The organism is Paenibacillus sp. JNUCC 35, from assembly GCF_058269095.1.
Map to the genome: position 1 here is coordinate 115,343 of NZ_CM177771.1, position 56,736 is coordinate 172,078.

General features: G+C 46.5%; 57 protein-coding genes and 4 pseudogenes (2 of these 61 only partly in view). 34 read left to right on the forward strand and 27 right to left on the reverse strand.

The window, feature by feature from the left end; translation table 11 throughout:
* Positions 1 to 259, reverse strand: partial view of a purine-nucleoside phosphorylase gene (gene deoD, locus AC2TF6_RS00555; RefSeq protein WP_491309514.1) — the 5' portion only. 458 nt of this gene lie to the left of the window's left edge; only the first 259 of its 717 coding nucleotides appear in the window; it begins with the start codon at positions 257 to 259; its stop codon lies beyond the left edge, outside the window.
* 209 nt (positions 260 to 468) lie between these two features.
* Positions 469 to 1,212 carry a GntR family transcriptional regulator gene (locus AC2TF6_RS00560; protein ID WP_491309515.1) on the reverse strand — a complete coding sequence of 248 codons (744 nt, stop codon included), beginning with the start codon at positions 1,210 to 1,212 and terminating at the stop codon, positions 469 to 471.
* Positions 1,213 to 1,439: 227 nt separating this feature from the next.
* Here AC2TF6_RS00560 and AC2TF6_RS00565 point away from each other — a divergent pair, with 227 nt between their 5' ends.
* Positions 1,440 to 1,883 (forward strand): cell wall hydrolase, encoded by a 444-nt coding sequence (locus AC2TF6_RS00565; RefSeq protein WP_491309516.1) that lies wholly within the window; start codon positions 1,440 to 1,442, stop codon positions 1,881 to 1,883.
* Positions 1,884 to 2,218: 335 nt separating this feature from the next.
* Here AC2TF6_RS00565 and AC2TF6_RS00570 read toward each other — a convergent pair whose 3' ends face one another.
* Together AC2TF6_RS00570 and AC2TF6_RS00575 are read right to left on the reverse strand one after the other, a co-directional pair.
* The gene (locus tag AC2TF6_RS00570) at positions 2,219 to 2,644 is read right to left on the reverse strand and encodes an exosporium protein C (protein ID WP_491309517.1); all 426 of its coding nucleotides are present in this window, start codon (positions 2,642 to 2,644) and stop codon (positions 2,219 to 2,221) included.
* A 158-nt stretch (positions 2,645 to 2,802) separates the two neighbouring features.
* On the reverse strand, positions 2,803 to 3,246 hold the full coding sequence (locus tag AC2TF6_RS00575; protein WP_491309518.1) for a MarR family winged helix-turn-helix transcriptional regulator: 444 nt from the start codon (positions 3,244 to 3,246) through the stop codon (positions 2,803 to 2,805).
* A gap of 109 nt (positions 3,247 to 3,355) precedes the next feature.
* Here AC2TF6_RS00575 and AC2TF6_RS00580 point away from each other — a divergent pair, with 109 nt between their 5' ends.
* On the forward strand, positions 3,356 to 4,276 hold the full coding sequence (locus AC2TF6_RS00580) for an alpha/beta hydrolase family protein (RefSeq protein ID WP_491309519.1): 921 nt from the start codon (positions 3,356 to 3,358) through the stop codon (positions 4,274 to 4,276).
* 258 nt (positions 4,277 to 4,534) lie between these two features.
* On the opposite strand, the gene AC2TF6_RS00585 is transcribed toward AC2TF6_RS00580, so the two are convergent.
* Positions 4,535 to 5,227, reverse strand: coding sequence for a YetF domain-containing protein (locus tag AC2TF6_RS00585; protein ID WP_491309520.1), 693 nt, complete (start codon positions 5,225 to 5,227; stop codon positions 4,535 to 4,537).
* Positions 5,228 to 5,468: 241 nt separating this feature from the next.
* On the opposite strand from AC2TF6_RS00585, the gene AC2TF6_RS00590 reads away from it, so the two are divergent.
* On the forward strand, positions 5,469 to 5,966 hold the full coding sequence (locus AC2TF6_RS00590) for an SMI1/KNR4 family protein (protein ID WP_491309521.1): 498 nt from the start codon (positions 5,469 to 5,471) through the stop codon (positions 5,964 to 5,966).
* A gap of 264 nt (positions 5,967 to 6,230) precedes the next feature.
* Here AC2TF6_RS00590 and AC2TF6_RS00595 read toward each other — a convergent pair whose 3' ends face one another.
* Positions 6,231 to 7,679 carry an alpha/beta hydrolase family protein gene (locus tag AC2TF6_RS00595; RefSeq protein ID WP_491309522.1) on the reverse strand — a complete coding sequence of 483 codons (1,449 nt, stop codon included), beginning with the start codon at positions 7,677 to 7,679 and terminating at the stop codon, positions 6,231 to 6,233.
* Positions 7,680 to 8,055: 376 nt separating this feature from the next.
* Here AC2TF6_RS00595 and AC2TF6_RS00600 point away from each other — a divergent pair, with 376 nt between their 5' ends.
* The 6 genes and pseudogenes from AC2TF6_RS00600 to AC2TF6_RS00625 all read left to right on the forward strand — a co-directional run.
* The gene (locus tag AC2TF6_RS00600) at positions 8,056 to 8,940 is read left to right on the forward strand and encodes an ABC transporter ATP-binding protein (RefSeq protein ID WP_491309523.1); all 885 of its coding nucleotides are present in this window, start codon (positions 8,056 to 8,058) and stop codon (positions 8,938 to 8,940) included.
* Positions 8,937 to 11,294 carry an ABC transporter permease gene (locus tag AC2TF6_RS00605; protein WP_491309524.1) on the forward strand — a complete coding sequence of 786 codons (2,358 nt, stop codon included), beginning with the start codon at positions 8,937 to 8,939 and terminating at the stop codon, positions 11,292 to 11,294. Before AC2TF6_RS00600 ends, AC2TF6_RS00605 begins: the two co-directional genes overlap by 4 nt.
* 29 nt (positions 11,295 to 11,323) lie before the next feature.
* On the forward strand, positions 11,324 to 12,028 hold the full coding sequence (locus AC2TF6_RS00610) for a DUF998 domain-containing protein (protein WP_491309525.1): 705 nt from the start codon (positions 11,324 to 11,326) through the stop codon (positions 12,026 to 12,028).
* Between the two features lie 38 nt (positions 12,029 to 12,066).
* A complete protein-coding gene (locus AC2TF6_RS00615; protein WP_491309526.1) occupies positions 12,067 to 12,642 on the forward strand; it encodes an RNA polymerase sigma factor in 576 nt (191 codons plus the stop codon).
* A complete protein-coding gene (locus AC2TF6_RS00620) occupies positions 12,617 to 13,531 on the forward strand; it encodes a hypothetical protein (RefSeq protein ID WP_491309527.1) in 915 nt (304 codons plus the stop codon). The genes AC2TF6_RS00615 and AC2TF6_RS00620 overlap by 26 nt, the downstream gene beginning before the upstream one ends.
* A 58-nt stretch (positions 13,532 to 13,589) precedes the next feature.
* Positions 13,590 to 14,303 (forward strand): annotated as a pseudogene (locus tag AC2TF6_RS00625) (ATP-binding cassette domain-containing protein); the annotation flags it as partial.
* A 368-nt stretch (positions 14,304 to 14,671) separates the two neighbouring features.
* Here the strand turns inward: AC2TF6_RS00625 and AC2TF6_RS00630 are convergent.
* The 3 genes from AC2TF6_RS00630 to nfsA all read right to left on the reverse strand — a co-directional run bounded on the left by AC2TF6_RS00630 (position 14,672) and on the right by nfsA (position 17,994).
* Positions 14,672 to 15,808, reverse strand: a complete 1,137-nt coding sequence (locus AC2TF6_RS00630) for an agmatine deiminase family protein (protein ID WP_491309528.1) — start codon at positions 15,806 to 15,808, stop codon at positions 14,672 to 14,674.
* A gap of 75 nt (positions 15,809 to 15,883) precedes the next feature.
* Positions 15,884 to 16,711, reverse strand: coding sequence for a MerR family transcriptional regulator (locus AC2TF6_RS00635; protein WP_491309529.1), 828 nt, complete (start codon positions 16,709 to 16,711; stop codon positions 15,884 to 15,886).
* A gap of 509 nt (positions 16,712 to 17,220) precedes the next feature.
* Positions 17,221 to 17,994, reverse strand: a complete 774-nt coding sequence (gene nfsA, locus AC2TF6_RS00640; RefSeq protein ID WP_491309530.1) for an oxygen-insensitive NADPH nitroreductase — start codon at positions 17,992 to 17,994, stop codon at positions 17,221 to 17,223.
* Between the two features lie 158 nt (positions 17,995 to 18,152).
* Here nfsA and AC2TF6_RS00645 point away from each other — a divergent pair, with 158 nt between their 5' ends.
* Both AC2TF6_RS00645 and AC2TF6_RS00650 read left to right on the forward strand, forming a co-directional pair.
* Positions 18,153 to 18,656, forward strand: coding sequence for a MarR family transcriptional regulator (locus AC2TF6_RS00645; protein WP_491309531.1), 504 nt, complete (start codon positions 18,153 to 18,155; stop codon positions 18,654 to 18,656).
* A gap of 282 nt (positions 18,657 to 18,938) precedes the next feature.
* The gene (locus AC2TF6_RS00650; RefSeq protein ID WP_491311728.1) at positions 18,939 to 19,571 is read left to right on the forward strand and encodes a LysE family translocator; all 633 of its coding nucleotides are present in this window, start codon (positions 18,939 to 18,941) and stop codon (positions 19,569 to 19,571) included.
* Positions 19,572 to 19,724: 153 nt separating this feature from the next.
* Here AC2TF6_RS00650 and AC2TF6_RS00655 read toward each other — a convergent pair.
* Positions 19,725 to 20,138: pseudogene (locus AC2TF6_RS00655) on the reverse strand (alpha/beta hydrolase family protein); the annotation flags it as partial.
* On the opposite strand from AC2TF6_RS00655, the pseudogene AC2TF6_RS00660 reads away from it, so the two are divergent.
* The 4 genes and pseudogenes from AC2TF6_RS00660 to AC2TF6_RS00675 form a co-directional block, all read left to right on the forward strand.
* Positions 20,138 to 20,378 (forward strand): annotated as a pseudogene (locus AC2TF6_RS00660) (substrate-binding domain-containing protein); the annotation flags it as partial. The pseudogenes AC2TF6_RS00655 and AC2TF6_RS00660 overlap by 1 nt on opposite strands.
* A 353-nt stretch (positions 20,379 to 20,731) precedes the next feature.
* Complete coding sequence (locus AC2TF6_RS00665) at positions 20,732 to 21,586, forward strand: ABC transporter ATP-binding protein (protein ID WP_491309532.1); 855 nt, start codon at positions 20,732 to 20,734, stop codon at positions 21,584 to 21,586.
* Complete coding sequence (locus tag AC2TF6_RS00670; protein WP_491309533.1) at positions 21,579 to 22,235, forward strand: ABC-2 transporter permease; 657 nt, start codon at positions 21,579 to 21,581, stop codon at positions 22,233 to 22,235. The genes AC2TF6_RS00665 and AC2TF6_RS00670 overlap by 8 nt, the downstream gene beginning before the upstream one ends.
* Positions 22,232 to 22,603, forward strand: coding sequence for a GntR family transcriptional regulator (locus AC2TF6_RS00675; protein WP_491309534.1), 372 nt, complete (start codon positions 22,232 to 22,234; stop codon positions 22,601 to 22,603). The genes AC2TF6_RS00670 and AC2TF6_RS00675 overlap by 4 nt, the downstream gene beginning before the upstream one ends.
* Before the next feature lie 654 nt (positions 22,604 to 23,257).
* On the opposite strand, the gene AC2TF6_RS00680 is transcribed toward AC2TF6_RS00675, so the two are convergent.
* From AC2TF6_RS00680 to AC2TF6_RS00690, 3 genes are all read right to left on the reverse strand, one after another.
* Complete coding sequence (locus AC2TF6_RS00680) at positions 23,258 to 23,431, reverse strand: helix-turn-helix domain-containing protein (protein ID WP_491311729.1); 174 nt, start codon at positions 23,429 to 23,431, stop codon at positions 23,258 to 23,260.
* A gap of 252 nt (positions 23,432 to 23,683) precedes the next feature.
* Positions 23,684 to 24,730 (reverse strand): HAAS signaling domain-containing protein, encoded by a 1,047-nt coding sequence (locus AC2TF6_RS00685; protein ID WP_491309535.1) that lies wholly within the window; start codon positions 24,728 to 24,730, stop codon positions 23,684 to 23,686.
* Positions 24,717 to 25,082 carry a PadR family transcriptional regulator gene (locus tag AC2TF6_RS00690; RefSeq protein ID WP_491309536.1) on the reverse strand — a complete coding sequence of 122 codons (366 nt, stop codon included), beginning with the start codon at positions 25,080 to 25,082 and terminating at the stop codon, positions 24,717 to 24,719. Before AC2TF6_RS00690 ends, AC2TF6_RS00685 begins: the two co-directional genes overlap by 14 nt.
* Positions 25,083 to 25,544: 462 nt before the next feature.
* Between AC2TF6_RS00690 and AC2TF6_RS00695 the strand changes: the two genes are divergently transcribed.
* The 3 genes from AC2TF6_RS00695 to AC2TF6_RS00705 are packed head-to-tail and all read left to right on the forward strand — an operon-like array spanning position 25,545 to position 27,854.
* Positions 25,545 to 26,432 (forward strand): NUDIX hydrolase, encoded by an 888-nt coding sequence (locus tag AC2TF6_RS00695; protein WP_491309537.1) that lies wholly within the window; start codon positions 25,545 to 25,547, stop codon positions 26,430 to 26,432.
* A gap of 2 nt (positions 26,433 to 26,434) precedes the next feature.
* Positions 26,435 to 26,986 (forward strand): riboflavin biosynthesis intermediates N-glycosidase, encoded by a 552-nt coding sequence (ybiA, locus tag AC2TF6_RS00700; protein ID WP_491309538.1) that lies wholly within the window; start codon positions 26,435 to 26,437, stop codon positions 26,984 to 26,986.
* A 40-nt stretch (positions 26,987 to 27,026) separates the two neighbouring features.
* Entirely contained in the window at positions 27,027 to 27,854 is an 828-nt protein-coding gene (locus tag AC2TF6_RS00705) for a TIGR02452 family protein (RefSeq protein WP_491309539.1), read from the forward strand.
* Between the two features lie 26 nt (positions 27,855 to 27,880).
* Here the strand turns inward: AC2TF6_RS00705 and AC2TF6_RS00710 are convergent, their stop codons facing one another.
* From AC2TF6_RS00710 to AC2TF6_RS00730, 5 genes are all read right to left on the reverse strand, one after another.
* On the reverse strand, positions 27,881 to 28,474 hold the full coding sequence (locus AC2TF6_RS00710) for a DUF4062 domain-containing protein (RefSeq protein ID WP_491309540.1): 594 nt from the start codon (positions 28,472 to 28,474) through the stop codon (positions 27,881 to 27,883).
* Between the two features lie 138 nt (positions 28,475 to 28,612).
* The gene (locus AC2TF6_RS00715) at positions 28,613 to 30,040 is read right to left on the reverse strand and encodes a sensor histidine kinase (RefSeq protein ID WP_491309541.1); all 1,428 of its coding nucleotides are present in this window, start codon (positions 30,038 to 30,040) and stop codon (positions 28,613 to 28,615) included.
* The gene (locus AC2TF6_RS00720; protein WP_491309542.1) at positions 30,033 to 30,734 is read right to left on the reverse strand and encodes a response regulator transcription factor; all 702 of its coding nucleotides are present in this window, start codon (positions 30,732 to 30,734) and stop codon (positions 30,033 to 30,035) included. Before AC2TF6_RS00720 ends, AC2TF6_RS00715 begins: the two co-directional genes overlap by 8 nt.
* Positions 30,731 to 31,339, reverse strand: a complete 609-nt coding sequence (locus AC2TF6_RS00725; RefSeq protein WP_491309543.1) for a DedA family protein — start codon at positions 31,337 to 31,339, stop codon at positions 30,731 to 30,733. The genes AC2TF6_RS00720 and AC2TF6_RS00725 overlap by 4 nt, the downstream gene beginning before the upstream one ends.
* Positions 31,340 to 31,408: 69 nt before the next feature.
* Positions 31,409 to 31,984, reverse strand: coding sequence for a class I SAM-dependent methyltransferase (locus AC2TF6_RS00730; protein WP_491309544.1), 576 nt, complete (start codon positions 31,982 to 31,984; stop codon positions 31,409 to 31,411).
* Between the two features lie 446 nt (positions 31,985 to 32,430).
* Here AC2TF6_RS00730 and AC2TF6_RS00735 point away from each other — a divergent pair, with 446 nt between their 5' ends.
* From AC2TF6_RS00735 to AC2TF6_RS00760, 6 genes are all read left to right on the forward strand, one after another.
* Positions 32,431 to 33,621 (forward strand): macrolide family glycosyltransferase, encoded by a 1,191-nt coding sequence (locus tag AC2TF6_RS00735; RefSeq protein ID WP_491309545.1) that lies wholly within the window; start codon positions 32,431 to 32,433, stop codon positions 33,619 to 33,621.
* Between the two features lie 155 nt (positions 33,622 to 33,776).
* Positions 33,777 to 34,229 (forward strand): VanW family protein, encoded by a 453-nt coding sequence (locus AC2TF6_RS00740; RefSeq protein WP_491309546.1) that lies wholly within the window; start codon positions 33,777 to 33,779, stop codon positions 34,227 to 34,229.
* 291 nt (positions 34,230 to 34,520) lie between these two features.
* Positions 34,521 to 34,892, forward strand: coding sequence for a helix-turn-helix transcriptional regulator (locus tag AC2TF6_RS00745; protein ID WP_491309547.1), 372 nt, complete (start codon positions 34,521 to 34,523; stop codon positions 34,890 to 34,892).
* 42 nt (positions 34,893 to 34,934) lie between these two features.
* On the forward strand, positions 34,935 to 35,423 hold the full coding sequence (locus tag AC2TF6_RS00750; RefSeq protein ID WP_491309548.1) for an AraC family transcriptional regulator: 489 nt from the start codon (positions 34,935 to 34,937) through the stop codon (positions 35,421 to 35,423).
* A gap of 426 nt (positions 35,424 to 35,849) precedes the next feature.
* Positions 35,850 to 36,548 (forward strand): hypothetical protein, encoded by a 699-nt coding sequence (locus tag AC2TF6_RS00755; RefSeq protein WP_491309549.1) that lies wholly within the window; start codon positions 35,850 to 35,852, stop codon positions 36,546 to 36,548.
* A gap of 86 nt (positions 36,549 to 36,634) precedes the next feature.
* Positions 36,635 to 37,246, forward strand: a complete 612-nt coding sequence (locus AC2TF6_RS00760) for a DUF4304 domain-containing protein (RefSeq protein ID WP_491309550.1) — start codon at positions 36,635 to 36,637, stop codon at positions 37,244 to 37,246.
* Between the two features lie 220 nt (positions 37,247 to 37,466).
* Here AC2TF6_RS00760 and AC2TF6_RS00765 read toward each other — a convergent pair whose 3' ends face one another.
* Complete coding sequence (locus AC2TF6_RS00765) at positions 37,467 to 37,664, reverse strand: hypothetical protein (RefSeq protein WP_491309551.1); 198 nt, start codon at positions 37,662 to 37,664, stop codon at positions 37,467 to 37,469.
* A 602-nt stretch (positions 37,665 to 38,266) separates the two neighbouring features.
* Between AC2TF6_RS00765 and AC2TF6_RS00770 the strand changes: the two genes are divergently transcribed.
* From AC2TF6_RS00770 to AC2TF6_RS00780, 3 genes are all read left to right on the forward strand, one after another.
* Positions 38,267 to 38,923, forward strand: coding sequence for a TetR/AcrR family transcriptional regulator (locus tag AC2TF6_RS00770; RefSeq protein WP_491309552.1), 657 nt, complete (start codon positions 38,267 to 38,269; stop codon positions 38,921 to 38,923).
* 165 nt (positions 38,924 to 39,088) lie between these two features.
* Entirely contained in the window at positions 39,089 to 39,982 is an 894-nt protein-coding gene (locus AC2TF6_RS00775) for an NAD(P)-dependent oxidoreductase (protein WP_491309553.1), read from the forward strand.
* A complete protein-coding gene (locus AC2TF6_RS00780; protein ID WP_491309554.1) occupies positions 39,975 to 41,192 on the forward strand; it encodes an MFS transporter in 1,218 nt (405 codons plus the stop codon). Before AC2TF6_RS00775 ends, AC2TF6_RS00780 begins: the two co-directional genes overlap by 8 nt.
* Before the next feature lie 351 nt (positions 41,193 to 41,543).
* On the opposite strand, the gene trpB is transcribed toward AC2TF6_RS00780, so the two are convergent.
* A complete protein-coding gene (gene trpB / locus AC2TF6_RS00785; RefSeq protein ID WP_491309555.1) occupies positions 41,544 to 42,707 on the reverse strand; it encodes a tryptophan synthase subunit beta in 1,164 nt (387 codons plus the stop codon).
* A gap of 566 nt (positions 42,708 to 43,273) precedes the next feature.
* Here trpB and AC2TF6_RS00790 point away from each other — a divergent pair.
* Positions 43,274 to 43,816: pseudogene (locus tag AC2TF6_RS00790) on the forward strand (HAD hydrolase-like protein); the annotation flags it as partial.
* Between the two features lie 485 nt (positions 43,817 to 44,301).
* Positions 44,302 to 45,297 carry a hypothetical protein gene (locus AC2TF6_RS00795; protein ID WP_491309556.1) on the forward strand — a complete coding sequence of 332 codons (996 nt, stop codon included), beginning with the start codon at positions 44,302 to 44,304 and terminating at the stop codon, positions 45,295 to 45,297.
* Positions 45,298 to 45,632: 335 nt separating this feature from the next.
* Here AC2TF6_RS00795 and AC2TF6_RS00800 read toward each other — a convergent pair whose 3' ends face one another.
* A complete protein-coding gene (locus AC2TF6_RS00800; protein WP_491309557.1) occupies positions 45,633 to 46,013 on the reverse strand; it encodes a winged helix-turn-helix transcriptional regulator in 381 nt (126 codons plus the stop codon).
* 169 nt (positions 46,014 to 46,182) lie between these two features.
* Between AC2TF6_RS00800 and AC2TF6_RS00805 the strand changes: the two genes are divergently transcribed.
* A complete protein-coding gene (locus tag AC2TF6_RS00805; RefSeq protein WP_491309558.1) occupies positions 46,183 to 47,298 on the forward strand; it encodes a Gfo/Idh/MocA family protein in 1,116 nt (371 codons plus the stop codon).
* Positions 47,299 to 47,442: 144 nt separating this feature from the next.
* Here AC2TF6_RS00805 and AC2TF6_RS00810 read toward each other — a convergent pair whose 3' ends face one another.
* Together AC2TF6_RS00810 and AC2TF6_RS00815 are read right to left on the reverse strand one after the other, a co-directional pair.
* Entirely contained in the window at positions 47,443 to 47,976 is a 534-nt protein-coding gene (locus AC2TF6_RS00810) for a GNAT family N-acetyltransferase (protein WP_491309559.1), read from the reverse strand.
* Between the two features lie 140 nt (positions 47,977 to 48,116).
* The gene (locus tag AC2TF6_RS00815; protein ID WP_491309560.1) at positions 48,117 to 48,686 is read right to left on the reverse strand and encodes a hypothetical protein; all 570 of its coding nucleotides are present in this window, start codon (positions 48,684 to 48,686) and stop codon (positions 48,117 to 48,119) included.
* Positions 48,687 to 48,860: 174 nt separating this feature from the next.
* On the opposite strand from AC2TF6_RS00815, the gene AC2TF6_RS00820 reads away from it, so the two are divergent.
* On the forward strand, positions 48,861 to 49,469 hold the full coding sequence (locus AC2TF6_RS00820) for a TetR/AcrR family transcriptional regulator (protein WP_491309561.1): 609 nt from the start codon (positions 48,861 to 48,863) through the stop codon (positions 49,467 to 49,469).
* 210 nt (positions 49,470 to 49,679) lie between these two features.
* Positions 49,680 to 50,051, forward strand: coding sequence for a winged helix-turn-helix transcriptional regulator (locus AC2TF6_RS00825; RefSeq protein ID WP_454234471.1), 372 nt, complete (start codon positions 49,680 to 49,682; stop codon positions 50,049 to 50,051).
* Between the two features lie 67 nt (positions 50,052 to 50,118).
* Here the strand turns inward: AC2TF6_RS00825 and AC2TF6_RS00830 are convergent, their stop codons facing one another.
* The 4 genes from AC2TF6_RS00830 to AC2TF6_RS00845 all read right to left on the reverse strand — a co-directional run bounded on the left by AC2TF6_RS00830 (position 50,119) and on the right by AC2TF6_RS00845 (position 53,543).
* Positions 50,119 to 51,189: an SDR family oxidoreductase gene (locus tag AC2TF6_RS00830; RefSeq protein ID WP_491309562.1), complete on the reverse strand. Its 1,071-nt coding sequence runs from the start codon at positions 51,187 to 51,189 to the stop codon at positions 50,119 to 50,121.
* Between the two features lie 260 nt (positions 51,190 to 51,449).
* Complete coding sequence (locus AC2TF6_RS00835; protein WP_491309563.1) at positions 51,450 to 52,214, reverse strand: SDR family oxidoreductase; 765 nt, start codon at positions 52,212 to 52,214, stop codon at positions 51,450 to 51,452.
* Positions 52,215 to 52,337: 123 nt separating this feature from the next.
* Positions 52,338 to 53,159, reverse strand: coding sequence for a MerR family transcriptional regulator (locus AC2TF6_RS00840; protein ID WP_491309564.1), 822 nt, complete (start codon positions 53,157 to 53,159; stop codon positions 52,338 to 52,340).
* A 213-nt stretch (positions 53,160 to 53,372) separates the two neighbouring features.
* Complete coding sequence (locus tag AC2TF6_RS00845; protein ID WP_491309565.1) at positions 53,373 to 53,543, reverse strand: hypothetical protein; 171 nt, start codon at positions 53,541 to 53,543, stop codon at positions 53,373 to 53,375.
* A gap of 243 nt (positions 53,544 to 53,786) precedes the next feature.
* Between AC2TF6_RS00845 and AC2TF6_RS00850 the strand changes: the two genes are divergently transcribed.
* Positions 53,787 to 55,340, forward strand: a complete 1,554-nt coding sequence (locus tag AC2TF6_RS00850; RefSeq protein ID WP_491309566.1) for a tetratricopeptide repeat protein — start codon at positions 53,787 to 53,789, stop codon at positions 55,338 to 55,340.
* A gap of 298 nt (positions 55,341 to 55,638) precedes the next feature.
* Positions 55,639 to 56,736 carry the 5' portion of a hypothetical protein gene (locus AC2TF6_RS00855; RefSeq protein WP_491309567.1) on the forward strand. It continues 435 nt past the right edge of the window, so only the first 1,098 of its 1,533 coding nucleotides appear in the window; the start codon lies at positions 55,639 to 55,641; its stop codon lies beyond the right edge, outside the window.

Sequence of the window (56,736 nt, forward strand, 5' to 3'; positions counted from 1 at the left end):
CGAATACATGAATCAACTCCCATGAATACAGACTCATGCTTGGAGTTCCCATTCCCGTTCCCATCACGGATATTTTTCTACCCTTGAAAGTTCCCGTGTAGCCCAGCATACCGCGGACTTCATTGAACTGGACGACGTTATCCAAAAAGTTCTCCGCAATAAACTTCGCTCTTAAGGGATCGCCCGGCAATAGAATCGTCTCGGCGATCTCTGCTCCTCCAGGTTGAATATGCGGGGTTTCTTTAGTGGATGTGCTCATTTTAAAACTCCTTTTCTTTATGAATTGGTATAGTTGTATAATAAGTTGTCTAATTGGTACACCGATAAAGTACCATACATCGCATTCCTTTATCAACTAATTTTTTCTGGATAAATTTCTAATGTTCTATCCTTTAGGTCGATCCTATGCAAAAAGGGCAGCGGTCCCTCCTTTATGGAGAAACCACTGCCCTGCAATTTTATTAGGTCCTATTTCTTCGAAGCGTTGATCACAATCTGGCTAAATTCTTTAGGAATATAATACTTATTGTATACAATAGGGTACTGTTCATTTACATATAGACTTTCCAGCAGCAAGTCACACCCCTCGCTGGCATCAAGTTCAAATTTTTGAGATGAGGTATTCATCACCGTGGAATGTTTGACCTCCACCGTTGCAGAGTTAGCCAACTTATATACCTTATTCTCAAGCATGTCCAACAGTTGCTCTTCATTTTGGAGGTCCAGGTTCAATTCTGTTACGGCCTCAATTGCCATAAAGGTAAATCCGAAAGCCACCGCCTGTCCTTTACTCATATACCAACGCTCAACGGCTACCACAGCCGTGGCTTTCCTTTTCAGGACCTCTTTGGTGTATTCACTCTCCAAGTCCAGTCTGAACTCGATGTCGACATGGTCAATGTCCTCTGTATGGCACTTATAAATAGGATTTCCGATTTTATCCAGTCCATCATTTCTCTGCACCATTCGAGATTGGGTAACAAAGTTTCCTTTACCATGAATACTCTTTACCAGCCCGTCATCCTGCAAGAGAGCTAATGCTTGTCTTAACGTCATTCTGCTTACGTCGAACATTTTGGCAAGTTCAGGTTCAGTAGGCAATTGACTATTGGAGGGGAACACACCACTCATGATTTTTTTGAAAAGTTCATTGTATACGGTAAGGTATAGCGGTTTTTTGGCTTTGGGTAGATGTTCCGGCTTTATTTCCATCGGTCCACACACCTATTCTCTAAATTCATCCGTTAGAGCCTATTATATCACACCTGTAATCGTTCAGTTTGGGCGGATCTTCCTGCCAAAGGTTGCTTCTTAACCCAGGCGAAAAAGGCGGCTATTAGGTGAAATAGCGCTTGTTCATTTTATTAAATTGCCTGCCCGAGTAACACATCTGCTTCACCTACAATATGATGAGTCTAGAAATCTAAAGAGGTGATCCAATGGCAGTCGTAAAAGCCAGGGACCAGGATATTAATATGTTGGCAAGGTTGCTTCGAGCCGAAGCTGAGACCGAAGGCGAAATGGGCATGCTCCTTGTTGGAAATGTTGGCATTAACCGAGTAAGAGCGAATTGCTCCGATTTTAAAGGAATCCGGACAATTCCCCAAATGATCAACCAGCCGCATGCGTTCGAAGCCTTGCAGCATGGTCTGTATTATCAAAATGCAAGAGATAGGGAACGCCGTCTGGCGCGGCGGGCTGTGAATGGGGAGCGGAATTGGCCAGGTAAATTCTCCCTGTGGTATTTCCGTCCGGGAACGTTCGAAAATCCCGGACCCTGTCCGCCGACTTGGTATAATCAGCCGCTCGCGGGACGATGGAAGAAGCACTGTTTTTATGAACCGACCGGGGAAGAATGTGAAAATATATATAACACGTTTTAAACTTTCTCTCATTAAGTGCCGCGTAAATCGCGGCTTCTTTATTATTCTGAAGGAGACAAGTCGAGTCCAAATTACAAAAGGCCATCCCGCCAAGGATGGCCGTATAACGTGCCTTTACAGACAGCGCGGAAACCCTGCCATAATGGAAACCAACGTCAAAAATGCCTTGAACGTACACGCCAATTAATGGTAGCGGATCGCAAAGGCGACGGTAAAGCGACTCAAAGGCTTGGTGCTGTCACCTTCGTGAAGGACAGGGAGCCGCAGCAGCATTTAGCTCCAGTTTTGGACATGGCCCTTCCATTTGCGCGTGCGTCGATGATAGGAGGCGCAGTTTAGTTTCTGGTTTTAACAGCTAGCCCGCTAAATGAGATTGGCCCTACAACATCTACTCTTGTATTTGCAGTGCGGTTTTCTGCCGTGACTGTGTAAGCATGAGTACCTGCTTTTACATTTCTATCTTCAGCTTGGAAGGTAACGATATAATTTTGCTCTGAACCCGTAGATTCGATACCTTGCTGTGTGTTGAAAATTTCTGTATTACCGCGAAAGACTCTAAATAGAATTTGCGCAATGCCTGTGACACCTTTGACACCAACGGATGCCACCAAATCTACCCGGTTCGGTTGAGAATTCGCCGGAATCCGGATTGGGATTGTTGCTATGCCGGATTTTTGCGGGGAACGTCGAATAGTAAACGATTTGGCCGGGTTGAAGCGACTAAGCGGCTGGACGGCCGCTTTATCAAGGATACGTACCACAGTATCAACTCCTCTTTTTAATGCTCCAATTTATGTAAGAGGCAAAGGGAATGATTGGGCACATTTAAGATGAACACGTAAATCTGTGTTTTAACTCCTAACTTGGGCAATTCTTTTCGAGGAAAAGTATCGGCTGCCGGCGGGCAATACAAGACGCTTTAGACCCTGTTTTTTGTTCTTTCCGCCAGCTTAGTAATCGACTCAATGTCTTGATCGGTTAATTGATCAAGAAAATGTTTGCGTATTGCCTGGGAGACGATGGGACGGGCCTCATCCAATGCCGATTTTCCAACGGTAGTGATGATGACTTGAACACCGCGATCTGTGTCTAATGGTTTCCTCATCACAAGTTTGCGTTTTTCCATCCGCGTCAGATGATGTGACAATCGACTCTTATCCCAGTCCATTGATTCGGCCAGCTCCTGTTGGCGAAGGCTGCCGTCCCCTAGAAGGACTAACCGGTCCAATATCCCATAATCGCCCTCTGATAGTCCGGTGTGCTCGGACATCTCTTTTATTACGCGACCGAAGATGCTGTGAAAGGAGCCTTTCCACATATACCATAATTTCAATTCTTCTTTGTTTAGTTCGCTCTTATCCATGGGAACATAATAGCATGGTTGACGCGTCAACTTCAATATGCTACAGTTGCTAAAGGTTGACATGTCAACCTATGCTGATATTGAGAAGACAAAGAAAGGAACATCAATTATGGAAATGAACGTAAGTACTTCTACTCCAGTCATCTCGGTAAAGCCGGTAGTGCTGTCAGCCCCGGGCCGCGGTGAGGATTTGCAAGTGAGGGTATCAGCGCCAGCGATGGGGAGCCAATTGCCTATTATTATTTTCTCGCATGGCTTTGGTTGGTCGTCGGATGGCTACGGTCCGTTAGTCGACTACTGGGCTGCTCGTGGCTTCGTGGTCATTCAACCCACCCATCTCGACTCGAGGACGCTGAATCTTCCTCCTGACGATCCCCGTACACCCCTGATCTGGCGTTTCCGCGTCGAAGACCTGAAGCGCATCCTTGACCAACTTGATCATATTGAATCATCCGTTCCAGGACTCAGCGGACGTCTCGACCGAAGCCGTGTTGCCGCAGCCGGACACTCGTGGGGAGGTCAAACGGTCAGCATGCTGCTCGGTGCGCGCGTCCTCGATGCCCACGGCGAACCGGGAGAGAACATGTCCGACTCGCGTATCAAGGCGGGCGTATTGCTTGCCACGACCGGACTGGGCGGGGATGACTTGACTCCGTTCGCGGCAGAGCACTTCCCGTTTATGAACCCGAGCTTCTCCGACATGAGGACGCCGACCCTGGTGGTGGCGGGGGATCATGATCAATCCCTGCTGTCCACTCGGGGGCCGGACTGGTTCACCGACCCCTATTTCCTGAGTCCGGGCAGCAAGAGCCTGCTCACCCTCTTTGGGGCAGAACACTCTCTTGGCGGAATTGCCGGGTACAACGTCGCGGAAACGACGGACGAGAACCCCGAACGAGTTGCTTTGCTCCGGCAGCTCACGTGGTCTTACCTTCGCGATGCGCTCAATCTCGACGATTCCAGCTGGCTGGCAGCCCGGAAAGCTCTGGAGGAGAACGCCAATCCGTCAGGTCGTATCGAATCCAAGTAAGAGCCTGAAAGGCGTGATCAAAGCGAATCAAAGAAAGGGCCATCCCGCAAAAGGATGGCCCCAAAACTTGCCGTTATAGACAGCGCGGTGAACCGTATCATAAGTAGTTGCAAGTTTTGTGCGATAGCATGATGGGGTACCTAGAGAAGGGGCTTATGCTTGCAGAAGTAAAAGCCCCTCCGCTTTTTTGGTTGAATGGGCCCAATTCTAAGGTTGTTGAAGGTTGGGTTGAACTCAAGTAGTCGCTGCCGGGTCTTTTTATGGCATCGAATCCTGGTATTTGTCGATATATAGCGTCCCGTCCAATTGGAGCTCTGCGTAAAATACTTGATCCAAAGAATGAATGTTGGCTTTCTTTAATTGTTGGTTGAGCCAGGCAGCGGAGACATCCATTTTTATAAGGTTTTTTTCTACGATTTTGCCATCAACGATAAGCTCGGTCGGGATTCTTTGAATAGGCGTAATGGTTGCTTTTATATCTTTTTTTGTTGCAGGCAGTAGTTCTTCTTTTCTCAACACACTGAGTTTACCGTCAGGTTCCAGAATTGCAAATTCGACTTCTTCGGGTGAGAAGACATCCTTGTTCCGAAGCAGCATGATTAAATCGTCGATGTTGAGGTGCTGTTTAGCCAGTGCCTTTTCCAAAATCATTCCATCTTTGATGAGAATCGTAGGCTGGCCGTCGAGAATCTCACGAGCTTTGACGGAGCGCAATCCGGTCAATGCGATGATGAACGTCAAGAGCGACCATAAGACCAAGCTAGATATTCCTTGCAGCAGCGTGATTTGTCTGTTGACGATGATCTCGGCAGTGGTGGAGCCGAAGGTGATCCCTGTTACATAATTGAAAAACGTTAGATGTCCGACTTGTTTTTTACCGAGCAGACGCGTCAAAACGAGTAGAGCAACGAAGGACGTTGCCGTACGAAATAGAATTTCTCCATACGTCATGTGCTGAGCTCCTTGCATAACAGATAGCTTTAGATTGGACTTCATTTCCATCTCTTATACTTGTTAAGTGAAAGGAATCTAATGAACATGAACGGCTGGACGAAAGAGCAAACTAGTATGTTGCTTGCGCCAGGCAATCCTATGAAATTCAGGAACCGTACCATAAGTGTCGGCGAAAATAATGTTGTGGAAACCTAGGAGAATGTGTCGGACGTGTGGAATATTTTAGAAGGTGATGAATATGAACAAAAAAATTGGCGAATTTATTAGTTGGGCTAATGAAAACGGTTGGGATATAACCCAAAAATCGGGGTTTCAATTAAATTTAGATAGCAGCATTCTATCTAGATATAAAGAAATCCCAAATGAGTATTTGGATTTTTTAAGTGTAGTTGAAAAATGTATGGCACCAAATGAGAAGACTTGGTTTATTTGTGAGGATGAATTCAATAATAGCTCGGATAGTGCGTTTAAATGGAATGAATATGAATTGCTCAGTTTAGAAGCGGCAATGGATGATATTACTTGGAAATCGGAAATAACTGCGTGGTGGGATAATTACTTGCCAATAGTTATGTCAGTTGATGGTGGATATTCCTTCTATGCGATTGATTTAACCAATGATAAAGGGGCTATTGTACACGGATATGAGCCCGAATTCGAAGAAGTTGATAAAGTGGCAAACTCTCTTGAAGAATTTTTAGAATTAATTATGTCGAATTCAATAGGGTTCCAGTGATGAAATTAAACTAACGGATACGAAAGTTGAATCAAATCCATTCAGGCCGCCGATTACTTCGACGGCCTTCAGTGCATGGTTCGATAACGGAGAACATGTTGATGCGGATGTCCTAGTAGGCGCCGATGGGGGAGCTTCCAAAGTTCGTCGTCAGTACAAGCCGGGTGACTACGGGATTGGGCATGAAAGGCGTGAAAGAACCAAAAGGAGATGCACCTGTAAGTCTCGTCCTTGAGGACACGGTCTTCAACCCCGCACATTGAATTATTTGTTGTTCACCTTGAAATCCGCTTCCGGGTACTTGGCGGCCAAATCTTGCAGCGCAGAATCGTCCTTTCCTTTTAAATACCGATCGAAAAAGGCAACACTGAATTCGTTCACGATGCGGTGATCCCGCCGCGGGTCTGCGCCGCTGAGGCCTAGCAGCGGAGAGAATAACGCAAGATCGGAGTAGCTTGCATGCTTTGAATCCGGAATAAGGATCGATAACCCTCCGCCTGCTAAAGCATTGCGCGATTTTTGTATATATTCTTTTCTCGGGGCTTCGAACTCTTCTCTGCTTATCCCGCCTAACTGTTTAGCGACATCTTCGTAAGAAGTCATCACCTTGCTGTACGTCTCGTCTGAATACATCATGAAGAACGGCTTTCCGAATCCTCTGTCCGAAACCGGCGGACCATAAAACCCTCCATCCATACTAAGGACAGCCTTCACACGCGAATCATTCTTTAACATTTGCACCGTAACGGCTCCACCGAATGAATGTCCGAGCATACCGATTCGATCGATATCGATCTTACCGGTAAAACGGCCTTCAGGATCGTTCCGATTAAGCTTCTCCACTTGATCAAGCACAAAGGCAGCATCATCGGTCCAAAGCGGTATATGCTGATCGTACTGGGCATTGGAAGTCAGATTGCGGCTCACTTTGCTCACGGCTACCCTTCCGTCAGGATATACGGATGCAGCAGCTTCATAGGCATAATCGATGCCCAGAACAATATAGCCGTGGCTTGCAAGCTCCTCCATCTGGAACATATTTTGATTGCGATACCCGTTCATCCCGTGTGAAAAAATCAAAATCGGATAACGGCTTTCCGAATCCGAAAGCTTGGCTTCCAACAAAGCATGCGTTTTGATCAGCCCAAGATGGCATAGCGTAAAAGCTGGAAGGTCCATCATTTTGGATGATATGGCTTCTGTCATTTGCGACGCGTTCAGGAGATAGGGGCTCTTCTTTTCGGCGCTTCCTTGGGCGGCTGGATACCAAATTTGCGCCATCAGCTCGCGCCTATCGGCAGGGTTATCCGAATATGTTTCTCGCCGCTCATCATCAACCCAATGATAAACCGTCGTTCCGACCGCATAGGGTCCCGTCGGTTCATCAAACGAGAATACCGGCAACACCGCTGGCGGCACAACCGAGACTAACAAATATACGGTCAATAGCACCGCTTGAACCGTAACCGCAATCCGGCTTCTGCCGCCTTCCTTCCGCTTGCCAATGAAAAAATAAGCCGATAATAAGAGTGGCGTCAAGTAGGCGGGAACCATCTCCCACCGTCCACCTTCCACGACAATCTGCACAATTACCAAACTGAAGGCGATCCCTAAAGGGATGAACAATCCCCGGCCGCCTTTCTTGTTCGCGATTACCGCCCAGTACAACAGGCCAAAATTAACCACGATCAGGCCTATTTCCCAAAACCTCACGCCGATCTTCCTCCCTTTGCTATAAATACGAACCTGTTCCAGCTTACAAAAAAATTATAAAGATGAAAGGGGGAATATTATAAATTTTTTATGAATGTCGTGGAGGAATTGTCCTTCCTTTACAAGGTGGAAACGAGGCAAATATCATCGTTAAGAACAAATAAAGGGTCAGAATCCATTTGCGAATAAGACAGCTTTTTTGCCGTTCTCGTGCAATTGGCAATTTCATCGGCGTTTACCGGCGGATAAAAATATCTCAAAAAAAATGCTGCGATACCAAATCTTTTTAGTTGCATGCTCGTTATACTAGCCAAAGCAGGCTCAACGCGCGCGAACACCGAGCAGGCTGGTTATTTTTGGGGGAGGGCGGCAGCCTGTGCAAATTCAGATTACCAACTTGGGGAAAACATACGGTGCCTTGCATGCGCTAAGTGAGGTCACCTTAACGATACCAACGGGCATATTCGGGTTGCTCGGTCCGAATGGAGCGGGGAAAACGACGCTCATGCAAATTCTCGCCACCTTGCTGCCGGCTGATGAAGGAAGCGTGGAGATCGGCGATTACAAGCTGGGCCGGGACGATCAGGCGATTCGGGCGATGCTCGGGTACTTGCCGCAAGAGTTCGGTTTATACGGCAACTTATCCGGTTACGAGTATCTCGATTATGTGGCGCTGATGAAAGGAATAACGAATTCGCGCCAGCGAAAAGAGGCTGTTGCTTCGCTGCTGGAACAAGTGAATATGACCGATAAAGCGAAGAAGCGGATGGGGAGCTATTCCGGCGGCATGAAGCAGCGGATCGGAATCGCTCAAGCGATGCTCGGATCGCCGAAGCTGATGATCGTCGACGAACCGACGGCGGGGCTCGATCTGGAGGAGCGGATTCGTTTTCGCAAGTGGCTCGATCAAATGGGTAAAGATCGTATTGTCATTTTGTCGACCCATATTGCTGCCGATATCGGCAACAGCTGCGGACGGCTTGCCATGATGAAGGAGGGCCGAGTCGTCTACCAAGGCACGCAAGCGCAGCTGCTTGAACAGGTGAAGGGCCGAGTATGGACGGGAATGGTCGAGGAGCCCCAATTTGATGCCATCAAAACGTATCTGAGAATACTCTCCTCTCGGAAGACAATTTATGGCCGGGAAATACGCGTGTTGTCCAGTGACGGAACCAGGCCCTTTGAAGGCGCGGAGCCGGTGGAGAGCGGGCTGGAGGATGCTTATATGGATGTCATGAAGCCGGAGGTGCCGCTGCCATGATTGTTATTTGGAAATACGCCATCGTCGAATGGAAGCTTATGTTCCGGGGATGGTTCTGCTTGATCCTGCTGGCTGTAACAGGCGGGGCTTTTGCAGTCTCCCTGATCAATAACGCGTATGCGGATGATATCGGGTGGTACACCCTATCGAGCTCATACAAATTCATGTGGTTTATGTTCATGATGGCGCCGTTTTTGGCCATATCGGCAGCGCGAAGGGATATATCGGCGAATGTTCGTTCGAAGCAAGACACTTTGCCCTATCGTTCCGACCAATTGATTTCGGCCAGACTGATTGCCTTGATCATTCCGCTGGGCGCGATCTCCCTGCTGCCCGCGTGCTTTTACGCCTATCAGGCTTTGCGTGCGGGAATGGAATTTTCATCCATGGCAACGGGACTATCCATGCTCGGCTCATTCGTCATTCCAACGACCTTTACGATCTTGCTCGGCTATTGGATCGGCACTTGGACCCGCAACCGCATCGTTTATTTGTATGGCGTGGCGGTTGTCGCGGCGGTTTTGTTTTTGACCAAAGTTATTTTTCTCAAATGGATGCCGGCCCAGTGGACCTATTTGGCTGATATTGGATTAACCGACTTGACCGGCATGAGCTTTTATTCGGAATTGTGGGGCTTTACGGACGCTGCGGCATACGGGCTTCTCCGTTTGTTCCATACCGCGCTGATCATTCTCCTATTCGGAGCAATCGTGTACAGCGCGAAGAAAAGAAGAAAGGAAAAGGGCCGGAATACCGTCCTGTTCCTGATTGCCTCCACAGCCGTCGTCGCCATGGTTATGAGCGTCCTCGGCTATGCGTCCATATGGAAGGATCGTACCGAATCGTCCAAGGAAAATTTCGCATTTTACAGAAATCTGCTCCAAGAAAATCCTTCGGAGATCAATCGAGTGGCTATCGAACGGTTTCTGGCAGGCGAAGCACCGGACCCGAACGCGAATCCGCTGACGCAGCAGCATAAGAACATGCTCCTTCTGGGCCGGAAGTACGCCATGCTGACGGCGCTCAAATACGATTTGAAGGTGAACATCGGGGGAAAGCACCGCATGGAAGTGCAGAGCGCAATCCAATTGCAGCATGGAGGCCAGGAGGCAATTGACCGCTTTCCGTTGTCACTCCGGCATCATTTCCAAATCAAAGAAGTAAAGATCGAAGGGATGCCGGCAGCCTTCGAGTGGGAGCCCGGAGAGGATGTCGTATGGATTGTCCCGGCTCGGCCCATTCAGCCTCGCACAGTGGTGGAAACAACGATGGAATATGCGGGTACGATCAATGACTGGTATGATCCGCAAGGCTCCGGAGGAATCGGCAGCTCCCTTGACGCCCGTTGGGAGCGAAGAGTTTTTGTCGATTCAGAGAAGCTGTTTCTGCCGGGATATTACGGATGGTACCCTTACCCGGGAACCGACAGGTTAGCCGAACTGGAGCAAGTACGCTTCGACGAAAGACTGTCAAGTCCCGTTGTGGATGAAGCCGTTAGAGAGAGCGAGACTTACCGGCAGCCTGCCGATTTTCATGTGGAGGTTGAAGCGAGCGAGCGGATGCAGATTATAGCGAACGGGGAGAAGATAAGTTCCCAAGCAGCGAATGGGAGGCAGCGTATCGAATTCGATGCGTCGGGTGTTCGCGGCTTCAACCTCATTGGCGGGAATATGACCGAGTGGACGGAATCGAATCATCAGGCAACGGTTTCGATCGTTTTATCGAATCAAATTCCTCCGACCCGTGCAAAGAGCATTGCGGGAAACCTGCTTGTGCATTATACGGAGCTGTCCCAAATAGCGAAGATGCTCAATCCGGATGCTTATTATCCGAGCCGCATCCATTTCATCCGCACGGATTATCCGGGTCGGGTACAAAACGAATCGTTCAACAACCAGCTGTTATACAGATCACCGCCGATCAAGGGTGAATCTCTTAAACCGATGGATAGCAATGGCTTCAACTATTTGTCTTATCCGAACCATCCTGCTTCGATGACCATTAACGGCTTGTCATATTTCGACGAGGATCTTGTGCGGGCAACGGTTCTTGATGCCAACGTCATGTCCGTCCCCCTATTAAAGCTGGCCGGATATATGACGGAAGCGATATCGCAAGCGATCAGGCATAACGGCACCACGCAGGACGGACCGTTGTTTATCCCGAGCAGGCATAAACTGAACGGTGCGCCGCATCCGGTTTATTTGGCGATGAACAACGTGTATGAAGCGTTCGGAAAAGCGCGTTTTCCCGAGGCGATCCGGCAAATATACGAATACGCGCGCCGTTATGAAGGAAACGAACAAGATGTCGATAAGGATTTCATCGTATTTCTAAAAAGTTTGGCCCCATAACTAGGAAGGGCAGAAGGAGGCCGTGTGGAATGAAAGAGAATAGACGTTTTTTATCTCCGTGGCAGAGCGGCCGCGAAATTGCCGCACATTCGGAGAAGGCGCGAAGCGGTACGGAAGCTTTGCTTCACGTGGGCATGGCGATTCCGTTTCTTTATTTCGGTATCCCCGTCATCGCCGCGCCGTTTTACCCGGGTTATAGCTTTATAAGGAATACCGCAAGCGATCTCGGCTCCAATCACGCCGTCTACCCGTTGCCGGTCAATGTGGCGATTATTTTGCTCGGAATCGCGACCCTTATTGCGGCTTTCGGTTTTTTGCGTGCGTTCCTGCGGCTTGGAACCCGCCCATTATTGGCGTGGATCGCGTCGATAGCCGTTTGTTCCAACGGACTCGGCTCCCTGTTATCGGGCATATTTCCGAGTCCCGACCCGAGACATGGCGGAGGAATTTGGGGGATCGGCTCGTTCCTACTGCCGTTTATTTTGGCCATCGCATTGTGGAAGCAAAGCGATTCGCGGCTTTTGAAAGGCTACCTCGTCGCCAATATCTTGTTGTTTGCGGCTATGATCCCGATCATGAGTGGAATGGTGGAAATCGACAAATCCATGATCAGGGGGCTGCTACAGCGAATAATGGCATTTACAGCTTTCGCTCCGATTGGAGTAGGGGCCTATATGCTCCAAAAGCGGTTACGGTCGAAGCGGCAAGCCGCTAAGATTAGTCTCGACAAATAAGAGCCAAAGAATCGAGCCGGTAGAAGGGAGGGATGCCGATGATTTCCGACGAGGAGCTGTTAAACCAGATCGCAGGTGGGAGCGAGGCCGGCTTGGAGGCGCTTGTGTACCGCTATCATAAACCGATTTACGAATATTTGCAGCGTATGCTGAATGACAGATCGCTAGCGGAAGACTTATGCCAGGAATGCTTTATCCGCGTATGCAAGACCGTAAGGACGGGACGCCTGCCGAGCCGGTTTCGCCCATGGATCTACCGCATCGCCACCAACCTGTGCAAGGACGTTTGGAAGTCGTCGGTTTATCGCAAGGAGTCGTTATGGGGAGCCGATAAAATGTCCCTTCATTCGGCCGGCGACACGGTTTCGTCCATTTTGGAGCGGCAGTGGGAACGGGAAGCGGTTATTCGAGCACTCGGCAGGTTGGCTAATGACGAGCGGGAAGTGATCGTTCTTAGGTTTTATCACGAGCTCAAGCTGGACGAAATCGCGGAAATTTTGGAGCAGCCGTTAGGCTCGATCAAAACGAAGCTTTATAAGACATTCAAAAAGATGGCCCATCTATTGAAAACGGAGGAGGTGGATCCGCATGGAAAGGCGCATTCCCCCGAGTGAACGGACACAAGACATATGGAGGGAACTGGAGCCGAGTTTCCGCGAAGAAGCGGATAAGGGCGATGCGGGCGGATCTGGCTGGGAAGCGTTCGAGGAAACCGCGCGCGGTTTGGAACGATATCAGGTGGCAGGTCCGTCTGATGAACAGACGAAGGCGCTTCTCGCACGCTTGACTCCGCTAGTAGCCGAGCCGGAGCGGCCCAGGTTTGCCGACCGTCTGCCGCATGCGGAGCCTGGAAGCGCGCCGCTATGGGTCGCGCTCATTCGCTTTATCGCGCCTCAAGTTCGGTTGTTTTCCAAGGCGTTCTGGATCGTGTCGGCGGTCATCATGATTTTCGGCGCACTCGCAATGCCTCTTGTCGGGCGCGGGGGGATCAATAGCTTCGTCTTCGTATCGTCATTTGTAGCCGGAATCGGCGTCTTCTATGCGCTGAGATCGTATGGCATGCCGATGTCCAAGCTGGAGGCGACTTTCCCGGTCTCTCCGGTTGAGATGATGATGGGACGGCTGGGCATTATCGTTCTGTATGACATGATACTGGCTTTGGCGGCAAGCGTCCTCTTATCGTTGACCGGTCAGACCGGTTCGTTGTTCGCATTTATCATCGGTTGGTTGGCGCCTTTATGCTTGTGCACCGCGCTGGCATTTGCCGCCATCGTCCGTTTCGGGCCGCAGGTTGGAGCCGGTTTGACGCTAGTGGTATGGACGGCGGAATTAACGCTCAGGGACTTGCTCGGACCTTTATACTTCATGAGTGACACCGGTTATGCATTTTGGGGAAGCAGCCGCATGATCGCATTCGCGATAACGGCGATTCTCTTCTTCGTCGCTTGCCGGACCATCCGAAACGGCGGGAAAGGGGATAAAGGGCGATATGATCCGGCTTGATGTGTGCAAGGCGGCGTTCCGCCATTCGTCGTCGGCTCCTTGGGTGTTTGAAGGTGCGGAGTTTTCCTTGTCGCCGGGAATCATCGCTTTATTCGGCCCCAACGGAAGCGGCAAAACGACGATGCTCGAATGCATCGCCGGCATCCGGACATTCGGCAAAGGCGACATTCGGTTCACGCTGCAGGATAGACAGCTCGGGGGCAAACGGTTTCGGGAACGGCTCGGCTACGTTTCCCAGCAATTTGCCTTTTACGAGGAAATGAAGGCGGAACATTTTTTGACTTATACCGCGGAAATGAAGCTAATCCCGCCCCGTCTGATTCCGGACAGAGTAGCTGAGGTGCTGGCGGACTTTGGCCTTGCCCGATTCGGGCAATTCCGCATCCAATCATTATCCACCGGGCAAAAAAGAAGATTGTCGATCGCTCAAGCGATGCTAAGCGATCCGCATTTGCTGCTTCTGGATGAGCCTCTGGAAGGGCTGGATTTAGAAGAGCGGGCCCAGGTGATGGATCTCCTGCACGAACATGCGAGCGGCTGCATCATATTGCTGGTCGGTCATATGTATATGGAGATCGAGGATTGGGTCGATCAGGTGCTTTTCATGGCGGATGGAGCCGTGTCCGGGCCGAAATCGCCGCAGCAGTGGAAATCGGCCACGCTGCACGAGGCGCTCGGGAATGGCCGGGACGCGAACATTCCCGCGGAGCGGATGCCGACGTTGGAAGAGGTATACCTGGAGTTCGCAAGACGCCGGAGGCGCCATGATTGAAAGACATTTCGGCTGCGCCCGGCAGACTGGCCTCCCTAGAAGTAAACACTTTCGGCGGTGAATTTAAAGGAGTGCGTAGAAAAAAGAAGTTCAGGAGCTGTCGCGCCGCGACAAGCTCCTTCTTACTTTTCCGCCGGTAGACCCGTTAAGGTGAACCCTACCACAAATAAAGCAAAAATATGAAATCATGATTTTTTTAGGGAATCAATTTATCATGTTTTATTGGAGATGAAAGTACAATTAATGTAGTGGATTGCGCCTGAATGGCGAATTGGAACCTGATCAACGTCGAAGGAAAAACTCCCGATTCGCCTATTTTTATTGCCAATGCGGGCGATATCGAGTTCAAATAGTAGAAATAAACGCGATCATTTTACATTAACGGGTTGTTGTTGTGTCACACAATGAATCATACCGCCATCTTTATAAAGTTCCCTCACGTCAATTCCAATAACCTTACGGTCAGGGTATAGTTTCTGGATTGTAGCGTTTGCGGTTTTGTCATTCGGATCATGATAATTTGGCACTAATACAACGGTATTTCCAATGTAATAATTGATATATGAACCTCTGTAACCCAAGTTCTTTCCGTTATTTAGCACGACATTGTTTTTGGTAATCGGTAAATACACATATTGATAAGGCTTGTTAAAGGCATTCTTAGCTTTCATTAATGTGTTAATATCCTTATTGGAGACGCCCCATTCTTCCAAATCCTCTTCTTTCATTGTAATCAATGTAGACTTATCATGAAATTTAGCGAAACCATCAATATGGAAGTCTGTAATATCCAAATTCGGCACACCATCTAACCAAATAAAATTCGTAGCACCAAGATTTTCTTTTATTGTCTCCTCAATTTCTGCTTCTGATAATTTAGGATTTCTATTCTTATTCGTAACTGCACTGCGTGTTGATAAAAATGTACCATTTCCATCTAATTCAAATGCGCCGCCTTCCAGTACAACATCATTTAAATTAATTCTTTCCATTCCTAACTGTTTACTTAGTTTGTTGGCAATGGCGGCATCTTTTTTGTACGGGGTTTTCTTGCCCCATCCATTAAAGCCCCAGTCCATAAGTTTAAGATTGTTATCTTTGTCGTATACAAAAATCGGAGCTGTATCTCTTGCCCACACATCGTCCGTAGGAATAATATAGAAGTCAATTTTGTCCATATTGATACCCTCATCATACAGAAGATCATAAATATTTTCTTTTTCGTATTTATCGTAGGCGATAATATGAACATTTTCCCCTTCGCTTAAAGCACTTGCCATCTCGATCCAAATGGATTCGAGCTTTTCTTTATGACCGTTACCATAGGTGAAATTATGGGGCCACTGCAACCAAGTGCCTTCATGTTTGCTGCTTTCATCAGGCATGGTGTAGCCTGCATTTTGTTTTTTCATGGTTTGACCCTCATCAGCTTTGCTTTGCGTACATCCTAATAAGATCCCAGCCGTTATTAAAGCCCCGGTGCACAATACAATCATCTTATTCATGTCCAAATCTCCTTGCCTTCTAGTTGCTTTCTCTTGTAGTAGAATAAGCTTTGACATTATGTCAAGGTCAAGCAATTATGATCTTGCTTCATTGATAAGGGGGAAACAGACTTGTGTCACATACTCCTCCTCAGGACAATCACATTCTGAACCTTTCAAGTAGGTTTCATAAGGCGCCCCGTCCAAATCGTAGCCATTGCTTTCTAACCATTCTTCAAGAGCGATATGTGCGTATCCAATATAGTCATAACTTCCGATATGCAAGGTAGTGGCAATGAACTTTCTGGGGAGTGTCTTGATCTGCCAATCACATGATGTATCTTCGTCATTCATATGCACGATCGGGATTATCAGCTCAACATCGCTGTGATCTGGGGTATATTCTTCATCGAGAAAAATAGCAGACGGGACACCAAGTAAGTGAATATTACTCTCCTCTGCCTTCTCGTATAAGGAATCAATATGCTTGTCCATGTTAGCCATATTCATCTGAATCCGTTGACTTAGGATACGGACCTCGTTTCTCATGCCGAGCAGGATATCATAAGATCTTCTTTCTACTGGAACTAAGTCCACCCTGTCTTCAATCATTTCTTGCATTTCTGCGATAATTTGTTTAAATCTATTCATCTCATTTGATAATTCATGAATTTTCGAGTGAATCAATCTGGTCAACGATTCCCTGTCTGGTGTCTGAAGGATCGTTCTAATTTCCGGCAGGGAGAATCTATATTCTTTCAGCTTCTTGATCCATAACGCCGTCTCTAATTGACTCTTTTCATAATATCTATACCCGTTCGTTATATCTACATGTACTGGTTTTAAGAGTTCTTCCTTATCATAGTGTCGCAACATGCGTGCGCTCATTTTGCAAAGCTGAGAAAATCTGCTGATCGTGTACATATTACTCTCTTCCTTCGTAGGGTAGTTCGCCATTATCTTATTCTAATCCATACCATTTATACAGAACCTATTTAATAAGTATACATATCTAGGGGGACTTCGATAATAATGAATCTTATCGTCGCAAATGGCAAATCCAAAAGAATGTTTGACGCAGGAATCCGGCGGATGCGGCTATTCCTTTATGAGTAGCGTAAAAACAGATGCTTAATGAAGGAGGGTTGAGTGGGGGAAATGGGGCGGTATATCAAATTTTTTCACGCGTGTAAGGGGAAAGTGAACGAACTCCATCCATGGGGAAGAGAATGTCCCCTATTGAAGCAGCGCTGGACGCTCTTTCGGAAGAGAATGTTCATATCATCGCACGTCCAACACTTACAATTGTTCAGGCTTTCATAAGAGCACCCAACTAGGTGCCCTTTAAAATTCGTTTTTAGAGTGATACGGTGAACCGTATCAGAAGTAAGGCGAAATGATTCCCCGCGATGAGTATCCCTCGTCGTTTCCCCTCAGGTAATGTTAAAGCCCTTGCTGCGCATGTATTCGGTCATGGCGCCGAGCGGTATTTTCATCTTCAGAATGTCAATGTGCTTTCGCGACCACCCATCATTGCGATTGTTCTCGCTGCGCGTCTGGTAGTAGTGGTTCATGTCGCTGTCGTAAGCTTGGACTCGTTCAAGCTGCTCCGTCTCGGAGGGGTAACGGTTCTCGAAATAGACGGCTTCCAAGGGAAGACGAGGCTTTACTTCCGGCTGCTGGTCGGGTACACCGACGGCGATGCCGAAGAGCGGAATGACGTACTGAGGTAGACCGAGCATGTCGTCAAGCCGTTTGATGTCTTTGTTGACCGCGCCCATGATGACAGCGCCGAGTCCAAGCGATTCTGCGGCCAGAACGGCGTTCTGTGCTGCAAGCGCGGCATCGATGACAGCGATTTGATAGAAAGCGGAGCTTTCCAGCATGATCTGCATATCCTGCTTCTCCTGATTGGTACCCATGGCCGTCAGTCGCTGAAGGTCCGCGCAAAAAATAAATAGGTGTCCGTTTTCCTCGATATACGGTGTCTTCGTGATCTCACGCAACTCGTGTTTCAAAGCGGGATCGGTAAGACCGATAATCGAGTAGGCCTGCATGAAGCTGGAGGAAGAGGCCATTTGGGCGGCACGTACGATGGTTTCAATCTGGAAGGGCACCAGCTTCTCGTTCTTAAATTTGCGGATCGAACGGTGATTCATGATGGTTGCCAGCACTCGGTTTGTCGTGGAAGCGGATTGAGTCGTCATAAGGGGGCCACTCCTTCGTTGTTATTGTTTCCTGGAAACAAAATAACATAGGGAGAGAGATTCGTCAATATTGTTTCTTGGAAATATTATTTACGGACATGGATTCTTTTTTGCTATACTTAGGGGCATATGTAACGGATGAAAGGTGGCGCGGAAGGATGAAGCAGGCTCACGATGAAAGGTTGCTGCAGGAAGTGTTTGAAGCTTTTACACAATTTGCGGAGAAAATACAGCAAGACGACGACGAAGAGAGGGCATGGCTGCTGGCGCAATGCTCGGATCCGCAGATACAGGCTGTATTGCGCGAGATGACACCTACGATGTTCCATGTGCTGGATGCGATCGGCAAGCTCGGCCGAGCGAACGGCAGCACGTTGTCTAGCCGGTTCGGCATTCCGAAGGGTACCATCTCTAAGCTGACGAAGCGTCTTGCTTCGCGCGGTCTTATCGTGACCGAGACGATTCCGGGAAACAAGAAGGAGCTGCATTTTGCGATTACGCCATCGGGCGAGAAGATCTACAAGCTACACGAGCAGCTGGACGAACGTATCCAGGCGGGCGCTACCCGTTTCATGGCGGGCTATACGGAGGAGCAGCTGACGTTCATTAGAGATTTCATGCAAAAGCTGGTCTCGAACTCGTTTCTTCAGCTTGATGAATAGCCAGCAGGAGTCCTAGTCCGCCGCTTCTTTTTTTACGGAAGGAAGAGGACATCATGAACCTGAGTAGGCTCCCCAAGGCCGGGAAAGAAAAGGGTCAGAAGTGTCGGTGCTGGCAGCGTACGCGCTTCTGACGGTGCTTTCGCTTCGAAGAAAGGAAGATGCCCCTACTCTACAACGTGCAGGATAACAACAACATGCTAATCAATGATTGACTTGATTGTTTTAGCTATAGTATTATTTCTTCTTTATGTATTTCAAAATGAGGAGGCGGAAGTTAACAAAATGTTTGGAATAATAAATTACGAAGTATTTTTGCTTACAGGAATTCTTTTAAATCTAATTCCTGGAGCTGACACAATATATATTGTTGGAAGAAGTATTTCACAGGGTAGAAAAGCTGGAGTGTATTCTGTTCTCGGTATTATTAGCGGATCTTTAATCCATACTTTATTAGTTGCCTTTGGTTTGTCAATTATACTTACAAAGTCCATTGTATTATTCAATTTTATTAAAATAGCTGGAGTTACTTATTTAGTTTATCTGGGAATTAGAATGTTACTGGATAAATCAAATATAAATTTTAGTGAATCGAAAACAAATAAGCACAACCCCAGAAAAATATACATACAAGGGATGTTGACAAGTCTTACAAATCCGAAAGTATCTTTATTTTTCCTATCCTTTCTTCCACAATTTATTGATACAAAGGCTTCTGGCCCAATCCCATTCATAATTTTAGGACTCACATTTTCGTTCACCGGATTCATTTGGTGTCTTTTTGTTGCTTATTTTTCCTCTATCATCACTAAGAAGATGAATGTAAACCAAAGAATGGGTACCTACTTAAACAAAATAACTGGAATTATATTTATCGGATTAGGGTTAAAATTACTTGGATCGAAAGCACCTCAATAAATTTGGCAACATAGTTGATAAAAATTTACTTCGCTAAGCTAACGGAACACGATAGTTGAATAAAGTTAGATCAAAGAAGGGCCATCCCGCAAAGGATGGCCCTAAACGTGGTATGTCGTCCCGTGGAAAGATCACTCCAATGCTAATGATGGTCTATCCGTTTGTACTAAGCGCCAACAAGCGTTTTAGGTGATCGTCAATAAATTGATTATCGGAACTGTTGATTCCGCGACCGGCAAAATGGCCCCAGATCGACTCGATAGGATTAAAAACAGCATTAGGCATAAGCTTAGCCTCGTATTCGTTATCGTCCGCCGAGCAGAAGAGATCCGTGCTCCCTGGCATGATGCAGGCAAGCGCTTTAATGCTTTTGAGTGCCTTATTGAAATCTCCGTTATAAGAGGGGTTTGCACTAATATCTGCATTTTGTCCGGTCCATAACATGGCTAGGACATTGTGCGGGTCCATCTTCATAAAGCTATCTTCCCAGACGCCAACTATAAAATCTGCCAATGAGTCAAATCCCAGCTCACGATATAGTTCCTCTCTGTAAAACGCCTGCGATACAAAGTGCCGAAGCCATTAAACAATGTGCCATTACGGGAATCGGTATTGCCTTTCTTCCTGAAATAACAGCGAAAGCCGAAGTTGAACGGGGCGAACTTGTTGCTCTTCCTTGGCAAGGACTTGCACGTGTATACACAGATGTTATGGCATAAAGACAAGTGGCTTTCACCCATCATGTTATCTTTCATAGAAGCAGCAAGGGAGGTTCTCGCAATAGAGGAGGAGAATAAAACCGTTTAACCTATTCAGCGATAGGAAAACACCTATTCACCTGCGGGCTATTTGACCCTCGATCCGCAGCTGTTGCAGAACAAAAACATGTATCGTTAACCGAAATTCAAAATAAATTAAATTAAAAGCTACCGTATCACAAGTAGGGCGAAAGTCCCGCTGGGCTCAAAATTGCATATTCACCTCAGAGGCTACCCGACGAAGGGTGGCCTTTTAACTGCAGCTGTAGACGCTGGGAATAGCGCCTCAAGTAGCTGCCGATCATACTTTTTCAAACTGGGGCATCCAGCAATTGACAGCACTCATCCCTCGTGGTATATTGTGCATGCACGATATACACAATCCTAAAGAGGAGGTACGGTATGCTGGCTTTAGACATTCGCAATTTAAATAAGAAGTTTCCAAACTTTCAGCTCCAAGATGTGTCGTTTCAGCTTGAGAAGGGATATATTATGGGCTTTATCGGCACCAACGGCGCAGGCAAGACAACAACTATCAAGTCGATCTTAAACATGTTTCATCTGGATGGCGGAGAGGTACACATTCTGGGCAAAAACATGGCCGAGCACGAACTTGAATTGAAGCAGGACATCGGATTCGCCTTTGGCGGCATCGATTTCTATACGCGAAGCAAGATCAAGACGTTGACCGATGTCATTAAGAATTTCTATAACAAATGGGACGATGAGACCTATTACAACCACCTGAGAAGATTCAAATTGGATGAGAACAAGAAGATCGTCGAACTGTCGACAGGGATGAAAGTGAAGTACAGTTTGGCGGTTGCCTTGTCCCATGGCGCGAAGCTTCTCCTTCTCGATGAACCGACGAGCGGACTCGATCCGGCCGCAAGAGACGATCTACTCGATATTTTCCAAGAGATCATCGCAGACGGCGAAGTCAGCATTCTTTTCTCCACACATATCACATCTGACTTAGAGAAGTGTGCGGATTATATTACCTATATCGCAAATGGGCGAATTATCAACAGTGCCGAGAAAGAAGAATTTAAGGAGTCTTACCGGCTGCTGAACGGTAGCGAGAGCCAACTGAACCAAGTGAAGGATCGGTTGATCTCCTACAAGACGAATTCGTTCGGTTTTACAGGATTGATTCACGCAAGAGACTATGATCCCTCTTCCGACATCAAAGCAACCATACCGAGTCTTGAAGAGATCATGATTTACTTCGCGAAGAAGGAGGATGCGTATGTATAACTTATTGAGGAAGGACTTGAAGCTAGGTGTTAACCCGATGCTTTTTGTACTGCCTTTTCTAATGGGTGCCTTAATGCTTGTTCCGGGCTGGGTTTATTTTATTGTGATCATGTACTTCTTCTGGATTACAATGCCGAATATGTTCGCCCAATTTAGAGCCCAGAACGACTTGTTGTTCACCACGATGATACCTGTAACCAGGACAGACTTGGTGATGGCCAGGGTGTCCGTGATTGCCATCTTGGAAGTATTGCATATTGTGATTGCCATGATCTATGGGTTTTTCACGATCCGTTTATACCCGAATGTGGACTACTATTTCTTTGCGCCGCACCTGGGTTTCTGGGGACTATGCTTTATCATGCTGGCGATCTACAACCTCTTCTTGTTCCCCATGTATTACAAGACCGCGTATAAATATGGGCCTGCGCAGCTTACGGCCATTGCGGCGGCTATGGTTTTTGCCGGTGTCGCACAATGGGTCGGAATCGAGAGCTCTTATGTGTCCGACATCTTCAACGGGTCTGGTGCTGACAATACGGCGCTTCAAACATTCATTCTGGTCGTTGGAATCGTGATTTTCATTGCCTTCACATGGATTGCTTATCGAATGGCGGTCAAACGATTCCTGCAAGTGGAGATCCAATGAACATAGCAATTTCGAACACATCCGAAAAACCGATTTATCAGCAGCTATTCGAACAGATCAGCGCTCAAATTCTCAAAGGCGAATTAGCGAGCGGCTATTGTCTGCCGCCTATTCGCCAAGCAGCCCAGGAGCTGCGCATTAGTGTCATCACCGTCAAGAAGGCCTGGGAAGAACTCGAGCGATGCGGCTTGATCAATACTATAACGGGCAAGGGGTGCTTCGTAGCCGAATTCTCGTCCGACGAGATGCTGCGAATACGCAACGAGATGGTTTCGAAGCAAATGGCCAGCGACACTGCGTACTACAAATCTTTTGGCCTAAGCTTGGATGAAGTGATTGAACTTTTGAAGAAGGTTTATTCATCTTGAATCAGAAGGGACTGAAGAATACTGAGAAAGTTAGATAAAAAATTTTATATAGGAGCGATCCTGCTTATTGCCGGGATCGTGTGGGCGATTGCGACCAACCGTATTGGAACGACTGAATGGATATTGTTACTAGTAGGAGTCGTGATAGGCATCCTGGCGGGGACGATTCAAGGGTGGGCAATCGCTCAGAAAGAACAAGGGAAAGTCGGCGCGGGCAAGAGGGTGTTCTATATCGTGGGTACAATTGTCGTGCTTGTTGCTGTGAAAGTCGCACTAAATATAATGTTTCCATCGTATCTAGCAACGAGCCAGGCCGGAATCTGGCTGTCGATAGTTTTTGCCGTTGGGGGTCTCTTCCTCGGACGTGCTTTGTACGACCGAACTCTGGCTCGATAAGGAAGTGCTCAGCAAAAAGTAAAGACGAGAAAAAGTTTAAGCAGTTACCGATAGAGAGAGAACTCCCGCGCCTAAAGGCCGGGAGTTCTTCGCACAACTGGTTCTAATTATTCCAAGTCCAAAACTTCGTACCCTGCGATATGAATAGCCTATCAAGCCAAATATCAAACGGGATCTTGAAAACATAAGATGGGTTGTTAAAAGCTTCTTCATGATCGTGAAAATTTAGGTGCGTGTTACCTTGGACCACTATTCGCTCTACCACCGCGTACCTGTTTCATCCGTCCACTCATAGAGATCATCCATATTACAATCAAAGATGATTGCTGCCTCTTTCGTTTTTACTAAAGAAAGTTTCCTTTCTCCCTTTATGACCTTATGAACGAATGAGTCTGTAAGCTTAAGTCGTCGGGCCAATTGGGCTTGTGTCATTCCGGCTTGCGCCAGGAGTAGTGGTAAGCGGCTCCTCTCGATCCGGATCAAAATGATATACCTCCCCGTTGCTTAATTCTGACTCAAATTATAGGTTTACAGCAAGAAGGTGTAAAGCTAGGCGCAAGCGCGGGGATAAGTTCTGCTACGCAGGGCGGCGGCGAAGGAACCTGCAGTGGGCAAGCTTGGGCTCTGTGCAGGCTGCCAGGAGATTTTGATCGGAAAATAGAAGTTTCTCCACAGCCTGAGCCGCTATACACGCGGCTTTTGATTTGTGATTAGAGAGGACGATGATTTTGCCCGGTACCAGGCAAGGGACTCTTTTATGATATTGAGGAGTGCAAACAACACGATGGCGTTTATGGAATATTCTTTCACCCTGGGCCAGGACGACACTAGGGTTTTGAAGCTACTTCCTTCGGTGGGCAGAAGGCTCGAGGCGGTCAAATCCTGGATGAAATGGGGATTCCATAGCGCTTTATCCGCAAGCATAATGCACACAAGCACCGTTGTAATAATCGTCATCACGATATGGAAAGCCAGCAACTTGCTCGATCTATAACGCACAATAATTCGGACGATTTCCCTTGTAATGGCGAATGCGGCCACGATCCACAGAAGCGGCAAATAGTGTCGGAATACATCGTTGTTCAGGAACGGAACGATCGTGAACACGCCATCGTGGTTCCTCCAAATCCCGAGCAGATTGGTCGAATTGAGACAAATCACCATGACCACAATGGTAAAAAAGATGCCTAAGATGGGCCTCCTCCTGTTAATTTTCATCTTTGCATCCGGAATCGGCGGTAAATCGGAGGGCCTCCACGCTTTTTTCCTGCTGCCGTTACCGGCGATATTTATCCGCTGCCTATACTCCATCCAAGCGAATACAACGGTGACCCAAAAGAATCCTTGTGCAGCACCCGTAACTAGAGAGGCCAGGTAGCTTGTAACGGGGTCTAGCCTCCCCGAATGTGAAAGGAATGTATCGATGGTGAAAACGGCGGTTAGCCCTATGACGATCGAAACCAACACAATCTTTATCGTAGTCAAGTAAGCGTCGATCAACATAGGACCGATCAAGTAACGCTCGTACCCGCGATACTTCGCGGCCAGCTCATTCGGATGGCCTAGCTTGAGCAGCACGCTTTCGACATCCTCTTTAGATGCTTGGCCAGTTGGTATGCGCTCCTCCAGCATATCTTCAATGAGGCTTTGCAATTCCCGTTTAATATCCTCTCTTTGCTGCTCAGGCAGACGCTGCGTCACCGCATAAATATAACGGTCAATTACTTCCATGCTGCTCTCCTCCTCCAAGATCAGTCAAAATGCCTTCCATGCTGGTGACTAGCTTGCGCCACTCCTGGCACAGACCCGCATATACTTTCTTCCCGAACGGGCTGAGCAAATAGTATTTACGGGGGCGCGATTCATTCGTATCCCATCTGCTCTCCAACAGCTCTTGTTTCTCCAGTCTGCGAAGCAGGGGGTACAAGGTGCCGGGATCGACGGCGATTCCTTTTTCCTCCAATAAGGGTACGAGAGAATAGCCATACCGAGGTTCGGACAATTGACTGAGCACGCCAATGACAATCGTGCCTCGCCGCAGCTCGCTTAATAACCCCATTATCGTTTCATTTACATCCGCCATATGATCAGCTCCTGGAAAATATTATACTGTGTATCACACACTATTGTAAATGGAACAATATAATTAATTTTTACTTGTGTCTTGTATCCAGATTTAAATGATTCCTCTGTCTCGCTTTCCGCAGGATGACAAGGTTTCGTTGTAATTGCCCTCAGGCCCCCTTTCATGACAAAGGAAGGCTTCCCAGTGGATTGGGTGTTGATTTTGCTAGCCGTGGACGTGAGTGAATGGAGGAACATGGTTTGGGGGAAGCTGCTCTTTTTTATTAGGTCGTGCAGCGCAACCCTCCAACGGTATTTATTTTTTCACGTTTGACTTGCATTCCCTTTGAATTTTTGATATTTTTGTTATTAACAAATTATTATTATCAAAATAGTAATAAGAGGTTGCGAGCGATTATTGGACCGATCAAAGATCTGAACGGCAACGAAATAACATAGAGCAAAGAAGGAGGCGAGTACATTGGATTTGTTGGATCGTGATGGCCTTACGGAACGCGAATTTTTGGAACAGTATCGGGTGGGGGATTTCGAGCGGCCCTCGGTGGCTGCAGATATGGTCATCTTCACCGTCACGAACACGGAGGCGGCCAGCTACCGCAAGCTTCCGGAGAAAGAGCTGCGCGTCTTGCTCATCCGACGGGGAGGGCATCCGTACATAGGCAAATGGGCGCTTCCGGGCGGTTTCGTCCGGCTAGGCGAGACGACGGAGCAGGCAGCAACGAGGGAACTGCGCGAGGAGACCGGCGTGGATGATGTCTATCTGGAGCAGTTGTACACATTCAGCGATATTGGGCGTGACCCCCGAACTTGGGTGATGAGCTGCTGCTATATGGCTCTGATCGACAGCGATCAGGTACAGTTGAAGGCAGGGGACGACGCTGCCGACGCTACCTGGTTCAAGGTAACCTATCGGCTACTGCGGGAGCGGAAAGAACTGCTCGAGAATGGGCATGTAAAAACGTATGAATATGAGCTCAAGCTTAACAGTGAAGAGGAGGAGCTTACGTCCGTTGTGGGTCGGACAGTGACGGTAAAGCCTACCTCGGCATCTACCGTATACTCCATCGTATCGAATAATGGATTGGCTTTCGATCATGCGAAAATTATTGCCTGTGCCATTGAGCGACTAAGGGGAAAAGTGAATTATACCGATATTGCCCTGCATTTGATGCCGCCCTTGTTTACGCTGACGGAGCTGCAGCAGGTCTACGAGGTTATTTTAGACAAAGAGCTGTTGAAAGCTGCCTTTCGGCGTAAAGTGGCCGATCTTGTGGTAGAGACTGACCACTACACTGAAAATGCGGGACACCGCCCTTCCCGCTTATACCGGAGAAGATTGGAGGATTAGAGATGATATACACGATCGAAGAGTTAAGAAAAGCTTATAACGCGGGAGACAAATTCAAATTTGTGTTCTTCTGGGGCCATACACCGTCACAGGACGGCAGCGTCGACAAAAGTTGTTTTAGTCAATGGTGGAAGAGCCCGTTTGTGATAGAGGGGACTGCGTATTCCTGCACGGAGCAGTTTATGATGGCTGAGAAAGCAAGGCTGTTCGGAGATGACGAAATGCTGGATGCGATCCTCAAGGCTCATCATCCCAAGGAGATGAAAGCTTATGGGCGCGCGGTTAGAAATTTCGACAAGGACGTATGGGACCAAGAATGCTATGGCATCGTCAGAAGAGGGAGTCTGGCCAAGTTTACGCAAAACCCGAATCTTGGCGGATACCTCAAGTCTACGAAAAACCGTATTCTCGTCGAGGCGAGCCCGCGGGATCGCATCTGGGGAATTGGCATGGGCCAGTCCAACCCGGACGCGGAGAATCCCATCAAATGGAGAGGCAGGAATCTGCTTGGATTCGTGCTAACCGATGTGCGGGACGAATTATTGCGCGAGTAACTTCAGGCGGAATCGGTATGGATGAAAGAAGGGGAAAAAAATGAACCGAAAAGAAATTGCAGAAGAAACCTTGCGGATCCTACGCCAGGGCTTCTATGAATATGAGGGGCGCCGGATAGAAATCGGTGCAGCGCAGAAGCATTCCGAGGAGAACAGCGAGCTGATTACGCCGGAGCAAGGAGAGGCGGTCGTAAAGGGAATAGCCCAGTTGCCAAGGCTGCCACAAACCGTAGACTGCTTCGTAGCCAACGAAGCCACGGTAGAAGCGATTGTGGACTTCGCGAAGGCAGGGAAAGGACATGTTGGTGTGCTGAACTTCGCCAGCGCCAAAAACCCCGGGGGAGGATTCTTGAACGGGGCGATGGCTCAGGAGGAGAGCTTGGCAGCCTCCAGCGGATTATATGGTACACAGCTGCGTCATGAGAGGTACTACAAGGCGAATCGGGCTTGCACATCGATGATGTATACCAATCATGCCATCTATTCGCCGGACGTCGTGTTTTTCCGCGATCAGCAGTTCAGCCTTATGGAACGGTCGGTGGTCGCTTCGGTATTGACGTTGCCTGCCGTGAACTATGGGCAGGCTGTGCTTAAGGGAGAAGACCCCCTGGAAGCGGAGCGTGTCATGAAGGACAGAATGAGGCTGGCCCTGGCCATATTCGCCCAGAAGGGTCATAGGAACCTCATCTTGGGTGCCTATGGTTGCGGTGTTTTCCGGAACGATCCGGTGAAGGTGGCCAGGTGGTGGCGGGAGCTATTAAAGGATGAAGCGTTCGGACTCCTGTTTACGGAAATCCGTTTTGCGGTATTGGATACATCCAAGGCTGGGAAGAGCGTACTTGCTTTTGACAAAGAGTTTAATGGCTGATTGGTGGGTAAGCCAGCTCCCCTCATTTATTTGCTTTTATTTTTCTCTAGCTCAGCATTTAATTTAGCATTCTCTCTCAACAAACTTGCATTCTCTTCCAATAACTTTTGTACGTCTGAGACATCCTTACCGGAAACCCAGCCATACAAATCGTCTCTTGCTGCATACTCCGGCAATTGATCACGAAGTACCATTTTAATGTGCCGTACATCTTCAACATAATAGGTAGGGATTTGTTCCATAACCGATTGCTTAAACTCTTGAAACTTCTGATAGTATTCAATTGCTGCGAAGTCGTAAGGCTTTTGTCTTAATGCTTCATCTGTGACAACAAAAGCAAATCTAGGTTTGCCCGCTTCTCCGGCATACTCATATTCCCAATGTGTATAGCTCTTAGATTCATCAGGAAGCGTTAAACCATAGAATCCTCCGAGAATCAGGATATATACATCGGATTCGTCGATCCATCTCTTCCTAATTTTCATTGGACTTTCCTTGAAAAATTGCTCGATTCCAGCAGGGATATGACCGGCTTGAAGTACGGCTTCAACAGCGGTATGTCTTTCTTCAATAAGATCGTTGAAAGTAGACGATATGTAGACTTGTAATTTTTTTCTCATAGGCCACCTATATTAAGTAAAATTATTATAAATTGTACCATAAGAACATCAACGAAGGAGCGTGCCGCGGCAGCTCCTTTCACATTTTCCAGCGATAGACACCGAGCAACATTTTTACATTGTAACGGAAGCGGGCCGCTAATGCGAGGACGGCAATGGAATCCGCATAAAAAATTCATAGTACGGTCCGGTTCGCCGCAGCCAGATATCTCCTTCATGCAGCTGCACGATGCTCTGTGCAATCGAAAGGCCAAGACCCGACCCGTGCGGCATCCGGTGGTCGTTCCTCGATTCGTCGGCTTTATAGAATCGGTCGAACAGCCTTTTCTCCTGTTCAGGCGTAATGGCCAAGCCCGTGTTGGCGATAGACAGTACGATCCATGTGTGCTCTGCATTCATTACGATATCGATGCTGCCCGGTTTTACGCTGAATTTGAGCGCATTGGTTAACAAGTTGTCGATGGCCCGGACGATTTTGTCTGCGTCGATACATACCTCCACTTTCCGATCGGGCAGAGTACTGTTCACTCTGATCTGATGCTGCTCAGCGAGCGGAAGGAATTCCATGATGATCTGATTCAGCATCCCGATCAGATCGACCCGGCTTTTGTCCAGAGCCACCTGATTGTTTGTCAGCCGTGTGTACTCGAATAAATCGTCAATTAATTTTTTGAGCTGGTTGGATTTGTTCAGCGCATTATTAACGTAATTCTTCAGCACGCCGCTTGTCTCCGGATGTTCGATCAGGACGGTTAAATAGCCGATAATACTCGTCAGAGGAGTCCTCAAATCATGAGATATGTTCGTTATAAGCTCACTCTTGGCTTGCTCGGCCAGCCGCTCTTTGGCGATCATCTCCTCTAGCTGTCCCGCCATCTCGTTGATGCTTGCGGTGAGGGTTCCGAGCTCATCCTTGCTTTTGACCGGCAGTCGTATGGATAGCTTGCCCTCGGCAATTTGCTGGACTCCTCTGCTCATGGTCCGGATTTCTTTCATTTTGCTGTAGGTGAACAAATAAAACAGCAGCAGGAATAACAGCAGAAACACAAGCGAGCTGTATAGAGGAGGATCCTCATATACATAACCTCGTTCTGCAAAGAGCGGCCCCGATACGACAAGAAACAGCTTCTGACCCTGATATTGGATAGGTGTAATCGCCGTATACATAGTGCCGGACTCGGGCTGATTCTCCGTCTCCCTCTGCTCATAGATAATTTGGTATAAATCGATCTTATCCTCTGTAACCGATGGGGAATGATAGACGATAGTCCCTTGCATATCGGAAAGCAGAATGCGCAGCCGGCTTGCCTCGCTCTCTCGCTTTAGCAGCGGATCGATCCCCTCCGGACCGGAGAGCACGGGTATCTGCCGCTCCATGTCGCTCAAGTGCTGTTTGACGTTCTGTTTGCTTGTTTCAAAACTGGTGAAATAGACCTTACGCGATTCCCGCGTCACATAGTCGAAGAGCAGGCTCAAAATCGTCGTGAGCACGAGGGACGCTCCGAAAGCCAGCATCAGCTTTACCCGCAGACTCTTGATCCAATCCGGTCTTTTGAGCCTAATCAATTTTATAACCCACTCCCCAGACGGTTTTGATATATTTGGGCTCCCGGGGATTGTCCTTGAGTTTCTCGCGAAGGTTCCGGATATGCACCATTACCGTTTTGTCGGATTGCAACGCGGGGTCCTTCCAGATCGTTTCGTAAATTTTGTCCACGCTGAATACATGCCCCCGGTGAGTGGCGAGCAGCTCCAGAATATCGAACTCCAGCGGAGTAAGAGAGATATCCTTGCCTTTGACCGTTACCTGGTGGCGGGGGATATTCAGAACCAAATCTCCAATGCTAAGCTCTATCGGCTGCTGCTTATCCTGCGTCTCGCTCATCCGGACTCGCCGCAGCTGCGATTTGACCCGGGCGACAAGCTCCAAAGGATTAAACGGCTTGGATAAATAATCGTCCGCTCCGCTCGTTAAGCCTAATATTTTGTCTATGTCTTCGTTCTTGGCGGAGAGCATAATAATTGGGGTATTCCGGGTTTGCCGAATTTGCATGCAGGCCTGGATCCCGTCGAGCTTGGGCATCATCACATCCAAAATGATCAGATCGAACTTCTTCTTCCGAAGCAGCTCCAAACCCGCGGCCCCATCTTCGGCTTCCATGACCTCGTACCCTTCATTTTTGAGAAAAATCTGGACAATGTCGCGGATTTCCGGCTCATCGTCAATGATTAGTACGGAGGCCCCTTTCTCGTTCTTCATTCGGAACACACCTTCTTCTTTTTACGAATCGCTTTGATAATGGCGGCACTGATTATGAAAATAACGGCTGCAGCCAGGCCATAATACCCGTATTTATACACATTATTTCCTATCCGCTCGATGTTGCCTCCAAAATAATAACCGATAATAAAATAAATCGTCGTCCACAACAGTCCGGTCGAGTAGGAAATCATCGCGTATTTATGGAACGGCATTTTATTGACTCCCGCCAAGTAAGGCAGAACATGACGAACTACCGGAAAACAGTAGCTGATCGCCAGCGCGAACGACCCGTATTTCTCGAGCAACCGATCGGATTTTTGAATGTAGGGCGCGATTTTTTTCTTCTCGCGCAAACGCTCGACGACGAGCGGCCCCATCACCCTGCCTAAAATATAACCTAATGATAACCCGGACACTACTCCCAGGTAGGTTATAACATAAGCCGGAACCGTCTGCAGCAAGTGTAGCGAACCGACCATTCCCCCCGTCATGACAACCACTTCATCCGGTATCGGCATCCCGACTATGCCCAGCCATAACGAGAAAAAGAGCGCGAAATAACCGAAGTGATGAATGCCATCGAGTATGGAATCAATGCTCATGATGTCTCCTCCAATTCTAACTTAATAATGGACAAAAGGAAAAAAAGGGAATTTTTAGACCCATGGCATTTATTTGCATGTATAGACGAAGGCCGGAGGGATGTTCCACGGAACAAGCGAGATGCTTACCTCGTCGAACGCAGCCTGCAGCATGGTTTTCATCTGCAACGAATATTGGAATGTAATGAACAATCCGTCTTCCCTTAACGTTTCGCGAACTTGCCGGATGATCTTCTCCCGATCCGCTTGCGAAAAGTTGGCGAAAGGCAGCCCCGAAACGATACAATCCACTCGGCCCGCCCCGATGCTGCTCAAGCTGTCTTTAAGCTCCAGCGCATTGGGGAACATATGGAATCCGACGAACTCTCGCTTGAGTAATTCCCTCATCTCCTCTTCCTTCTCAAAGACGGCGACTTGGCAATCCGGACGAACCAGGTCATAAATCATTTGGGTGAATACCCCTGTTCCCGCTCCCAGTTCGACTAACGTGCGCACATGATTCCAGGGCACAGGCTCCAACATTTTTTGCGTCAATCTGTTCGAGCTTGGGGCAATACTCCCGACGTCGTGGGGATTTTGGATAAATTTTTTAAGGAAGCGCCATCTATCGGTGATCTTGGTTTTTATAAAGGTGTTAGCCAGCATATGTTCATTTCAACTCCTTAATGTACTTTATCGATTATTGGCATTATCTTATCGAAAAGTTATTAGCATTTACGTCCGTAAATAATAAAGACTTTCTTAAGATCTAATGAAAAAAAGACATGCCCTTGCTTCAAGGACATGTCTTCGGGAGCATCGGCGACCGTCAACAACGGTGGAGGCGGTGGAGCAAGCGGCGGGAACGGCGCGGCTACTATGGCCACATCGGCTCAAAGCAGCAGCGCAGGCTATGTCATTCAGACGGTCATACCGTCGCCGGAAAGTATATTTTGCGATAGCGAAGAGGTGAGGCTGTCCCCAGGGGGGCCTTTTTGCTTAAAGTTTTGATATTTCCGGGGATTGTAATATGATAGAGTTGTTTCCATTATTTGCATAGAAGGCGTTGCTCTTACACGATTTAGAGAACCGTAACCTAAGGAGTGATAGAAATGGCGCGTGTTTTATTTATTAATGCGGGATCAGAGGGACATATCAATCCGACGATTGGCGTTGTGCAGGAACTTATTTCGCGTGGAGAAGAGGTGGTGTACTTCTGTATAGGAGCTTATCGGGACCGCATGGAGAAGACGGGGGCTTCGGTACGAACTATTGACGATCAACAATTTATAGAAGCCTTTACTTCCGGTGGAAAAGACTATGTACTCGAAAGAGCCAACGGTCTTTTGCTTACGGCGGATGTAGTCATCCCGACCGTCCTTGAGCAGATCCGAGGAGAGCATTTTGATTACATGATCCATGATTCCATGTTCGGATGCGGGCGTTTGCTCGCTCAGATTCTTAAGCTTCCCGCCATCAGTTCTTGTACTTCTTTTGCGCATATCGAAGAAACGTTCGATGCCCTCCTGGAACCGTCTCCCGTAAAAACCCCCGAAGAAATCGTTGAACGGTTTCAAAGCTTGACGAAAACGGTGGGCGAAAAATACGGTGTGGAGATCCGTTCTCCTTATGAGGTGTTTTGTAATCCTGCTCCGTTTACCATCGTATATACAACAAGGGACTTTCAAACGAATGAGGAGAAATTCGACCAAACGTATAAATTTGTCGGTCCGTCCCTCTCGTCGCGGCCAACTCAAGAAAATTTCGACCTGACCGCAATCAAGGGGAAAAATCCGATCTACATTTCGCTGGGGACGGTTTTTAACCAGGCGATTGAATTCTATAAGCTTTGTTTCGAGGCGTTCGGGAACACGGAGCATACGATTGTCATGTCCGTAGGAAATAAAACCCGAATTTCGGATTTGGGGGAGATACCTGATAATTTCATCGTCAAAAATTACGTTCCGCAAACGGAAGTTTTGCAACACACGAAGTTATTTATCACACACGGCGGAATGAACAGTACCCATGAAGGTCTTTATAACGGGGTCCCACTCGTTGTCATCCCTCAAAATGCCGATCAGCCGATGGTTGCGGGGCAAGTCGCCAAAATCGGAGCAGGCCTTGCCTTACACATGCAAAGCTTGACTGCACAACAACTGCGCGAAGCCGCCGATCAAGTGTTAAGCCTCCCATCTTTCAAAGAAGCTGTTGCAAATATCGGCGAATCTTTTCGGAAATCAGGCGGGTATCGTCAAGCTGTTGATGAGATTTTTGAATTTAAAAATCGATCTCATAGCTAAGTATAAAATTCTATCAAGTCTAAAAGAGAGATGCCATCTGACGGAGCCTGCGAATAGGGGAAACTTTACCTAATGTTCAAGCCTCGGGGACTTTAAAGTCCGGACCGGGGCTTTTTGCCGTCCTGAAGATTGCTCTTAAACAGACGGACGGAATCGTGATCTATCCGGGGGAGACATTTTCCTTTTGGAAGCTGATCGGGAAAACGACCAAAGCCAAGGGCTATATCGAAGGCTTAATGTTATCTAACGGGGAAGTTCGAACGGGTACGGGAGGCGGACTATGCCAACTGGCGAATATGCTGTTTTGGCTGGCTCTGCATACGCCGCTTGAGATCAAAGAACGTCATCATCACAGCTTCGATATCTTCCCGGATGATCGAAGAGTCGTTCCTTTCGGGACAGGAACAAGCGTGTTCTATAACTATGTCGATCTGCAGTTTTACAACCCGACCAACGCGGCGTTTCAATTTAAGCTGTTTTTGTCGGACGAATTTTTGGAAGGAAAGATCAGTGCCGACACCGAGCCGGAATTCGTATATAAAGTGGAAGAAAGAAATCATCGGTTTTACCAGCATGAGGACAGGTGGTACAGGGGAAATGAAATATGAAGATTAGAAATAAGCAAGGAGGATAACCGGCTGTTTAGGGAGGAATTAATGATTACGAATCATTCGGAGGTTAAATACATGAAGTCAACGAGTTAACGGAAAAAAGTTGAACCGAAATGTTATTATTTCAGTTTTTCTTGATCCACTAACAGGCAGATAGTTGAAGAAGAGGTCACTGGATCATTCGAACAGAAAATAGCGGCGTAAATGCGAACGGATGAAAAATAATGTTCGTACTTGTATCGTGAGATTTTGAATAGATGTTCCAGTAATCCCATAGTGTTTGTTATAATGAATAAAAGACTTGATTGGCGTGAAGACATGGATGAATATATTCGATTGGTGAACAAATCCGAAGATTATATTGAAAGCCATCTGAGTGAAAAAATCTCACTAGATGATTTAGCAAATAATGCAAATATGTCTAAATATCATTTCCATCGTTTATTTAGAAAATACAGTGACGAGACGGCGAAACAGTTTGTTACTAGAATAAAAGTGGAGCGATCAGGGATATTCCTCGCAGTCCGCAATGATTTGAGCATCACAGATATTGCTCTCCAATATGGCTACAATGATGCGAGTACCTTCAACAAAGCTTTTAAGAAGTATATAGGAATGTCTCCTTTAGAATACAGGAAAGCAAGAAACGACAAGAAATAGCAGATAGTCTTCCCTATACTTAAGTTAAGGGAGATGATATTAATGGAAAAACCAACGATCACAGTTGAAAATATTGAAATGAAAGTAATCTATGTACGCTTCAAAGGAAATTATGTCGAGTATAGAAAAAATAGTCGTAAGATGTTCAATGAACTTTTCAAGTTCGCAAAAAAATATGATCTAATCAAAGATAATGTCACAAAGGTAATGACTATATACCATGACAATCCTTTCGTAACTGATTCAGAAAATTTACGAACTAGTTTAGCAATGACGGTTCCATCAGATACTGCAATTGAAGAAGAAGGACAAATCGGTACGATGACTTTTGGCGGAAAATACGCAGTATTACATTATGATTTAACGCTGAGTGAGTATGAAGAAGCTTGGAAATATGCTTATTCTGATTGGTTACTTAATAAAGGCGAATACACACCGAGAGATTCATTCCCATTTGAATTATACGTTACTGAGCCACCAAAAAACTTCAAAGCCAAGAGCAAGACAGATATTTATGTTCCGATTGAGTAAAAGTACAATATTTAGGTAGCCTTTAATGTTCGTTGATACAATGTGAATAAATACACATAAACTAATAGGTGCTTTATTTGAAGAAGGCTCATTGAAATGATCAAACTTTTTTATAAAAATCTCATATTAAGCTAAAAAGAGCAACTCCATTTTGATCAATCTTTTTTCAAAATGGAGCATTTATATTTGTTGTTAAATAAGGATTGAAGGGCATTTGCTCTAGAAAATAAGTAAGCCGCCCATAGTTAGTGCGACTTTATTTGTCTTTGTCTTCTATAAGGTCAATGATATCTCTAATATCATCTAACTCTAAAGTATCACGCTTTACTACTTAGTAAGACAAGGAGAACCTTATCATAGATAATGACAAGTTTTTTTGGAAATAATGAGATAAAGTAGAAGTAAAGTTAGATTGGAGGAATTACCATGCTGCTGAAAGATACAGATCAAATGGACGATCTTAAGGAGTTTCTAATCGACTGGTATGGAAAGCATGAAAGCTCCTACGGTGTGCCGGCGGGCGAGCTTCCAGCCAATCTTCCAAAGGCGTTGCATGAATTGTATGCGTTTGCGGGTCGCTGGAAAGATGGTTCGGACGATCACCTGGAGAACTCTCCAGAGATATTTCAACAGCAGGATTGTCTCTATTCAGTGGAGCGAGTGAAGAGGGACGGGGATAAGATCACGTTTCTTGAGGAAAATCAAGCAAACTGGACTTGCCAGGTGGAGGCAGGCAACGACAATTCTCCTGTCTATTGCGACGAACGTTTGCTTTGGGATGACCATGCAGAGGGACATACCATCGTAAATGACTCTCTATATCATTTTCTGAAAAGTTTTTGTTTACAGGAGGTTGTTTTCGGCTGCAAACACCTTTATATAGTAGAAGGAAAATTAGACCCTATACAGATGTTGTTTGATAAGCCGATTGAAGATGTGTGGCTTAATGGGTACTATATTAGCCCCAAAGAAGAGAAATCTACGCATTCCTTTTACCGATGTGGGGACGTGCTGGTTATGGAGCGCTACGGTGACTTTTGGTTAGGATCTAACAGTGATTTGCCTGCAGCCTTGAATGATGAAGTCCTGTCTTCAATCAAACTGAGAAAGATTAAACCTGATTGAACCGGTTGCAAGAGTCGTAAGTCCACTAGGGTTATAGGTGTCTCTTACAAAAGTACCAGGAATAGAAATTTTATCTGGGAGGGATTGTGTTGCAGCAGCTCTTTAAAGATCTGATTAAGCAGGATGTAAAGCCGTTCCTTGACAAGCATGGCTTCGCAAAGAAGAGTTTGAATTTCAGTAAAACAACAGAAGGCCTCATCTACCTATTCAATTTTCAAAAATCCTCTGGAAATTCGGCGGACAATGTCATGTTTTATGTGAACTGCGGCATTTATGCGGCGGAGTTAGCGCAGATCCAATCGAAAGAGATTTTGACGGCGCCTCAGGAGGCGGAGTGTCACTTCAGAGCAAGAATCGGGGAAATTGCCCGGGCTGTTCCGGATCGATTCGCAATCACTCCCGATACGAATAGGGATGATTTGAGAAAAACGCTGCTAAGCGGATTGGAAGAAGTTATTCATTTCTATGATACGATGACCAGTGCCAGATCCATTGTGGATTATTACATTGCGGGTCCATTTTTGCATCTGGGCGAAGAGAGCTTTCATTTGTTGTTGCAATCCAACGATGCGGCAGCGGCTAAACGTTATTTGAAGGCTTTACATGAAAAATACGGAGCAGAAAATCGATGGACCCTATTCGAAAATAAGTACAAGGCCATCTTCAATAAATATGGAGTGGAATTTGATAAGCTATAAGCTCAGACATGATCATTGCGGTACCTTTATCTCAAAAAGCTGATTAATCGGGCAGGTGAGTTAAGTTGAAACATATCGTAAAGATATGGGGGCCAAGATCACTCCCTGCCACCACTAATTGCAGCAAAACCCGGCATCGCCCTCGAACAAAGGGTACGATGCCGGGTTGTAAACTAACGGCCAAATTCCTTGTTGAATATTTTGTCCCTAAATGTTGAGGCTACGATGCTAAGTTTGCAAATCTCGTACGCTTTACACCTGCACGAAGGAGCGCTGTTGCTTGCTGTGCGGTCGTCCGCACGCCAAATACCGGATCAATTTCAACTCCTGTTGTTTTCGCCTCCACCTCTACAATCAGAAAAAAACGAGCTCCGATTTTAGCTATGCTATTCGCTCCTATGGTTATCGGTTGTGCCATGTTTCATCACCCTCCTCGCACTACAATATGTGGGGATGTAACTTCGGGTAAGTTATAGTCGTCTAATTTATATATCAATGGGTTTGTTCGCATTGAATAAGCTAAATGAACTCGTTAGTGTCATTGTAATCTGTCCGTTAGTATGGATGGTTCGCAAAGAATAGATGAGATGTGACAGTTCCGCTCAACGGTATTGAAAGAATTCGAATGCTGAACTACTGATAAAACAAGAGTTGCGAAATTCCTCAAGTCCAAGCTATAGAAACGGAACTTTAATTCTTGTAGACATTTTAAGAATACTGCACGTCTTCGACGGGATCAGGATTTCCTTGGAAGCTTAACTCAGCAAAAGGAATAATTAATCAATGCTGAGTCTCACGCCTGGTAAGGTCTAGCGACTAGAAATATCCGAGAATTGTCAAAGAAGCGAAACGCTCAAGAAAGCCGGAGAACTTATCGGACTGGACCGGCTTGAATCGGGCTGCCAATTCAAGCTCAGAAGCTGGAGGCTGCTGAACGGTACATCCTTTTACAAGAGCATCTGGACGTATACAACCGAACCGATTTGGTTTCCTCCGGTTCTTTTCTGCATGAGGTCGTTCTTGACATTGGAGGCAAAAGGTATTTATACTATTATGGAACGATCGTTACAAAAAAGGAGACAGGAGGTGATTGTTTTGCGCCCAAAAGAGTTTGATCCTGACGATATAGTGGATGCAGCGATGCATGTTTTTTGGGAGCGCGGTTATTCCGGAACTTCGATTCAAGATCTAGTCGAAGGGACTTGCTTGGGCCGGAGTAGTATTTATAATGCCTTTGGAAGCAAACATGAACTTTACGAGCACTCGCTTCGGCGGTATCAGGAGTTCAAGGCATCGAAGATTGCGCTGCTCTTCGAACCCGGTTCCGTTAAAGAGCGGGTCCGGCGCTTGCTAATGGATGTCGTTGAAGAAGAGCTGGGCGATGACAAGGGGCTTGGCTGCATGACCGCCAATGCAGCGCTAGAGCTTGCAAGCCATGATGAGAAAGTAGCTGTCATTGTGGCGCAAAATTTTAATAACTTGGAAATGGCGTTATACGGGATGTTTTCTCGTGCCCAGGAAAGCGGCGAGATTGCCTCGGACAAGAACGCCCGCGCACTGTCTCGCTTTGTGCTAAATACGATTCAAGGGCTGCGGGTATTAAGCAAAGGCTATCTTGGCCAAAATCGGCGACAGCTCTTGCTTGATGTCGTAGATGTAACAATCCATGCCCTTTAAATACGGACTGGGCTGGAATACCTCATAATTTCAGCTCAACTCATAAACCTGCATCCAATGCAGGAATTTTTTTCACTGAATTTTGTAACGATCGGTTCAAATCAGGTGGGTGTGATGCATGACCGATCGATTTGCGGATTCCAGTTACCTACAGGAGGCTTTGAAATGTCAAATACCTACACGTATTCCAAGCTCAGAACGATCGCCGTACTTGGCACCGGCCTTATCGGTGCTCCAGTGGCACGAAACTTGCAAAAGCATTCGTTTGCTGTGCGTGTCTGGAATCGGACACGCATTAAGGCGGAGGTGCTCGCTTCATCTGGTGTGGAAGTATTTAGTTCGCCGCGTGAAGCCGTTGATGGGGCGGATATTATTATTACGCTGCTCAAAGACGGACCGGCCGTATTGGACGCGATGGAATCCGCCGCACCCAGTTTGTCTAAGGGTGCAATCTGGATTCAGATGAGTGCGGTCGGCATTATAGCGATCGATGAATTGGAAGCATTCGCCAAGCAGCGGGAACTGAAGTTTTTTGACGCCCCAGTTCAAGGCACCCGTCAACCGGCGGAACAGGGACAGCTTGTTATTCTCGCCTCTGGACCAACCGAGGAGCGTGACAACATCCAATCGGTTTTTGACGCAATCGGCAAACGAACCATATGGGTTTCCGAGAAGGTCGGAGCAAGCAGCCGTCTCAAGTTGGCATTGAACAGTTGGGCTTTCGCACTGACGCATGGCATCGCTGAAAGTCTTGGAATTGCGGAGAGCCTTGGCGTCGATCCGGCACTTGTCGTGGATGTCGTAAAAGGCGGTCCGATGGATAGCGGATACTTTCAGCTTAAGGCAGCGTCCATTCTCACGAATGACTATACCCCCAGTTTTTCAATCGATAATGCGGTTAAGGACGCGAATCTGGTTGTTGAAGCCGCCGAACAGGCGGGTATCCGGGCGGATGTTGCTGCCGCCGGGCTGCAGAGATTTCGGCGGGCTCTCGAAGCCGGTCATGGCGACAAAGATATGGCCGCCTCCGGGTTAGTCTCGGAGCAGAGCAATGAGTAGAGTGGAAGACGATAAATCGGCCACACCTGGCCTTCAGGATGTGCTCAAGGCAGATCGGCTTCCCATTTGGCGGCTGCTGGCGTTTACCATGGCTGGCTTTATTGCCATTCTGTCAGAAACGATGCCGGCAGGCTTGCTGCCGCAAATCAGCCGAGACCTCGGCGTCTCGGAGGCGATGTCGGGTCAACTTGTGTCGCTCTATGCCTTAGGCTCGGTGGTGGCGGCGATTCCGCTTATTGCCGCGACACGCAAGTGGCGCAGAAAACAGGTATTGCTGCTGGCAATCGGCGGACTGTTTCTATTCAATACAGCAACCGCCTTATCCGCCGACTATGTTCTGACGCTGATAGCGCGATTCGTTGCCGGCATGGCTGCGGCTTTGATCTGGGGGCTGCTTGCAGGCTACGCGCGGCGAATGGTGCCGCATCATCTGAAGGGGCGCGCATTGGCGATTGCGGGGGTTGGCCAGCCTATCGCGTTATCTCTGGGCGTACCATTAGGCGCCTGGCTTGGCACGTTATTCGATTGGCGAGGCATATTTGGGATCATCTCAGCACTCACGCTAGCCCTGATCGTGTGGGTAGTTGCGGCAGTGCCTGATTATCCCGGCCAAGCGCAACACCAAAGACAGCCTATACGCAAAATTTTTATGACACCCGGGGTCCGACCGGTGCTGTTTGTACTTTTTGTTTGGATATTGGCGCACAACATCCTCTATACCTACATCGCGCCCTTTATGGCTTTCGTCGGGCTTGCCAACCATCTGGGCCTCGTCCTGTTGATCTTTGGCTTCTCATCTGTAATCGGGATTTGGATTACCGGCCAGTACATTGATACCCGGCTCCGATTCCTGACGCTGATTAGCCTTGCTACGTTTGCCGTGGTTGCCATGGTACTGGGGCTTGCCTCCGAGTTAAACGGGGTAACTTATTTAGGCGTTTTCCTCTGGGGTCTGACTTTCGGCGGCGCACCGACATTACTGCAGACAGCCATAGCGGATGCGGCTGGTGAAGGAGCCGATGTAGCGCAGTCTATGCTGGTAACCATATTTAATCTTGCAGTTGCCGGTGGTGGCATCGTTGGCGGACTTTTGCTGGAACAAATGGGGGCGGGATCCTTTCCCTGGACGCTTGCATTCCTAAGCCTTTTCGGTTTGTTAACGGTATGGGCATGCAAGAATAACGCTTTTAAGCCTGATCGCCGCTCGTAAGGGGGCAACTCGGCATTCAGCTATGATCACATTTGATAGCGCGGGGAGAAACCGCATTGACTCCAACAAGGGCGGCTTCGTCGGCGTTTAATCCCTCCGATTGCTGGACAAGCGCCCATTGTTTTTGATATAGGTTGCTCAGATCTCACATTTCATTTCTTCAAAAAATTTCGTCTCACTTATGATACGGTTCAGAGTGCCTAACCTTTTTTAAATTGTTCAAGATGAGTAAGAATGTTATATTGCTCATCATTTATGCCGATAGTCCCGTTAATAAGTAAATGAGATTTTAAAAAAGAAAGCAGCCTGCATAGTTCACTGCAGTAGCTGCTTTCTTTGGCATATCGGCAATTATTTTTTCAGCATATGAAATACTTGTTCGACGTCCTTATCTCCGCGCCCGGACAAATTAATGATAATAATTTGATCCTTGCTCATCGTTGGCGCGAGATGCTTAGCGTAGGCTACCGCATGCGCGCTTTCGAGCGCTGGGATAATACCTTCGGTACGGGACAACTCTTGGAATGCCGCTAATACTTCCTCATTGCTAATTGTCACGTATTCAGCACGCCCAGTTACCTTCAGATGGCTGTGCTCCGGTCCAATTCCAGGGTAATCAAGGCCTGCGGCAATCGAATAGGTCGGCTTGGGATTCCCTTGCTCGTCAAGCAGCACTAAACATTTGAAGCCGTGGATCAGGCTTGGAACACCTTGAGTTAACGTTGCCGCTTGATCCGGTTCTACGCCGATTAACCGCACTGAAGGCTCGTCCAAATAGTGCGCGAAAGCGCCGATCGCATTGCTTCCTCCGCCGACGCAGGCAAGTACCGCATCGGGAAGACGCCCCTCTTTCTCTAGGATTTGTCGTTTCGATTCCTCGCTGACGATGGATTGAAAGTGTTTGACCATCGTCGGGAAAGGATGCGGACCCACAGCTGAACCGAGTAAATAGAACGTGTTTTGATAGTTTTGGACCAAATCGCTCAGTGCCTCGTCTACCGCGTCTTTTAATCGGCCTTGTCCTTTATTAACGGGTACGACAGTAGCCCCGAGCAGCTCCATCCGGAATACGTTTAAAGCTTGACGGCGCGTATCTTCCGCTCCCATGTAGATCACGCAGTCCATGTTAAACATGGCGCATGCCGTCGCAGTTGCAACACCGTGCTGTCCTGCTCCGGTTTCGGCAATCACTCGTTTGGCGCCCATCCGTTTGGCAAGCAGAATTTGTCCGATCACGTTATTGATTTTGTGTGCACCGGTATGATTAAGATCTTCGCGTTTTAAGTAAATTTTAGCTCCGCCCCACGCATCCGTTAATTGCTTGACGTAGGTTAGCGGATTTTCACGACCCACATATTCTCTTAAATAGTATCGGTACTCTTCATTAAATTCGGGATCATCCTTGTACTTGTTGAATTGAGTGCTCAAATAATCCAGCACTTCCTGCAATTCTGGCGGTACAAAGCTGCCTCCGAACTCACCAAAGTATCCTTCTTTCAAGTGCTCTTGAATCATTGTGAAACCGCCTCCATTTAGCTGGATAATGACCAATTCGTTTCTATGCTATCATAAAAAGTGGCAAAAATCTTGTCAACAGTAAATAACTTTGAACAAATTCGCCGTCACTTGTGATACGGGGAGCCTTATCATAAGTGACGGCGAAAAATTTGACATGAGGAAAAACAAGGAGAGCTCGCAGGCACTTTTTAACTTAAGTGCCTCAAGAACTGTATAGGTGAGAGAATCCATTTTTTTGTTACTGAAAGTAGGTCTTTCAAATGTATGCTAGTGATTTTAACGGAGAAATTGTAATAGATACAGAATCGCAGGTAGTTGAGTTTATTCGAAATCGTCCAGCATTTAATGCCAATCAGATTATTTTTACCTTTAACGAAAGTGGTATCCCTCAATTATGTGCTTTTATTCGGGATGATTATTGTGTGTTGTATTTTTTGGATTCTGAACAAACGGGAACTTTTGCTTCTTGCGGTGATGACAATATTAGGGACGAAACGATTACCTTTTACGAGAATGTTCATGGCGCAGAAGTAGTTTTAGCAAGTACAATGGTTATTACAGTTAAACAAATGACTGATGCGTGCACAGAATTTTTCAAGACGAAAATTCGTCCAAAATGTATAAAATGGATGTGGGCAAAGGGAGAAACCATGGTACAATCACTGATCTTTGATATGGATGGAACACTGTTTCAAACAGATAAGATTTTAGAAATATCACTTGAAGATGCGTTTAATCATCTAAGGTCACTAAATAAATGGGATAAAGAAACGCCTGTTGAGAAATATCGTGAAATTATGGGTGTACCTTTACCAAAAGTATGGGAAACTTTGTTACCCAATCATACTAATGAAATAAGAGAACAAACGGATGCGTATTTTTTGGAAAGATTAATCGAAAATATAAGAAGTGGGAAAGGTGCTTTATATCCTAATGTAGTGGAAGTTTTGAGTTATTTAAAAGCAATTGTAAGTTGTTATCATTTGGATAATTGGGTTACTGAAACCTTCAGTATCCAACAAATTGAATCGTTGAACAAATCAGACTTAGTTCAAAGTATTATAAACAAGTATGGTATTACCAATGCAGCAGTAGTAGGAGACCGCCGCTATAAACAATAGTATCTCAGTTAAATAGGTGATTATCAACAAACCGTTAAGCTGAACCATGTCACATTTGCGTAGAGCTTGGGAGGCAATAACAAGACCGCCAATGACATAGGCATGTTAGGAAAGTGGATGCAAACGAAGGCTTATTGCCTCAAGCACTGCTGTTTCCTCAAGAATAAGCACATGCTGTGTTTCGTGTAGTGAGCCGGTTTTGGCTATGAATGTTGACCGCAAAGTCTCCTACGCCAAGTGCATTTCCCTCCATCATAAAGGCAGCTCGCTCCATAAAAGGATGATACGATATGGTGTTGAAATGGAGCTTTGCATGGTTATAAATACCCCCTGCATCATGAAGCGTCAAGCTCTCATCGAGGCGGTATAGTCTGCATTTCTTGTCATAAAAAAAGACCTCGGGCGCCTCATTGTTTCTCTCGCAAAAGCCATAAGATAATATGTACTAGAGGAAGTGTTATAGTTTAACTATGAATAAACCAATAAACACGAAACATCAGCGTAAACAGAAGCAATGGGAGCAAGAGAACAAACCGCCAGCTGAAATACTGAGGCGGGAATCATTGTTTAAATCTCTTGGATTTGCTGCAGCGGTATCGCTTTTTGTGTCCCTTCTTTTAATTGGAATATTTTCGGTTCTGATCCTTTCGGTCAAATTTCCCCTCATGGGATGGTTGTCCTTTCTGTCGGAAGATCTGAAAATGCTGGCGATCAATGCTTCAGCTGTGTGTCTGGGCATTTTTTTGTTCATAAGCGGAACAGCGCTATCCGGCTACTTGCGGCCACCGTATTCCATCGTATTGTCGCATGATCGGATTCAATTCTCGAAATGGGGCCGCCGCTACGATGTGGCGTTCGAGGAACTGATCGGGGTCGAGCAAAAATTCAGAATCGCACGCTTTAGTTTTTTCTGGCTGCAAGAATACATTCTTTATACGCCCGAGCAGGTCATCAAACTGCCTATTAGATCTATCGAAGGCCATTATAAAGTGGAGGATCGGTTGTTGCAAAGAAATGAACAGCTGAATAATCGGAAATTGGAGGCACTTGAAGCAACGGCGCAGTTGCAAGCAAGTACAGATTCTTCCATATCCCTCGCGACTCGATTAACACTTACTTACAGCACAATAAAGACCCAGCGGATCATCGTAGATTCTGAGCATAACCGAATTATTTTTTCCGAAAAAAATCAACTGCCCGCAGATCAAATCAGGAAAATCATCGTGGATTGCAATGCAAGTCTGGAAAATATCGGAGGCAGAAAGATCACATTCCAGCAGCAAGATGGCAGGAACTTTACCATCAAAACGAAAAATTATGCATGCTCGGACGCAGAATGGTTCACGCTGCTGCAAAATTTGCATATAGCCGCATGGAAGTTGAACATTCCCCTTGAGGTCGATATTCCGCCGAATCGACCACTTCATATCTTTTCAGTCAACGACGAGAAAGAGAGGGCGTCTTAGAAAAGCAGACCTCGTGCTCATTAGACGAAGTCCTTGGATGGGGTATATAAGGTTGGCGGATATTCACCGCGGCGGATTTTTCGCCGATGGACCCGTTAAGCTGAACCGTACCACAAGTGAGGGCGAATTAACGGCGCGGCTCCAACCGCTCCGATGGCTCAAAGCAGCAGCGCAGGCCATGTCATACAGACGGTCGTGCCGTCGCCGGAAAGTATGTTTTTGCGATAGCGAAGAGGTGAGGCTGTCCCCAAGGGGGCGGCCTTTTTGCTTTTTTTCCGTTGAGGCCTTGAATGCCGGTGTCCTTCACTCCAAATGGAGTTCGCCAAGTGTCAAATTCACAATTCGTCACCGCGTGATGTTGTGGTTGTTTGGGGAGGTAGTTCTTTCCTTGAAAGTTCTTGTATATACTTCTCTCCCCAATCGCACATAAAGTTTAGTAGCGGTTTAAGTGACCACCCCAACTCACTAAGTTCATAAACCACCTTCGGAGGTACTTGATTGTACACGGTCCTAATTACTATCCCATTCTCTTCTAATTCTCTAAGCTGTTGAGTTAACATTTTATGAGTAATGGCGGGCATATTCTTGCTAAGTTCGTTCGTTCTTTTAGGTCCATAGGTCAGGTGACAGATAATCAGTGTTTTCCATTTTCCTCCGATTACATCCAGCGTGGCTTCGACAGGAATGTTATAAGTCCGATTTGCAATATCTTTCATAGCATTTTTCCTCTCTTGATTAATATCCGTCTATAGTTATACGTACTTTTTAGTGCGTATCATACTTTTTGGTATCAATATAACAAAAAAGTGTGTACTTCTATATTTTTAATCTATCATCCATAATAACGTTATTACAGTATACAACAAAAACCGGAGGGATTTTCATATGAGATCAGATAAAATAGGAGTCGGTATTATAGGTGCAAGCGGTTGGGGGAAGATGGCACATATCCCTGCTCTTCAAGCACTGTCAGAATTCGAAATTATTGCAGTATGTACCACACGACAACAAAGCGCCGAAGAGATTGCTCAAAGTTTTGGAATAAACCACTTTTATACAAACCCGTATGACTTGGTTGCAAATCCTGATGTCGATTTGGTGGTTATTACCGTCAAAGTACCAGACCATAATGAGTTGGTACGTGCAGCTTTAAATGCCGGGAAACATGTATATTGCGAGTGGCCGCTGGCACTGAATACAGCAGAAGCATCCGATATTTTCCGATTGGCTACAGCAAAAGGCGTTCGTCATATCACAGGTCTGCAGGCTCGTGCCAATCCAGCTATTAATTATGTGAAGGACCTTCTTAGTGAGGATTACCTAGGGAAGGTTTTATCAATAAATGTAAGCTACTCCATGCCAGGATTCCCTACTAAAGGGAGCACGATTGATCAAGCCCATGCTTATCTTCTCGATAAAAAGAATGGAGCTGACCAGTTGACTATTACCACTGGACATCTTTTAGATGGAATCACTTACTTGATGGGCAGCCCCTTTACTAAGATATCAGCCTCATTAGAGACACAATACAAAGAAATAAGTGTTATGGAAACAGGTGAAGTTATTCAAGCTAATGCACCTGATTATGTTGCAATTAATGGGATGCTAAAAAGCGGCGCACTCCTGTCCGGGCAAATTCGTAATTCAAAGATAGCAGGATTATCTATAGAAATAATTGGTACCAAAGGTGAGATCTCTATGAAATCAAAAGACGGGTTAATGTTTCAATGGGATGCGTTCAACTTGCAGGCTGTTCTTGGAGAAAATCAAGCTTTTCAACCTTTAAGTGTTCCGTCACATTATTATCACATCAACCCGCAGGAAGTTAATCCTATATCATATAATATCGCTCAGCTTTATACCCAGTTTGCTAACGACTTACGAAAAAACACGTACACCACTCCTGATTTCCAAACAGGGTGCAGGCTTCATTATTTATTGGATCAAATAATCAAATCCGCCGAAACAGGTACAGTTCAGTATTTGACGGTCGAGGAATAAATCAACCAGATAAGAAATCTATATATTTGATGCGGATAGATGGTCATCAACCATTAGGCACTTTCCTTACTAGGAAAAGTGCCTTTTCTAGTTAGAAGTACTTTAACGAATATAAGGATATTCCGAAATGTTGTTGAAACCCAATTACGCATCTCTGGCAATGATCTCGGAATCTCCGCAGTGCAAGTCGTTTTTTTGATAGAACATGCAGTAAACAGGCAAGTTGTCGAATTTCGTTTCTCTGCTTAAGGCAAACCGGAATCTTCGATACATAGTTACATTTTCTCTATTTTCCGTATCCAACGCGACTCCCAGCGAGTTCTTATCCGCATGTACCGTATTCAATAGATGGTTCAGCAAAGCTTTACCTATTCCCCTGCCCTGATCCTCTGGTTTAACGCCAATCATTATGAGATAGTGATGCGTCCATAAGGGAGCGGCAGCCCTTGTGACTCGCATGTAGGAGTTAAGGAGACGTAACGTTTTTCCTGACATTAGAAAAAACAAAGGAAGCAACCTCCCGATTACCAGCACCCCGCCCTTCATACTCTGAAGCGTGTTTACGTATGGCTTTTCCACGATATATGCGCCGATCAAGCGATCATTTTCAAAAGAGCCCCATACTTCCTCATTGAGCAAAAAACTTTTTTCAAACATAAAGGATATAAAAGCGGTCACCTTACTTCTTGCTTTACTGTCGAGCTCCGAATCACCAAATAACCGCAAAAATAAGGGGTCCCGCGAAAATGCCTTGCTCATCAGCGAAACGAATAGGGGTTTGTCCGACTTTGATAGCTTGCATATTCTAGGCGAAGCATTCATGCTTCTTTACCGGTATTGTGTTTTTCTTCACCATAATGATCAACGGCGAAGCTAAACAATACTTTAAGCATAAACAAGATGCAGGTGATCAGCATGTAGGGCGTTATTTCCGGCAGCATAGGCATGCAGCCCAGGCCTACAGACAAGAGCATGCCCGCTACAAATAATTGCGAATGCTTCCCGATAAGGGCATTTACGATAAATGCTCCGATAATCGTATAAGCCCATACCCCTAGCGAATACCAAATATCGGTCTGGAGAAGAAGAGCAATAAGCACAATATGGAAGTGTATCGCGATGAATACGATCCGATTCGTTTTTCTCGCCGCATAAAAGTTGCTGGTTGAAGGCGTAAAATTTGCTAGGCACCCCGAAAAAATATCAAATATCAACAACAATGCCAGGGCGCTGCGCCACATCGGCAGATGATCGGTCAGTTCGGGAAATACCCAATATAGCGCAGTAGTCAGTATTCCGCCAAAAAGCAGTATCGCCAGAATAAACCCCACAGACTGTTTTTCTCCAAAAACATCATGCAACAAAGAAGGAATTCGTACTTGTTTCATTTCATGACACTCCCATCATCAATTAATGTGCACAGTTATTTAGAGTTTTGTACTGTTTACATGTATTTACTACAAAATCATTATAACTAACCAAATTCGATAATTCAATAGATTTATACTTGTTTTATTGAATTGCTCTAAAACTTAAGTTACACTACATATGAGGTGGAAAAGATGGACGGCTACGAACGACGGAAACAGAAAAAAATGGAGCAAATATTCGGTGTATCGTTTGAATTATTTTCCAAACACGGCTTTCAGAAGGTCAGTGTGAATGAGATTGCGCATAAAGCGAAGGTATCGCCTGCTACCATTTATAACTACTTCGGTACAAAAGAACAGCTCTATGCCGATACGCTGATGAATTGGATGGACAAGCAGTTGGCGCAGTATGAAAACATTCTGGATTCCGGGCTTTCTTTTCCTGAGAAGACTAAGGAAATTATGTTATTGGAGGCCAAAAATTTAACGATTTTAGCGGATGAGTTTCCGAGAGTCCCATCCTCTGAGCTGAGCGGATTGATGCAAATGATGGAAGGCTACAGCGAGCAGAAGGTCGTGTACTTTTTCAGGAAGTTTGTCGCGCTTGGGAAGCAAGAGGGTTATATTCATAAAGATCAAACAGAAGAGATGACCATGCGCTACTTCACGATGTTCAAAAATGAACTGAGTCGGTATTGGGCGGCATCGAATCAAGAAGGCTTAACTCGGAGCATGGATCAATTGATGGAGTTGTTCTTTTATGGGTTAGCAGGACAGCCGGCAAAAGGATGCTTGAAATGAGCGTTTGTGTCGTTACATAAAGCTCGATGAACCGTACCATAATAGCGGTAAAGCAGAAAATTGAAGTTCTAATCGGATCTAGTATAATTAGGGGGATTCATTCCTCGTTAAGAGAATAGCTATCACGGGTTTCTCTTCAGGAAGACCGCTGCGAAAGCAGCGAGGTAAGGAAAGGTTTCAAAGTTATGCGCTGGGAGGCGATCCAAGGCTATGCAGGAACCAGATAAAACCTACAACACTGCGGTGGAAGCCACTCTCGAAGTGATCGGAGGCAAGTGGAAGCCGGTCATTTTGTTTCACCTCACGTTCGGTAAAAAGCGCAATGGCGAGCTGATGCATCTGATGCCTGCGGTAACGCAAAAAGTGCTGACCCAGCAGTTAAAGGAACTGGTGGAGGACGGGATAGTGTCCCGTATTTCTTATAACCAAATGCCGCCGAGAGTCGAGTATGAGTTGACGGACTATGGCTGGGGCCTGAAGGGTATCCTTCATCTCATGTGCAGATGGGGCGATATGCATATTGAAAAGGTGTACGGGGATAGGGGCAGGGTCTTATTCGAACCGCCGCAATCTGACGAGTGAGGTAGATAAGGTAGAAAAAAACCGGTTCCTGGACATGAGGAACCGGTTTTATGCGTTTATCCCTATATTACGGGATTACCTTACGCTTACGGAAGTCTTCAAAGATGTCCATAAACATCTGTTCCGTATCGATGAAGTCATGGAAGCCGAAACGACGCGCTTTGGTGCCGTCGGCAAAAAAGTCATAATCCCAGGAGAATACAAAGTCTCCGAACCGCCAGGAGGAAACGTCTTGGAAGCTGTTTTTCGCCAAATCATATTTCTCCACCATGGTGTTCCACAACGTCTCCTTGTCAGCCATGACCACATCCAAAGACATCGGTAATGGGGGAGCTGTCTCGAGCTCGAAAAATGCCGCAATCTTAGGCCAAAGCTCATTCCAGCGGAACAGGTCTCCGTTCGTGATGTTAAAGGCCTGATTCGCGCAGCGTTCATCTGTTGCCGCCCACACAGTCGCCCGAGCCAGCAAGCCTGCATCGGTCATTTCCAGCAGGCTGTGGTAGGCGCCCGGCTTCCCTGGAAAACGGAGCGGCAGACCGAGCTCTTTAGACATGGAAGCATAAATCGCGATAACCATGGCCAGGTTCATCGGATTGCCCAATGCAAACCCGCAAACGACCGATGGACGAAGGGCCGACCAAGTCCACTTGCTGCCCGGCTGTCGTTGTTCGAGGAATTGCTGTTGGTCAACGTTGAACTCCGGCGGCATATGATGGGCATCCGTTTCCTTCGCAGGTGTCTTGAAGGGACCGAGATGCGCCCCGTATACCTTATAACCTTGCATCAAACTGATATGCTGCAGTTTAGGAGCGATCGGTTCGATCGCATTGACCGTGTTCACGAGCATGGCCAAGTTGGGTGGAACCAGTTCGGCCCAAGTAGGGCGATCTTGATAAGCCGCGTAGAAGATATGAGTGACTTCGGTTAGATTGCCCAGCTTATCTCGGGTATCCTCTTCATTTAGCAGATCAACCGCCACATACCGTACCTGGGGAGTGTCCTCTCCGCCGCGTCGAGAAACTCCAATAATATCCCACTCGGGGAGCGTCATCAAATGCTGGATGAGGTTCCCTCCGATTACTCCGTTAGCTCCAATGACAAGAGCAGTTTTACGTGATGAGGTTTCTTCTGGTTTCATAGTGCTCTCCTCCTTCTTATAGGGACTATTATGTGCGGGAAGCAGGAATTTGAAAAGTACGCACTTTGGACTCACCTAAGCACTTGAAAGTAACGTAAGGGTCCGGAAGCCAATGAAAGCACTCAGGTCACGACTGGGCAGGGCGAAAATCTGTGCCGTACAGAATGAACCGTATCATGATCATAAGCAACGACAAGTTTTACTACGACTAAACATAAAAACAGCTCCTCCATCTTGCTTGGAAGAGCTGTTGATTGCACTTATAAATGCGACCCGCCGGTGGCATCGACCATCTGTCCGGTAACCCAACGGGCGTCCGGTGAAGAGAGGAAAGCCACGATGTCCGCAATATCCGAAGGCTCGCCGACTCTGCCGAGGGCAGACATTTCGGCCGCATGTTGCTGGCCTTCCGGTGTATGCAGCCATTCGGCATTCACGTCCGTATCGACGATGCCAGGGAGCACGGCATTAACGGTAATCCCACGAGGCCCTAATAGCTTCGCAAGATGCAGGGTAAACGTGTTTATGGCACCTTTCGTCAAGTTGTACGCCATAATATGAGGATATGCAATTCGCGTAACGCCTGAAGAGGTATTGATAATTCGCCCTCCGTCACGCAGAAGCTGCAAGGACTGCTGGACGAGGAAAAACGGCGCTTTTACATTCACGGCAAATATCGCGTCGAAATCCTCCTCTGTGGTTTCCTCCAATGTTTTGGAAGTTCCTATGCCGGCGTTATTAACGAGGATATCGATCCGGTTCTGACCTGTTAGGCTAACGAGCGTTTGCTCCATGGTTTGAACCAAATCCGTTACCCCGGCAACGGTTTCGAGATTTGCTCCTATGGCCAAAGCCCTTCCGCCTTGGGCTTCAATGGCCCGGACAACTTCCTCTCCCGCAGCACGGCGGCTGCCATAATGAACGATAACCAGAGCACCCTCTTGCGCCAGTCGCAGCGAAATTGCTTTTCCGATACCGCGGCTTCCACCTGTGACTAATGCAATTTTTCCTTCCAATCGTTTCATAGTTCTCACTCCTTTATGATGTGTAGTGCTACTGTACACCTTCCCGTAAAGGGGAGAGTCAAGACGAGATAAACTTATATTTTCAGAAAAAAAGAACCCCCAAGGAGGTGCGGAGATACAAAATTATCCAAGATCAAGGGGAATGAGCAATTCAGCCAATCGCATTTTTCCGTAAATATCTTTGTCCGAAGTTAAATAGGTTTCACGGATCGGTTCTTTAGAGGATCGGACATAGCCTTGAGATGAGATCCACGAAACTAACTGATCAGCGGCAAGGCAAGAGTTGTCGTAAGGATTGCAGAGGTGCACAAGGGAAGCGGCCGCTTTTAACCCGGGCATAAGGCGGACGTTCACTCTTCCGTTGCTTGGAATAGCCTTTGTTAACGGTAATGCCACCTCAAGATCGGCTTGTTCCGTATCTGAGTTGTCAGGGTCGTGCCATAAAATCGTCAAATCTCGTCCTTCGTCCTCCCCATAGGAATTGACGTACCGGGTGAGCTCGTCAAGCAGAAGGCATAGGTGCGTACGTGGAACAATATCACGAATAGAAGCCATAAGTTGAGGTTGTACGTTACGAACGGTTATCGGCGTTTCCTGTTGGCGGTTATCCGCTTCTTCGACACGGGTAATCCTGTTATTGATTTCGTTCAACTGCTGCTGTGCTTCCAGGATGGAACGCTCAAGTTCTTTCTTTTTATCAACTAACTTTAGTTTTACGTCGGGTATTGCGTCCTCATCCAGGAAGTGTTTAATTTGATCCAGCGTGAATCCGTGTTCTTTAAAGGCGGTAATGCGCTTAACGGTTAGAAGCTGCTTTTGAGTATAGTACCGATAGCCGTTAGCAGGGTCTATGGCAGCCGGCTCAAGCAGTTTTAAACTATTGTAAAATCTTAATGCTTTGACAGAAACACCGCTCAACTTGGAAAAATCACTGATCTTTAGCATTCTATAATGGCCTCCTTTCTTATCATCAAATGTTCTATAGGGTATTCGGATTATCGTGCAGAAAATCAGTAAGGCTAAGCCAGTCTCTCGCCGTTGACTTTGACGCCATCCAGTATCGTATTTCCCCAAACTGGAAGCAAGTCGGTCTCTCCCGTAAAACGGCTTCCGGCTAACGAGCCGTTATGAAAAACAGCCCCTTCAAAGCTGCATTCCTCAAACCGGCAATACATAAACATAGCCGGCAGCTGTCTGCCCGAAAGGGGAGGAAGGGAAGAGGCGTTCTTTTTTATGCAGGTTTGATTTGCCTGTAACAGCGGCCAATGCCCGGTTCGCTTCAGCGATCTGATCGTCGTTCCATCTTGCAATGAATTGCTTTTCGCTCAAAATGACAACCTCCTCATTTCACCGGTGAAGTGCGGCTTCGTAAGAATCTCTTTTTTATAAGTTCAGTTAATAGTAACATAAGGAGAAGACGTGAGAACATGTGGGGAAAATAAAGGATTTTGATCACTAGTATTGCATAGGGCAGCCGTTCTAACAGAAGAGCAATGCGTATAAAAAAGGGACTTATTGAAGTAAGTTATAGGTAGAGATAATAAATGACTTTCAGAGAGCAGGATCGATTAAATGACAAAGAATAAACAGCGTTACCGCTTCAGTGAAGCGCCTATATGGAATATCCAGCGAAAATATTATGAAGAAGCAGGCACGAAGGCTTGGAACAATGACCAAGTCCCTCAATATATAACGAGCAATCCGATGATCGCCGCTGCCTATGCGGAAATGATTTTCGGGTTTCTTCAAGACCGGGCGAATAAGGAATCTGATTCCGAGCCTGTTTTGATTGCGGAGCTTGGAGCTGGAGCGGGACGTTTTGCTTACCATGTGCTGCATGAGTTGTGTCACTTGAGAGACTACGCGGGGATATCGCTTCCCCCGTTCCGCTATATCATGACGGATTTGGCGATGAACAACGTTATGGCTTGGAAGGAACATCCGGCTCTACAATCTTTTATTACCGAGGGATTACTGGATTTTGCGCAATTTGATGCTGTCCATGATACGGTACTGAACCTCGTTGTATCAGGCACAACCATTAGCGAAGGAGCTTTAAAACAACCGGTAATCATTGTGGCCAATTACTTTTTCGATGGCATTCCACAAGAGTTGATTTATGTGAGTGAGGGGCAAATTTATGAAGCGGATGTTGACGTCGAATATCCCGAACATCAGGATTCCCTTAAACCATCGGAGTGGTTAGATCAAATCACTTTACACTATGAGCATCGACGGGCGCCTGAGTACGAACAAGATACCTATCCTTACCGTGATGTCATTTCCATTTACCAGGAACAGCTGGAAGACTCGCATATTTTATTTCCTGCCGCGGGAATAACTTGTTTACAACGTTTGAATTCGTTATCTCAGAAGGGGTTCCTGCTCATAACAGCAGACAAAGGAGATCACTTACTGGAAAATTGGAAATTCGCGGAACCGCCGGAGTTGGTCTTACATGGAAGTTTTTCTTTAACGGCCAACTACCATGCGCTTCTACATTTCTTCGAACAAAGAGGAGCCGAGGCGTTATTTCCCCCCCACCATTATAAAAATATAAATGTCGGCTGTATCCTCCATTTGGACAAACCAATAGACTACCCCAATATGAGATTGGCTTATCGTCGCTGCATCGAACGCTTTGGTCCGGATGAATTTTTTAGTATGAAGGGGTGGGTAGATCGCAATCTGGACAGCATGCGGCTGGAGCAAATCTTAAGCTTTTGGCGTTTGGGCGGATATGATGCGGAATTTTTCATTCAGAGCACGAAGCAGATCTCCAGTCTGTTACAGGATGCAAGCGATGAAGAAAAGCAGGATTTGTTGAGAGGCATAGAGCTGATGTGGTCCTCCTACTACGTCATGGAGCAGCGTTACGATCTGGCGCTCGATGCCGGATTGATCCTGTTTGAGATGGACATGTACGAGCACTCCAAACGGTATTTGGAAATTTCGGTACAGGAAGAGCAAGACGAGGTCGTATCAACCGTGTTTTACTGTCTAGCCATTTGTTGTTTCGAGCTAGAGTTAGTTGAAGATGCCTTGAGGTACATGCGAAACTTATTAGAACTTGAGCCTGACCATGAAGAGGCATTGGCGTTGATCAGCCATTTTGATAGCCGTTGAATTTTGCGCAATCGAGACGGAGCGGCCTTGTTGATCGGCAGTAACGGTACTGCTGAAAGTGTTGGCGCAAAAGAACAAGTAAAAAAGAACACATAGACAAGGCTGCTTTGAGTTCATGCTCGAAGCAGCCTTGCTGTTATCATGCGAAGATTTCCATTCTAGGAAGATTGGTGAGAGGTGAGACATGTCGGCTATTGATAATGCGGGTAATCGACAATTTTCTTTACAAATAATATTGTTTTGAGATTAAAATAGGTTTAGAGAAGCATTGCAATTTTAATAAAGAGGATGTGCAGATATGAAAAGTATTCCCGATTGGTTAGGTGCGGCAATGCTCTCATTTTTATTGCTTGGCATCGCGTTTGTTATACAGGGCAATATTGGCATTAATCTAGCGGATGAAGGTTATCTTTGGTATGGTGCCATCCAAACTTCTAATGGAGAAGTCCCGTTCTTGGATTTTCAGTCCTATGATCCAGGAAGATATTATTGGGTAGCCTTCTGGTTTAAGATATTCGGCAATACCGATTTACTCACGCTTAGAATTGCCGTGCTGTTATTTCAAATGCTCGGACTGACTTGTGCTTTGCTTGTTGTAAGGCGTGTGACAAAATCCTGGGGCTACTTATTGGTTATAGGGGTTTTCCTCATGTTATGGGTGTTCCCGAGGCACAAAATGTTTGATATCAGCATCTGTATGATCGCCGTGTATATGGTTAGTCTCCTTTTGGAAAAGCCTAGACCTTCGCAATATTTATATAGTGGAATTACGATAGGTCTTGCCGCTTTTTTTGGCAGTAACCATGGCCTATACATACTTGTCTCCTTTGCCCTTGCGTGTTTGTATATCTTTTTCAAACTGGACAGAACGAATGCCATTAAAAAAATTTGCGTCTTGGTACTCGGCATTTTCATCGGGTATTCCCCTATGCTGCTTATGTTTATTTTTATTCCTGGATTTTTTAATAGTTTTATTGGTATGATCTTCTGGCTGTTCCGGTTAGGGAACACCAATATTCCTCTTCCGATTCCATGGCCGTGGAGAGTTAACTTTACGCATCTGCAAGTTATGGACATCATCAGCGAGCTTATCGTAGGGTGCCTGTTTCTTCTATTACTCCTTTTTCCCGCAGGATGGCTTATCCATCGTTTTGTTTCAAAAAAAACGAACCTATTTCTTGCCGCCGCGGTATTCGTAGGCATTCCTTATGCATATGTTGCCTTTTCACGCGCAGATATAGGGCACTTAGCCCAAGGTATTCCCCCGTTGTTACTGGGAATTTGTTTTTGGGCTTTAGAATACTTCAAGCTCAGCAGAGCTAAACTCATCGCTTTTATGACCGCTATGTTGATTGTCTCGTGCCTGTCCGTTGGCAGATTTCAACCGTTTTATCAA

Bases quoted from the DNA above. Each gene is read 5' to 3' on its own strand.
- AC2TF6_RS00780 (WP_491309554.1), top strand. From the start codon at position 39,975: ATGAGTAGAGTGGAAGACGATAAATCGGCCACACCTGGCCTTCAGGAT.
- AC2TF6_RS00650 (WP_491311728.1), top strand. From the start codon at position 18,939: ATGTTTGGAATAATAAATTACGAAGTATTTTTGCTTACAGGAATTCTT.
- AC2TF6_RS00705 (WP_491309539.1), top strand. From the start codon at position 27,027: ATGAACCGAAAAGAAATTGCAGAAGAAACCTTGCGGATCCTACGCCAG.
- AC2TF6_RS00795 (WP_491309556.1), top strand. From the start codon at position 44,302: ATGAATAAACCAATAAACACGAAACATCAGCGTAAACAGAAGCAATGG.
- AC2TF6_RS00835 (WP_491309563.1), bottom strand. From the start codon at position 52,214: ATGAAACGATTGGAAGGAAAAATTGCATTAGTCACAGGTGGAAGCCGC.
- AC2TF6_RS00675 (WP_491309534.1), top strand. From the start codon at position 22,232: ATGAACATAGCAATTTCGAACACATCCGAAAAACCGATTTATCAGCAG.
- AC2TF6_RS00815 (WP_491309560.1), bottom strand. From the start codon at position 48,686: ATGAAACAAGTACGAATTCCTTCTTTGTTGCATGATGTTTTTGGAGAA.
- AC2TF6_RS00805 (WP_491309558.1), top strand. From the start codon at position 46,183: ATGAGATCAGATAAAATAGGAGTCGGTATTATAGGTGCAAGCGGTTGG.
- AC2TF6_RS00575 (WP_491309518.1), bottom strand. From the start codon at position 3,246: ATGGATAAGAGCGAACTAAACAAAGAAGAATTGAAATTATGGTATATG.
- AC2TF6_RS00710 (WP_491309540.1), bottom strand. From the start codon at position 28,474: ATGAGAAAAAAATTACAAGTCTACATATCGTCTACTTTCAACGATCTT.
- AC2TF6_RS00720 (WP_491309542.1), bottom strand. From the start codon at position 30,734: ATGAAGAACGAGAAAGGGGCCTCCGTACTAATCATTGACGATGAGCCG.
- AC2TF6_RS00850 (WP_491309566.1), top strand. From the start codon at position 53,787: ATGACAAAGAATAAACAGCGTTACCGCTTCAGTGAAGCGCCTATATGG.
- AC2TF6_RS00685 (WP_491309535.1), bottom strand. From the start codon at position 24,730: ATGGAAGTAATTGACCGTTATATTTATGCGGTGACGCAGCGTCTGCCT.
- AC2TF6_RS00775 (WP_491309553.1), top strand. From the start codon at position 39,089: ATGTCAAATACCTACACGTATTCCAAGCTCAGAACGATCGCCGTACTT.
- AC2TF6_RS00830 (WP_491309562.1), bottom strand. From the start codon at position 51,189: ATGAAACCAGAAGAAACCTCATCACGTAAAACTGCTCTTGTCATTGGA.
- AC2TF6_RS00620 (WP_491309527.1), top strand. From the start codon at position 12,617: ATGGAAAGGCGCATTCCCCCGAGTGAACGGACACAAGACATATGGAGG.
- AC2TF6_RS00755 (WP_491309549.1), top strand. From the start codon at position 35,850: ATGCTGCTGAAAGATACAGATCAAATGGACGATCTTAAGGAGTTTCTA.
- AC2TF6_RS00690 (WP_491309536.1), bottom strand. From the start codon at position 25,082: ATGGCGGATGTAAATGAAACGATAATGGGGTTATTAAGCGAGCTGCGG.
- AC2TF6_RS00630 (WP_491309528.1), bottom strand. From the start codon at position 15,808: ATGAATAAGATGATTGTATTGTGCACCGGGGCTTTAATAACGGCTGGG.
- AC2TF6_RS00580 (WP_491309519.1), top strand. From the start codon at position 3,356: ATGGAAATGAACGTAAGTACTTCTACTCCAGTCATCTCGGTAAAGCCG.
- AC2TF6_RS00670 (WP_491309533.1), top strand. From the start codon at position 21,579: ATGTATAACTTATTGAGGAAGGACTTGAAGCTAGGTGTTAACCCGATG.
- AC2TF6_RS00610 (WP_491309525.1), top strand. From the start codon at position 11,324: ATGAAAGAGAATAGACGTTTTTTATCTCCGTGGCAGAGCGGCCGCGAA.
- AC2TF6_RS00665 (WP_491309532.1), top strand. From the start codon at position 20,732: ATGCTGGCTTTAGACATTCGCAATTTAAATAAGAAGTTTCCAAACTTT.
- AC2TF6_RS00750 (WP_491309548.1), top strand. From the start codon at position 34,935: ATGGAAAAACCAACGATCACAGTTGAAAATATTGAAATGAAAGTAATC.
- AC2TF6_RS00730 (WP_491309544.1), bottom strand. From the start codon at position 31,984: ATGCTGGCTAACACCTTTATAAAAACCAAGATCACCGATAGATGGCGC.
- AC2TF6_RS00735 (WP_491309545.1), top strand. From the start codon at position 32,431: ATGGCGCGTGTTTTATTTATTAATGCGGGATCAGAGGGACATATCAAT.
- AC2TF6_RS00745 (WP_491309547.1), top strand. From the start codon at position 34,521: ATGAATAAAAGACTTGATTGGCGTGAAGACATGGATGAATATATTCGA.
- AC2TF6_RS00820 (WP_491309561.1), top strand. From the start codon at position 48,861: ATGGACGGCTACGAACGACGGAAACAGAAAAAAATGGAGCAAATATTC.
- AC2TF6_RS00725 (WP_491309543.1), bottom strand. From the start codon at position 31,339: ATGAGCATTGATTCCATACTCGATGGCATTCATCACTTCGGTTATTTC.
- AC2TF6_RS00765 (WP_491309551.1), bottom strand. From the start codon at position 37,664: ATGGCACAACCGATAACCATAGGAGCGAATAGCATAGCTAAAATCGGA.
- trpB (WP_491309555.1), bottom strand. From the start codon at position 42,707: ATGATTCAAGAGCACTTGAAAGAAGGATACTTTGGTGAGTTCGGAGGC.
- AC2TF6_RS00605 (WP_491309524.1), top strand. From the start codon at position 8,937: ATGATTGTTATTTGGAAATACGCCATCGTCGAATGGAAGCTTATGTTC.
- AC2TF6_RS00825 (WP_454234471.1), top strand. From the start codon at position 49,680: ATGCAGGAACCAGATAAAACCTACAACACTGCGGTGGAAGCCACTCTC.
- AC2TF6_RS00800 (WP_491309557.1), bottom strand. From the start codon at position 46,013: ATGAAAGATATTGCAAATCGGACTTATAACATTCCTGTCGAAGCCACG.
- nfsA (WP_491309530.1), bottom strand. From the start codon at position 17,994: ATGACGACTCAATCCGCTTCCACGACAAACCGAGTGCTGGCAACCATC.
- AC2TF6_RS00585 (WP_491309520.1), bottom strand. From the start codon at position 5,227: ATGACGTATGGAGAAATTCTATTTCGTACGGCAACGTCCTTCGTTGCT.
- AC2TF6_RS00635 (WP_491309529.1), bottom strand. From the start codon at position 16,711: ATGTACACGATCAGCAGATTTTCTCAGCTTTGCAAAATGAGCGCACGC.
- AC2TF6_RS00645 (WP_491309531.1), top strand. From the start codon at position 18,153: ATGAAGCAGGCTCACGATGAAAGGTTGCTGCAGGAAGTGTTTGAAGCT.
- AC2TF6_RS00840 (WP_491309564.1), bottom strand. From the start codon at position 53,159: ATGCTAAAGATCAGTGATTTTTCCAAGTTGAGCGGTGTTTCTGTCAAA.
- AC2TF6_RS00615 (WP_491309526.1), top strand. From the start codon at position 12,067: ATGATTTCCGACGAGGAGCTGTTAAACCAGATCGCAGGTGGGAGCGAG.
- AC2TF6_RS00590 (WP_491309521.1), top strand. From the start codon at position 5,469: ATGAACAAAAAAATTGGCGAATTTATTAGTTGGGCTAATGAAAACGGT.
- AC2TF6_RS00560 (WP_491309515.1), bottom strand. From the start codon at position 1,212: ATGGAAATAAAGCCGGAACATCTACCCAAAGCCAAAAAACCGCTATAC.
- ybiA (WP_491309538.1), top strand. From the start codon at position 26,435: ATGATATACACGATCGAAGAGTTAAGAAAAGCTTATAACGCGGGAGAC.
- AC2TF6_RS00680 (WP_491311729.1), bottom strand. From the start codon at position 23,431: ATGACACAAGCCCAATTGGCCCGACGACTTAAGCTTACAGACTCATTC.
- AC2TF6_RS00565 (WP_491309516.1), top strand. From the start codon at position 1,440: ATGGCAGTCGTAAAAGCCAGGGACCAGGATATTAATATGTTGGCAAGG.